A 57,671-nucleotide genomic window follows, 5' to 3' on the forward strand; every position below is an offset into this window, starting at 1 on the left:
ATGCCGGCGTGATCGGCATTGCTTTCCTTTTTGGGTCGAACAACGGCTCGAAGCCGCCATAGCAATCCGCCTGCAGAATGCCGACGAAGGCGGCCAGATGCCTCTGAGGATTTTCGCCCCGTCGATTGCCCGAGGCATAATAGACCGCCGCCGGCGGCGCAGGCCCGGCGAACGGCCGGTCATCCCGCACATACGTCCAGATCCGGCCGGTCGTGCATTTGCCCTTCGCCAGGACGCGGATGGTGGTGTCGTCGCCATGAAGGCGCTCGGCCGCGAGCACATGACGCTCGATCAGCTGGAACAGCGGCATGACGGCGAAGGTTCCGTGGCCGACCTGGTCGGCCAGCGTCGACAGCGGCAGATCGATCCTCTCGGCCTTGAAGCGCACGCTCTGGCGGTTGAGCGGGATATGCATGCCGAATTTGTCGAACAAAATCGTCGCCAGCAATTGTGGGCCGATGAAGCCGCGGGGCGTCGCATGGAACGGTGCCGGCGGCTGGCTGATCTTCTCGCAATCGCGGCAGGTGAACTTCTCGCGTACCGTCTCGATGACCTTAAAGCGACGCGGAATCTCCTCCAGCGTCTTGGTCACATCCTCGCCGACCTTCGCCAGCCGCGATCCGCCGCAGCAGGCGCAGGTCGTTGGAGCCTTGATGACGACGCGCTCACGTTCGATGTCGTCCGGCCACGGTTTGCGCACCGGCCGCTTGCGCGTGAAGGCGCTCACGCTCTGGGTTTTTGCCGCGGCAGCCTGCGCAGCCAGCTCATTCTCGGTCGCCGTGGTGGCGAGTTCTTCGAGCTCCAATTCCAACTGCTCGAGTAGCCGCGCCGTGCGCTCGGAGCGCTGCCCGTGCAGTTCGCGTTTGAGCTTCTCGATCCGTAGCTCAAGATGAGCGATCAGCACCTCGCTGTCCGACAGCTCCGCCCGCGCGTTGGCGGCATCCGCGACTGCCACATCGCGTTCAGCCTGCAACGCCTCGCGCTCGGCCAGCAGCGCAAGGTAGGCGCTTGCGAGATCCGACGGAAGATCGTCCGGCTTCGATGTCATGAAGTCATTGAATCAGATCGAGCATCAGATTCAAACCCAAAACGATTATCCGACCCGCGTCGGGCGCTGGGTTTCTTGCGGATTGCGCCAGTCGATCCCGGACAGCAGGTAGCTCAACTGCGCCAGCGAGATCGTTACCGCTTCACCGGCAACCGATGGCCAGATAAACTTTCCTCTCTCGAGTTTTTTTGTGAACAAGCAGGCTCCCTGACCATCGTGCCAGATCACCTTCACAAGATCGCTGCGGCGACCACGGAAGACAAACAAATGACCGCTAAGCGGTTCTTTGTGCAGCACCTCCTGCACTTGGAGGGCCAGCGATGGAAAGCCTCTGCGCATATCCGTGTAGCCTGTAGCCAGCCACACTCGCACATTCCCTGGTACAGAAATCATCGGCGTCCAAGCACATCGAGGACCCGCGCCAACGCCTCCGGATCGACGTGCGCATCCACCCGGATGCACCGTCGGTTGCCGAGATCGATCTCTATCAATCCAGTACGCGCAGCTGCCGCCGAACGAACTCGGCCATCAACCGTAGGCAAAAGCTTCGGAGTTTCTTCAGCCGAGGCTGCTACGGCGGCGATCTGCACCGGCGTAAAAGATGGCGCAACTTGTTCCGATGTCCGTGCTTGGCGACGCCAGGTAAACACCAGGCTGGCCGCTACTCCGTTGCGCCGCGCAACCTCAGTTACCTTCGCGCCCGGTGCCAGCGTCTCCTCGACAATCCGTGCCTTGTCGTCCTGCGACCAACGCCGCCGCCGCTCGAGCCCGCCCAAAACCTCGACCCGCATCGCCTGATGACCTTAAAGCTAGACTTAAGGTCACACGCTTCGCGAATTACCACCCGTCACGCAAGACGGTCCTCGTCGGAGGCGTACGACAGCAGCGATTCTTGCGACGAAGCGGGTGGATAGCATCTACGTCGCTGTCCGTGGCTTACTGGAGGAAAGGGCGCGCCTGATCTCCAATTCGAACGCCCGGACAGTGATAGGCGAACGGTATGAATCAATTAAGCCCATAACGCTCGTTAGCATCCGACCAACCTAATCTAGGTCAAAGCAATCTGGTCGTTCAGAGCGGCCAACGGTAAAGTCGATGCCGCTTGTCCGGTTTATTGAAAGTTGCGCTGCATGACATCTATTGGAACAGCAATATCGTCGAACGCCTGACACGACTTTTCCCTCCTCCATTGGCCGTGACCTGCCACTGAATTTTCATCCGGCAGCGGTTAGAGTCTCGGAGCTTTGTACGCCAGGTGGCGCGGTTGGAGCAACGGACGATCGGCGGAGCTGGTCGGGGTTGCGTAGCCGATCGTCCGTTGCGGTGAGGTGGGCGGCATAAGCCGCGGGGGGTCATGTATTTCAGCGACGAGTGAGGCCGCTGAAGATTGTAGTCGGCGACCCAATTGGCGATCTTGGCGCGGGCATGGTCGAGATCGAAGAAGAGAGTCTCGTTGAGCAGCTCGTCACGCATCCGGCCGTTGAAACTCTCGACGAAGCCGTTCTGCATCGGCTTTCCCGGTGCAATGAAGTGCCAGTCGATGGCTGCGTCCCTGCACCAGGCGAGCATGGCATTGCAGGTGAACTCGGTGCCGTGGTCGGACACGATCATTCCTGGCTTGCCGCGTCGTTCGACGACGGCCGTCAGTTCGCGGGCGACGCGTCGTCCTGAGATCGACGTATCCGGAATGGCGCCCAGACATTCCTTGGTGACGTCGTCGACGATGTTGAGGATGCGGAAGCGCCGACCGTTGGCGAATTGGTCGTGGACGAAATCCAGCGACCAGCGCGCGTTGGGCATCGCCTCGACTAGGATTGGGGCACGGGTCCCCACGGCCTTGCGGCGAGCCCGCCGCTTGCGGACGGTGAGCCCTTCTTCGCGATAAAGCCGGTAGATCCGGTTGATCCCCGATGGCTCCCCCTCCCGCCGCAGCAGCACGAACAGCCGGCGGTAGCCGAACCGCCGCCGCTCGTTGGCAAGGTCACGCAGCCGGCCACGGAGAGTCGCGTCCGGAGAACGGCTGGAGCGATAGCGGATCATCTTCCGATCCGCTCCGACAATCGAACAGGCCCGCCGCTCCGACAGGCTCATGACGGCCTGCAGATGCGCGACCGCAGCGCGCTTGGCGGCGGGCCCTACCATTTTTTGAAAGAAGCTCGCGAAGGGCGGCGGCGTCGAGCATCTGCTCGGCTAGAAGCTTCTTCAGCTTCGCGTTCTCGTCCTCCAGCGCCCTCAGCCGCTTCGCCTCTGAAACGTCCATGCCGCCGAATTTGGCCTTCCAATTGTAGATCGTTGCTTCCGAGACCCCGTGCTTGCGAGCCAGGTCGGCCGTCTTTGCCCCAGCCTCATGCTCCTTCAACACTGCGATAATCTGCTCTTCCGTGAACCTTGCTCGCTTCATCTGTCCGTCCTGCTTCGGGCCGGACTCTAACTCCATCTGGAGGAAATACGCAGGGGCAGGTCACACCGAACCAGCGCCGCCCCTGCTCGACAACCGCAGGACGAATGCCGCACGCGCCGCAAGCGATCAGGAGACCGAAGACTTCAAACCGGTCCTGACGCTGTTCTGCCGTGGGACGGAGCTACCTGGCTCTTCAGCGAGCTCGATCCCAAAAAACCCGACATCGCCTTCGGCCTCTGTGATCTCGGTCAGGGCTTTTCCCGAACTGGGCCGCGTCAGCCTTGCCGAACTGGCCGGGATACGCGGCCCCGGGCGGCCTCACCATCCAACGCGATCTGTTCTTCAAGCCCAACAAGACTCTGCAAGCTTACGCCGATGAGGCCCATCGGCGGGGCTCTATCGACGCCTGATTTCATCACCAACCAAAAGGAGCAGCCAATGATCGGGCTCAACCGCCCCGCCCCTTACAAGGCGGGGCCGCTGCCGGCCGTCGAAAACTCTCGTTTGTCGCGGAAGCACGTCCTAATTCTCAGCCGTATGCACGATGTGCTTATCGTCCTCGTGAGTCCACTTTGTCTGCACATTCGGGAGCACTTCTGCGACGAATTCCTTGATCTCGCTATAACGCTTGGCGTTGTGAGACGTGTGTCCCGTATTTGAGAAAACAATCGTATGCGGATTGATCCGCTGGAGCATCGCTTTTAAATTCTCACGTTGCGGCGCGTCCTTCTTGTTCGGAAACCAAAGATGGTGCGGCCATTTCAGGATGCCCGCCCTGAGGTTTAGCTCATCAGAATTCTTCGCAATGGTTGTCCAGGCCGTGTCACTCAGATCATCGCAGAGGAGCCAGTGCATACCTTTGTAGCCAAGCCGAACGAGCAGACCGCCATCATTGGGCTTCTGTGCGCGCACGAGGTGATGAACGTCGATTGTCACACCGGCAGCGCTCTTGAGCGACCAGCTCTCGATATCACTTTCAACCGTAGTCTCGCGAGCGTCTGCGTCAAAGAGAGGGTCGACACCCTTCTTCACGAAATGGGTGATGCCCGGCAACCCCGGTAGTTCTTTAATGTCCTTTCTTACGCCACCCGTTAACGGTTGCCGCAGATCAGCAGCTCGCTTCTTGGATTTCCGCTCACTCATGAACAGACGATCAACCGATCCGCCATCTTGCATGGATCGACCGATCAGCACCTCCTGGATATCGAAGCCGGCATCGGCAATGTAGCGCAGGCCGCCTAAGTGATCGGAGTGCGAATGAGTAATAACAATGCGAAGGGAGGGCTTCTCGCCGGGATAGTTGCGTGCCAGATAACCCGACAATTTCGACAGCGTATTCTTTCCAATACCCGTATCGATCATCAGGAAGGTCCCATCAGGCAATCTGGCGACCAGGGCGTCACCTCTGGTTTCCAGATTGAGTGTCGCGAAATCGAGGCCGGCCGAACTCATCGCACGGTTGGGATGTTCGAAAATCTGCTCATCTTTCTCATTCTTCCGCGTAAACACTTGCGCGGCCATACCTCGCGCGACATCATCTAGAAGTTCTACCTTGATACCCTTTTCCTTCAGCATTTCCTGGTCGTCCGTATCGCTCGCAACCAGCAACGCCCCACGGAGCTCTTGGTTGATGAAGGCTGGTGTAAGCTCCGTCAAAGGTACTCTGCGGGATTCAATCGTGTTGTCGGCCGTCAGTCGAACCAAACATGCCGTATCTCCGTCGGTATCCACCTTGACAAGACCCATATCGGCGGGTGCCGCCGTATGCACACCAAGACTCCGCATCAGCCCAAGCGATGCTTGCAGTAAAGCTTCCGCCTGCTTTGCGCGTTCGGCACTTATCTCTTTGAACAACTGGCTCCCGCAACTCACAAGGCTCAGGGTGGCAAGTCCCGGCTGCCCTGTCGTCCACATCGTTTCGCTGGCCAGGCCCGACGACGACTGGTCGGTGATATCGAACGACGACCGCCGGACGGCTTCCTCAAAGCTAAGCTTCTCCCGAATTCGAAGCTCACGAAAGAAAGCCATGACGGTCGGACCGAAACTCGGCAATGCGAGCATTGCACTGAAAGCCTTCACTAAGCTGGCATTGGCTGCTTCTTCATTCGCCTTCGCGATCTCAACGCCCGCAAATTGGTTGCCAAAGAACTTGATGTCCTCGGCGGTCGGCTGTCTTCCCAGCAAAAATGTAAACCAGTGCAGACGATCCGAAGCGGTTAGGTCCTCATTTTTAACGCCAAAATATCTGGCGATCATTCCATCGATCCAATCCCGCGCAGGGGCCGTGTTTGCCGGCGCTGGGATCGCAGCACTCTTGAGCAATGGACCGCCAAACCTCTTCCATTCCTCGTACTGCCGTGTCGCTTCAAGGGTCTCAATCACGTTACGGTCGATGTCGGAATTGCTGCCGAGATAGGCTCGAAGCGCATCCAGTGATTTCGACGCCCCCAGCAAAGCGGGGTTGCTCGTCCATTGCTCATGAGCCGAGCGCACGTCAGATTCGTCTTCGCCCGCGATGGTCAGATCAGAGACGACAATACGAAATGAGAAACCGGGCTCCGTTGGTTTAAGCTCAATGGCGTTAGCGGCGTGCAGCCCGGAAAGTGTCAACCAAGCGTCACGACCGGAAATCGCTTGGTCGAGTGGCTTCTCCGCAATCAGTAGATCTCCCATGTATTTCTGCACCTTGGCGTTTCCGCTCACATGCGAAATCTTGCTATCGGAATCTGGAAAATCACGGCCGTTATCGATACACATTGCTGGCAGCCTGTAAGCGTTATCTTCGCCAGGAGGCAATGCAATTTGTGGCAATGGGCCTGACGAGCTGGTAGGCAAGCCTGCGGGGAATGCAGGGCCGGCGCTGACCATGCGACCCCAGCCTCCACCGCCGCCCCCACTTCCACTTCCCCCGACAACGAGACCAACTCCGCCGCCGCCACCTACGCCTCCTCCACTACCAGTACCGCTACCGCCGCCAGCTCCGCCGCCCCCTCCGATCCAGTAGTCACCGACCGGTATGCGCATTCTCTGTTTCAGTTCCTGGGCCTCTGCCGACGAGGTAACAAAGAGGATAAAAGTGACAAGGATCGAGAAGAGCAGCTTCTGAAACATGGTAAGAGCCAATCGTTTGCAGCCGGATCAATGAAAGCGCGCGAATAAAAACGTGAGCAATCTTAGCGCGAGTGGGCAACTTGTCCATCTGGCTGGGTTGATTTTTTTCGCGGTCCAAAAGGTGAGCCGTCATAGATCGGATCAGGTCAATCTTTGCCGCATCCGTCACCGAAAGGTGGGACCGCCGCCGAACCCCAAAGAAGGTCCTCGCCGCGAAGCCGTGCCGCCGCTCCGGTCAGGCCCAGCCGCCGGAGCGGTCGCGCGGACGGCTTCCCGTAAACCGTGCCCCCGATCGTGCCCCGTTCGTGCCGTCAGCATCCTTGCGCTTCCAGTCGGCGAGAAGGTCTGCGGTCACCGGCCGTCGTCGTCGCCGGACAAAAGCATCGGTGCGCGATCGGTCGCGTTCTTGGTCATGTAACTCTCCTTCTTTTTTTGCCGCTGGCAACTGCTGGCCGTTGATCGGGAGACCCTGCCGCCGGGCCGGCACCCGTCCACGCGCCTCGCTTCCGCGCCGGATGAAGAATCCGGCTTGTGCAGCTCCGGCCCGCTGCGCGGCCAAGGGCGTTTGACGGCCGCCTCTGACCCGTCGGCTCAAGGCTCTCGACCGGCCGCAGGTTGCGGACGGCGCAACAATCTGAAGGAGAGTAACATGACCAAGAGCACGACCAATGGCTTCATTGTCGATGGCGACGGTGACGATGCAAGCTGGACCGAGATCGGTGCAGCCTGGAAGCACAAGGACAGCGATGGCATGAACATCGTGATCCCGCCTGGCATCACGGTCTCGGGCAAGCTTGTTGTCCGCGCCGCCAAAAACCCACAGGCCGTCGAAGCGTGAGGGGCCCAACGGCCCCACCTCATCGAGGCGGGGCCGTTGCCTTTGGGAAACCACGGTAAGGCGCCGCTATCTTACGTAGCATCACATTACAAATGCGATCAAAATGAGCTTCCATCCGGCCCGGTGCTGCTTTGACCGACCTCCAACGAACGCACGGCGATTAGATGAGTAACGATGCCAATGCAGAGTCGCGGGTCCAGTCGTGAGTACGAGGTAAGCAACAGTAAAAGCAGCCTCCTCCGTACGTCTGTTGTTGAAAAACCTTTGAGCCACTCGGGAGGGAGGAAGGTTCTGGTGGAAGATAAAGAAATCATCCGGACATATCGCTTCGAACGCCACAGGTTTTCGAAACCGCGCACTCCCGACCTGACTCTCGTGCTCTAGCATTCTTGCCAGCTCACATTTGCGAGCGGGGCGCCGTCGAGTGCAAAGAAAGGACACTCCCAAGACTGCCCTGTAGTTCGTAGCAGCCTCAACCGTTCTTCCGGCCACACATTGAGATTTGACAGTTACTCCTTTATCGAGCCGCGAACCGGCCTGAGCCAACAGGCGCGCTCGGATTCCTCCCCTATCAGCTGACATGAAGCGGATGGCAAACATGCGCGCGAGAGGTGTCGCTTTTTCTCTTTCAATTCTTTACACCCGAGAGTAGAGTGATGGCTATCACTTTTACCAATTATCTTTCCGAGCGTTTTTCTGCGCTCGTCGGATGAGTGCTGCTGTTTTCATTGCGATCTTTCCATATGAGGCAGACCATGGGGTTATCAGGACTGCTATGGCTGCGTGAGCAGATGACATTCTCGAACTCGAGTCCGCCAGTTCCTTGCGATTTAGTGCGGTGATACGGTGCAATCCGGGTATCCATCACCAGCAGTTCGTCGGCTGCGCGTCTATGCGTTTGATCCTCAAACGGCGAGCGAACGGGCCTCAGCTGGCTATGCCTACGCGACGATCGCCTTACCATGGGAGGAGCCATGGGAGGCGGAGCTCGAGGCTGGGCCAGTCAATGATTATCTTGAGGTTATCGACGTCGATCCCGCCAGTCGGCAGTTCTATGCCCCAGTTGATCTCAATGATCCGCACCTGCTAGCCCAAGATGGGCTCACACCCTCGGAAGGCAATCCGCAATTTCATCAGCAAATGGTGTTTGCAGTTGCCATGAAGGTCATCCGCCTGTTCGAGCGCGCGCTCGGACGGAAGGTGATCTGGGCGCCCCGCTGGAATCCGCGGCGGAACACGTACGAGCCTGTCAAGAAATTACGCATCTATCCTCACGCTCTTAGGGAAGCGAACGCCTATTACAGCATGGCAAAGCGCGCATTGCTGTTCGGATACTTCCGCAGCACCAATGCATCGGCCGGCGCGAGCTGGGTATTCACCGCGCTCTCCCATGACATCATCGCACATGAAACCACCCATGCCGTTCTTGATGGTCTGCACCGCCGCTACTCCGAAGCGACGAGCGTCGACAGCCTGGCGTTCCACGAGGCATTCGCCGACATCGTAGCACTCTTCTCGCACTTTACGCTGACCGAAGCGGTGCAGGCTCACATTCAGGAATGGGGAGGCGAGCTTGAGCGTGCTAGCCTTCTCAGCGGCTTGGCCAGCCAGTTCGCTGCGGGGACTACTGGGCGAGCGTCCTTGCGCCAGTATGTGGGCAAAGAGACAGATCCTGACCTGCTGGCGCGCACAACGGAGTGCCACGATAGAGGCGCGATCCTGGTCGCGGCCGTGTTTGACGCATTTCTGACCATCTACAAGTCACGTACTGACGACCTGCTTCGGATCGGCGGCGTCTCTCGTGGAGGTGGCAGGCGAATCGACTCTGACCTTGCCTCACGCTTGACCCGGGAAGCGACTAAATCGGCGGATCACGTACTTCGCATGTGCATTCGCGCGTTGGACTATCTTCCCGCTGTCGATGTGCGATTCGGAGAATTTTTGCGGGGCATCATCACCGCTGACGCGGACCTGGTGCCGAACGACACGTTGAATTATCGCCTCGCCTTCGCGGAGGCGTTCCGGCGGCGCGGGATCTTTGCCGAAAACTGTCTTTCCATGTCGCCAGACAACCTGCTTTGGGAGAGCCCGGAACAGATGTTCGGAAAGAATCCCCTCGATGTGGGCGACATCGAGGAGATCGATCTCGACATCATGCCACACTATCGACGGGACGACGTCATCCAAAGTTCGGAAGATAACCGGTATAAGCTTTGGGAGTGGTTGGGCGAACCCGATAGAAAGAAGCCCGCGATCGACCGTGCCTGGGAAAAGGCTCTTGGGATCTATTTCGTTCAGCCGAAACGGCTGGAGGGAGTATTCGAGGGCAGCTGGGGCGGACCGGCGTTCGAGGTGCACAGCGTTCGTACGACGAGGCGCAGTGGCCCCGATGGTCAGGATGTTCGACAACTCGTGATCGAGGTAACGCAGCGCCGCCGGGGCTATTTCGATCCGCGGCGGCAAGAGCTTGTAGATGCCGGCAAAGCCCGGCACGGGCGGAGCGATTTTGTCTTCCGCGGCGGCGCCACTCTCATCATAGACCTCAGAGAAAATCGTCTGAGATACGTTGTGCGTAAGCGCATCGACGACAACACTCGACTGAACGAGCAGCGAGAGCTGTTATGTCAACCCGATGGATTTGGGTTCACCTACCTGGGTAACAGAGGCGCGCGTGAACCGTTCGCGGTGACGCATCGGGGGCAGTAGGGAGTCCACATGGCGAAGAAGGCACGTGCGGTAAAACGAGCGCCCCACGGAAGGAAGAAGCGATCTTCACCGGCTAAGGCGAAGAAGGGCCGCTCATCGAAAGAGACCTCCGGCCGAAAGTCAGGAAAGGCCCAGACCAGCACAACTCCTGCCAGCCTGAGCTCGAAGGTGTCCCATGCAAGGAAGAGCACAACCTCCCAAAATCATACACCGACCGTAGGCGGAGGGACGATTTCAGTCCGCATGTATCGTGGGTTGCTCGGAGACTTCTTCTTCATTAGACACACCGTCGGCGCTAAAAGCTTTAAGATGTTGATTGACTGCGGCGTCTTGCAACGCATTGGGACGGAGAAGGCAAAGCCCTCGACGTCCCTTGGGAAGCAGCGCATCGTCGCAGGAGCAAGGGATTTTATCCAGGAATGCGCCGGTTCGGTTGATCTGATAGTGGCGACGCACGAGCACTACGATCACCTTTCCGGCTTCATGTTGGCCAACGACAGCTTCGCAAATTTCAAGATCGGCAAAGTCTGGATGGCCTGGACTGAGGACCGTCGCGACAGGCTTGCGAACAGCTACCGCAATAAGAAAAACAAAGCTCTCGCTGCACTTGCCCTGCTGGCTGACAACCCCTCTCTATCTGCGGCCGAGGCGATGGAAACCGTCCGGAACCTCCTGCAATTCTACGGGAATGTCACTGGCCCTGGTATCGCCGCGGCGGGTCGCACGGGCGCCGCTCGGCTGTCTGGTAATTCCAGTTGTGAAGCCGTGCTCGAATGGCTTCGTCAAAAAGCCGGGATGGCGAATGTCTCTTTCTTAAAACCCGGTGACGTTGTGCGTTGGGGCGTAGATGACATCTTTCGCGCCTACGTCTTGGGACCTCCTCGGGACGATCAAAGATTGCGTCAGCTCGATCCATCGAAGGGATCTGCGCGCGAAGTTTATCTTGCTCGTGGCGAAGACGTCGAATCTTTGACTGGGCTAGCCGCAATTCACACCGAACGTGAACGAGACTGGCATCTGGACGACTTGCCATTTGCACCTCTGCATTGGCGGTCCTACGATCTGGATGGCACGACAAGAGGACCAAAGTCGAAGAAGTTGGACGATCCGATTGTCAAGCTTTACGAGCGAACCGACGACATTTCGCGCGACCGTCGAATTGACGCCGACTGGTTGGGAAGCGCCGAGAACCTGGCGCTAAAAATCGATGGCGACGTAAACAATACTTCGCTAGCTCTCGCATTGGAACTTGCCGATAAGCGCGTCTTTTTGTTTCCTGGCGACGCGCAGGTTGGCAACTGGCTGTCTTGGGGGGACCAAACCTATTCGGCGGAGGACAAGAAAGATGGGCCAAAACTGAAGATTGATGAGCTGTTGTCGCGCACGATCCTCTACAAGGTCGGACATCACGCGAGTCACAACGCGACGCTGCGCAACCAAGGCCTTGAGTTGATGACCAATCCAGATCTCTGCGCAATGATCCCGGTGGTGGAAAAAACGGCACGCGAGCAGAAGACCAAGAGCTCTCCGGATGGATGGGCTATGCCGTATGGCGATCTTTACAAGCGCCTTGAACAACGAACGGCCGGCAGGATCGTACGCGGCGATGGCGACATCTCTGAAGAGAAGAGGAAGTTCGGCAAGTCCATTTTCGGTTTATCTTATGGCGATACACTCAAGCCTAAGGATCCGCTCTGGGTAGAATTGTCGCTCAAAATATGAGGCGCAGCGACTATCCCTAAACGGATCACTCGTAAATCGTCTCAAAGCGCGCCCCGGCGGCAACCATTGTCGGATTCGGGAGGAGAAGCACCCAGCCTGATACGCGTAGTACTACGCAGCACGAGTCCAGAGAGCAGGAGGCGAGACATGACTGAAACCGATGCAGCGCCGGGATCGACCGCCGAAATCGTCCAGAAGGCAACTGAATTTCAGTGGGACGGTCATGGTCCCGAGCCAGGCATAGCGATCGCCGCCTCCGGGGGTGGCTTCCGTGCGATGCTATTTCACGCAGGTGCGTTCCAACGGCTCAACGAACTGGGCCTCCTCTCTCAAGCAAAGCGAATTTCGAGTGTTTCAGGTGGGTCAATCGCGGCAGGTTACTTGGCCGCCATATGGCAAGCTCTCGGGCATCCAGATCGAGACGGCGTGTTTGCGAATTTCAGGGAGCAGTACGTAGATCCGATAGTGGCTTTCTCGCGCGAGAAAGTCGATGTGGTTGATGCGCTTACGGGTTTCTTGCCCTGGACATCCGCCGCGGAACAGGTCGCAGCCACGTACGATCAGCACCTCTTCCAAGGAAAGACCCTGCAGCAAATTCCCGACTTGCCTCGTTTTGTCTTCTGCTCGACCAATCTTCAGTCCGGAGTTCTCTGGCGCTTTTCAAAGCAGTATGCCGGCGACTACTTAGTTGGTCGCCTCGACGCACCGGCAATCGCTCTCTCACGTGCCGTTGCCGCCTCGTCCGCCTTTCCTCCAGTCCTCTCTCCAATGTTGCTGGAAGTCCCTCCCGCTGCATTTGCCGATTGGCCCAGTGGTCCAGGCCCGCTTGCTCCTGACGTCCTTAGATCCTGTCGCGAGCGGGTGGTGCTCACCGATGGCGGCGTGTATGACAATCACGGCCTCGAACCGATCGTAAAGCGCTACTACACGATCTTTGCCAGCGATGGAGGGGCTCCATTCGGCCGGCTTGCGGGAGTGCAGACAGACTGGATCGGCCAACTTCGTCGCGTTCTCGACGTTACAGATAACCAGGTGCGTGCCCTTCGACGGCGAGATCTTCTTGCACGTCTAACTGCAGGCAACAAGGTAGGAAGCGAAGCTGCTCTGCAGGCGGCGAAGTCTGAGGGCCGCCTTGGCGCCTACTGGGGAATCGACACTGATCCAGGTAAGTTGACGCCTTTGGGCGCGCTTCCCTGCAATCAGGCAGTCACGCATAGGCTGGCCCAAATCGCTACGCGCTTAAGCGATCTCGGCGAGCAAACCTCGAAGCAGCTCGTAAACTGGGGATACGCAGTGTGCGACCGCAGCATACGAGCTAATTACAAAGGAATGCTGGTCAACACAGAGCCGGTATGGCCCTTCAAGGATGCTCCCTTGAGCTGATCGCAAACGTCTACACCCCGGCTGAAGTCGGTCTGAGATTGTTGTGTGAAGTACGATATAAGGTTGCTCTCCAGTCATCCTGATATGATTTTGCGGGTGAGCGATTTAGCCGCGGCAATGCCGGGCCGTCGGAGTTCCGCGAAAGCGCCCGAGTAAAGTCGGTAGTGATCGGGTTGGTGATGGCAAAAAATATCGTCACCTGCTTCGATTCCGCCCGCAACCAGCTTGTCGGCGCGAACACCAACATCGTGAAGCTGTTTAGCGTGCTTGATCTCGATAAAGGATCGCCAGGTCGGCTATTACAATCTTGTGTTTGAGCTGATACCCGGTCAGAGTCGCGAAAGCGCCTTGGATCTCTTCACCGGCCTTGGTCTCCAGAAGAGCCTTGCCGAAGGCTACGAATTCCTGCTGGAAAAGTATGAGCCCGGTAATGGGGTGTTCTTTTTCGGCGCGGCATTCGGAGGCCTGATCGCGAGCCGGCTTGGAAATCTGCTTGAACTCGTCGGTGTGCTCCGCCCCGAGAATCGCGCCGCGATCGGAGCTGTCCTCGAACTGGCGCGGCAACCACCGGAACGGGCCAAGGACCTAGCCGAGGGGCTCAAGGCCACGTTCCCGCACGAGTGTAGTCCTTATTTCCTTGGAATCTGCGATACCCTCACGCAGACAGCGTGGCTATGTCCGATCATCCACCCGGCATACAGCACCGGAATTCCCAATCTCCCGATCGGACGCCATGCACTAGCAATCGACGAGCCGCGCGCGTTCTTCCACCAGAACCTTTGGTCCCCACCCACTCAGAGCCAGGACCTGAAGCAGGTCTGGTTTGTGGGCTCCCATGCAGACGTCGCAGGTGGCTATCCGGAGCAGGAGAGTGGTCTTTCCGGTATCGCTCTTGAATGGATGGTGCGTGAAGCCATGCTCGCCGGCCTCGTCATCAATGAGGAGCGAGCCGCCCGCGCCTTCGGCGCTACGGGCGAATTCAGTGCACCGGACGCCATCGCGCCGCAGCATCGCCCGTCTGGCGGACTTTGGTGGCTGTTTGAATACCTTCCCTTCCGAATTCTAGATTCAAGCACCAATCCACCAACGAGAAAATGGCGCATCAGCCTTGGCCGAGGGCGGCCATGAGCCACAAGCGTTACAACGTTCGGCGGCTTGCCTTCAGGAGTCTTACGGACAGCGCCACGACGGAAGAGCGGCTCAAGCTCCTCGCTGCCGCTCGCGATCACAGTTCGGATGTTCGAAGGACGTTTGCCCGATCGCATGCAATCCTGCCGCTGGCCGGAAGCGATTGACGCCCTCGTCGATCTGCTGAAAGACGACCGGAAGTTCACCACGCGTCATGCGATAGGAGCCTCGTGGTCTAGTGTCCTGAACCAGAAGTTCGCAACATTGGTCCGTTTTGTGCCGGGGCATTGTATCGGCAGAAGCGCTCGATGAAAGCAAGGATGTCGTCAGCGGACTTGGTCCATCGGAATGGTTTCGGATCGGCATTGTGTCGTTCGATGAACGAGGTGATGTCCGCCCAGAAGCGAACTGCTTAAGTTTGCGCTGCATTTCTCACAGTAACCCTGCTCCTGATCGGACTCCAATTGAGCGATGCGATCGCATCCCTCAGTCATGCAGATAGCTAGGCACAAGTTATGCCGCACACATCAGGGACAGTTTGAAACCGCTGCAAGAATTGAAAGATGGTAAGCACCCGGCGAGGCTTTCAATTACCCACATCGTCGACGAGTTCTGATTGAGTGGCGAAGGCGATGTCGTTGAGGCGTGTTAGGCCTCGCCACACCACCAGTTTCCTGGCGGCGGATCGTGGTTGCGCGCGAGGTAGCCGCCCAGCATGGCAATCTGGAACAAGTAGGTAGCGAGGGTCTTGCACAAGATGCGTGGCTTGGACCGCGCCGCGTCGATGGCATCTAGCACCGCGATTTCGGTTGAGGTGAGGACTGTCTCCGGCGCAGCATCGGGCTTCGCTCGTGCGGACATGGTGAGGAAGAAGATGCGCCAGCTGACCATCGCGATGAGGGCGAGGAACTTGGTCAGCCGCTCGGCGGTCGCAAGCCTCGTCTCTTCGGCGCGGCAGCCAGACTTCATTACCTTGCGAAACACCTCTGCTTTCCAGCGCAAGGCGTAGCATTCGAGCTTCTCGATGGCCAGATTGGTCACCAGCTTCCAGTCGATCGGCGGACGGCCCGCCGGCGGGTCGACCTCAAGGGCGTGAATGTAGGTGAGAAGCTGAGGACTGTATCGCTTCTGCTTGCCTATGGGCGGCAAGGTTTGGATTGCGGCGAACTTCACGTGCACGCACGCCGTCTCATCCTGTCCGATCGCGACGTAATGGCGTCCCGCCCAAGGCGTGGCCGAGAGCTGGGCGAAGACCCGATGAGCTCCATCCCGGGGCTCTGCGTCGGCGGGCGCGCCGGCCAATCGGTTGGTCTGCACTCGCACCAGAAAGCGCGTGCCGAGATCCTGCGCCAGGCAAAAGAGCTCGTAGATGTCGCTCTCGCGGTCGGCCACATGCACGCAGCGTTCCGGCGTGCCCACGAGCGCCATCGACTGGCGCAGGTTCTCCAGCCAGCGATAGCTTTCCTTCGTCTCGATCGGTACCCGCGTGGGGTTCACATGCCGCTTGAGCGTCGAGGTCCCCTTGAACTTCGTGCGTGTCCAGAACTTCGCTGCCGTCAGCCCGAGCGGCGTGCCGCCGAGGGTTACGGCCAGGCTCGAATGCATCAGCACCCCGCACAAAGTCATCACGTTGGGCTGACCCACCTTGTAACGTCCGGCGTTGATGGTCTTGGTGAAGCCGATCTTACCCGGCTGCGCACGGCTGTAGATGAACTCGGTGGTATCCTGCAGAATGAGAGATTGGTCCTTCGCTCGCCGCGCAGCGCACGGCGGTCGCGGCAAAATGGCCGGCCAGCATCACAGGCGATTCAACCGATGCAAATCCTACGCACGAGATATGGCTAATCGAAAGCGCCGCCGGCCGGAGGCTTACGAAAGATGAGCTGACTAAGCAGGATTAGCGACATTTAGAGGCGCGATGTGGTTTCTATCGAGAACATCCAAAAGATCTTCCGGCCTAGTCTAATGGGGTCATTGGTGAATGGCTTCACTATTTCGCAAACGAGGCTGACTTCGGTTGGCCGCCGCCTCAACCACTAGCTCAGCACCGCTGGAGCGGAATTCTAGGAGGGCGTCCCCTGTCCTGGTGGAAGTTGCGCCTCACCAATTTTCATCCGTACCGCGGCGCACAACCGTAACAGACATCAATTTACTCTTGCGCCGAAGGTGGCACCCGCAATGATTGAATGGGCGGGGCTAGTATAGTTATGTTTAGGTTGCGTATTTCAGTACGTAGCTTCGCGTCTGTTGTCGCGTTGAGTTTTTTGACTTGTTGTGTTGCGGCACCGGTCGATGAGGCCAAATCATTTGTAGCGGCAGTAGCCGCGGCCAAGACCGCGAGCGATGCGCTGTGCGATCAGCTCGACGTCGCCGAGCGAACCTTGTCGATCCGCAAGATCGAACGCCAGACCATCAACAGCTTCGCGGTTCAAAACGCCTATTATTACGCAACCATCGGCGAGCCGCCAAAGACGCGTGAATTCAGAAATGCGATGCTGATCGTCAGTGGCTACGCATCGCTACTGTTAAATTTAATCCAGGGTACCAACGTCGACGCAACGCGCGGACAGATCGTATCAATCATCCAGAACATTGCTACGTTAGCCGGCGTCAGCGCTATCGGTCCGGTAGCGCAGGAGCTCACGCCGCTCTTGAACCAGCTGCTGCTCGTGCAAAGCCAGGCTGAGGCACGCCAGCTCGCCATGTCGGGCGGCCCGAAGGTCGCCAATCTCATCCTCCAGCTCAAGAACGCGACCCCGGCGATGTTTGAGTTGCTGCTCGCCAATGCGGAGCCCGCCACGCCGGCAACGGTTCGCACGATTAAAACTGCACTCGGCAACTACGTCGTCACGCTCGACGATCTCGAGCAGAGTTTCCAGCGCATGCTCGACGCCTACGAGCGTCCAAGTAACGCAGCCACTCTGGCAAGCCTTGCTGAGCTCACCGGTAAGCTGAACGCAGACGCTGTGGCGGTACGGCAGGCATTGGTCAAGGCACGTTAGGAGAACATGTCGTGGCGAGCCCTTCTTTTTCGCAGATCGCGGACGCAATGGCAAAGATTAAGGCCCAGGAGGATGTTGATCCGCCTCCTTCGCCGGCAGCCAAGCAGGCCATGGAGGCCGCCTGGGAATCTCTCAAGGACGCTCTTAGCGAAATCGCGCTGAGCGATTTCGGTGCAGCAGCCGATTCCGTGGGGGACGCGGCGAAGGAATTGCAGGACGTCATCAACAACGGCGCCGGCAACGCAGATCCGCTGCAACAGATCCTCGGATCCTTGGGGTTTTCGCCAAAACCCGCGGGCACAACTCCGGCACGAAAGCCGCAAGCACCCAAAGCTCCGCCGGCGGGAGCCGGTGGGGGCGGAGCAGGTAGCGGCGCGAGCGGAGGAGGAGCCGCCGGCGCTATAGGCTCTGCAGGTGGATCAGGCTCTGGCGGTTCAAGTACCGGTGGCTCAGGAAGCGGGTCAGGCAAGGCCGGCGGCACGGACGCAGCACCATCACTCAGCGACCGTGTCCCAATTCCACCCCCGAGCCGGATGAATAGCGGGCTGAGCTCGTGCGCGGAAACGACGATGCTTAAGAAATTCGGCACGCCTGGCGAGCTAACCGAAGACTGCTCGGCGGCAACGGGGACATTTCTCGCGCGCGTCAGGAGGAATTTCAACGTTGGCCCGTTCAAGGTGACGGGCCTGGACTATGCTGTCGAGTCTCTGCTCCAGGTCTTCACGGACGTGAAGAACGACAATCCGCAGCTGTTCAACCAGGTCAAGAATGAGGGCATGCTGTGCGTGCGGGCACGGCGGCATAATCCGAGCCACTATTCCAATCATAGCTGGGGCACTGCAATTGACATCTTTTTTGGCACTGAGGTCGTCGGCCAGGGCGATAAGATGACCCATCGCGGCAATCTCTTGCTGGCGCCATACTTCAACCGGCATGGCTGGTACTGGGGCGCGGGCTTCTCGGGCGACTCAATCGACAGCATGCATTTCGAGCTGGCCGAAGAGACGATTCCCAAGATCCCCGATAATGCAATGTTCGATGCCGCCTTGCCGCTCAATGATGCCGTTGGCGGAGGCACTGCGGCCGCCACAGGCGGCCTGCAGGTCGATCCAGCATCAAAGAAGCTGCTCGGTGATATTCTCACCGCGGTCGGTAAGGCGACTACGATACAGCAGTCGTTTGCCGGCGTGGCCTACGCGGCGACGCTGCCGGGTGGCCAAGTTCTATTCCAGTGCGAGCTCCAGCTCGATACGGATGGCTGGCCGGGCGGCAATCGGGGGGACAACACCTGGCAGCCGGACACGTCGCTGCGCTACGCCGACGGCAGCTCGGTGAATGCCAACGAAGTGCCCTACTTCGTGCTTCCACGCAACTGGTATCAGAAATTCGGCATCAAGCTCGGCGATCTCGCGGCGGTGATCTACAAAGGCAAGCTGGCGTTCGGCGTGTTCGCCGATGTCGGACCTAAGACGAAGCTCGGAGAGGGGTCGCTCGAGCTGCTGCGCCAGCTTGGCGAAGAACGGCTGCGCCCCAACGGGCAGGTCATCAACGCCGGCATGGGCGACAGCTCCAGAGGCGACTACATCCTCACGATTGTATTCCCGGGCTCGGCAGCGAGTTCCTACCAGAACCAGACTGCCCTGCTCGATTTCGTCAGGAGCCGCGCGGAGCTGGCCTATCTGAAGCTCGGAGGCACGCTGCCGTCCGAACTCAGCTAATGCGTGCCGCTGCGAAACTGGTTCCTGAAGATGTATTTTAGGGGGATATGGGATGCCAGATCCAACCGCCGCCCTAACCGGCAGCTACAAGGATATCGCGAACCTGATTGTTGCTGCCGGAGGTCTCGGCACGGCGGCGATGGGCCTCGTTGATACGAGCAAAGCGTTCGCAGGCGGGCCGTCCAACTTTGGCTACATCGTAGACTGGCTCAAGCCATTCCTGGCTCCTCCCGCCAACAATCCGCAAGCCAGCGGCAGGGCGCAGATCCTGCGCACACTGAGGGCGAACTGGCTGAACGGCGTTCCCAAGGCCGATCAGAAGGCTAAAGCAAAGTCGCTGATTCATCTCGGGCTGACGGGAGGCGCGAAGAACAGCGAACACATCTCCCTTCTCGCCTCCCACAAGGACCTGGTGCTCAAGCTCGCGTTTCCAATTGGCGATCCCCTTTCCAACCTGCTCCACGACGATCACATGCCGTTCAGATCGCGCTAGGGCCGCCGCCGCCGCCGCAACAGGTTGCTCTGCCCTGGCAGATCGCTCATGGTGAGCCGCTGGGCGATTACGGACATCTCGATTATCTGCCGCCTCTTAGCCCGGACAAATGGCCCCGCGTTGCAGATTTTATAAAGCGCGCTTTCGTTGAAAAGGAGCAAATTTGGCCGGCCGGTTAGCTAATCGCCTCGCTTCCGACGTGCGGCTGCCGGCCTGAGTTCGAAACAGCGGCCTAAGCAGCGGTTGAAGCTCAACGGTTCGTTGTAGCCGCAACAAAGGCGATGTCACTGGTACGGCTTCCCGCTCTGCGACGAGGCCGCTGGCCGGGCGCGGGCGCTCATTGTCAACGCTTCCGCAAGCAATGTGCCCGCGCGAGGCAACTAGCGTCCCTACCGCTACTTGGACGTCGCGAACTCATGGCGACCGCGCGAGCTTGTCAAATACAGAAAATTCAGGGAAAGTTGCAGCCGAGCTGCATCTAAGCGTGCAAATCCCAGTCAAGGCCCTGGGCGCCGATGACCAGAAGGAAAGCGACGCGAATCAGTCGTCGTGCTGAAGCAGAAATCTATCGTCAGCTCTCGCTCTGAATTATCCAAGCCGCGGCTGATGGCGTTACAAGCAATGCAAGCGGAGGAGAGTTCCCAAGTGACTTTCGAAATCGCGCCTTCCAAAATGCTTGCGACTCGATCGCTGCGGTCTTGGACGGCCGCGATGATCGGTGGGGTTCTCTTTTTAAATCCGCTCGACGTTGCCGCGCAGAATGCAAATCGCCCCGCACAGACCGTGGTGAGCAACGCGAAGTCTCAGATCCAAGACATGGTCATATCGATGAGCCAGGGTTGCTCAGGTGGCGCGCACGGAGTGCCTCCGCTTAATTGGGCAGCACTGCAGCCCCACGCTAACTCGGCGGTGAATGCACTCGACGCCGCAGTAACGGCTTTGTCACACGACCTGAAGGCGGATGCTCTGCGACAAATCAATATTGCTGAGGGTGAATTAGACGCATTGCTCAATGGTGTGCACAATAATTGTTCTGGAGGCGCACATGGGGAAGATCCCGTTGGTATGAGCGGGTATCTGGCGATCAAGGCTTCCGTGCAGGGGCGCCTGGACACTGTGAAGATCTTTTTGGGAGGCTAGGTTAGCTCTGAGGCGAGGCACGCGCGGGAGGGTATGCGGACGCAAATTGGACTACACCCATGATGACTTGGCTCCCGATTGCTTACGCCCTGGAAGTTGGTCAATCGCTTGATCCTGGCGCCGATGTCGAGCGGGGCGCGGGATAGAGTTGTCTTGGCTAAATGGAGCTAGTAACATGTTGGTCCGCATGCTCTGGATCGCGGGCGTAATCGAGGTCCTCGCCGCCCTGATCATTTTCGGCAAAGGAGCGTCCAAGGCAACGGCGACTTCGGCCACGGATCTCCGCGGCTCCGCTCCTCTACAGGCAAGCGAAGGCTCTCGCGAGCCTGACTTCCCCTCCAAGCTCGCTGCGCCAAACGAACTGCCTGATTTCGCCAAAAAGGCCGAAGACCTTGAAGCAATCAAGAAGGCAGTCGACGATGCGGCATCGGTAAGTGGCGGCCTCTGGCTCTCGTACCTTTTCGTCCTCTTCTATCTCGCGGTCGCCGCCGGAGCTGTGACCCACGCCGACCTTTTCTTCGAAAGAGCGGTTAAGCTGCCCTTTCTCGGGATCGAGCTGCCGTTGGTCGCATTCTTTCTCCTGGCGCCGATCCTGTTCGTGATCGTGCACGCCTACACGCTCGTGCATCTCGTCATGTTGACGGACAAGGCGAAGCGCTATCACCAGGCGCTTTATGCGCAGATCGAAGACGCCAACGGGGGAGAGACAGAGCGGCGCAAGGCGACGCGCGACAAGCTCAGGCGGCAGCTGCCGAGCAATATTTTGATCCAATTCCTCGCCGGCCCCTCCGACTTGCGCCAGAGCGCCTTTGGGTGGCTCCTGCGCGGGATAGCATGGATCACACTCGTCGTAGCGCCTGTGCTGCTGCTTCTTACGGTCCAGATTCAATTCCTGCCCTATCAGAGTGGCCTTGTCGCGTGGACGCAACGAATCGCGCTGCTCTTCGATCTCGCGCTCGTTTGGTGGTTGTGGCGAAAAGTTCTCGCAGGGGGCGACACCGAGGCGGCGGCGCCGACGACCTCATTGCGGCTACGAAAGCGCGTTTCGGTTGCAATAGGGCTGCTCTTCAGTCTCATTGCGATTGCGTTCTCCTGCGCGATTGCGACCTTTCCTGGCGAGTGGCAGGAAGACCTGCTGGCAAAGTGGGACAAACGGATGTGGGTCGTCACGGTGCACAATGCGCTTTTCAGCGCTGAACCCGATCAGGTTACTCACCGCCGTTGGCCATTCTCGAACACGCTTGTCCTGCCGGGCCTCAACGTCTACGAGGGCCTCGGCATCGACGATCCCACGAAGGCGACGTGGCGGGACTTCGTTTTTCGCCCCCGGGGCCGCGATCTGAGGGGAGCGATCTTCACGTTCGCCAGTCTGCCAAGGGTCGACTTCACCGGTGCCCACCTTGAGGGCGCCCGGCTCAGTCATGCTCAACTTCAAGGCGTTTCGCTCGCGGCAGCGCATCTTATGATTGCTTCGCTCCAGGCCGCGGAGCTTCAGGGCGCGTTGCTCGACTCGGCGGAGCTTCAGGGCGCATCGCTCGACTCGGCGCACCTTCAGGGCGCATCGCTTGATTCAGCGCAGCTTCAGGGCGCGTCGCTCGATTCGGCGCAGCTTCAGGGAGCGAGGCTCTCTGGGGCGGGACTGCAGGGCGCGTCGCTAGACCAGGCGCGCCTCGACGGAGCGTTGTTGAATGGCGCACAGCTTCAAGGGGTGTCGTTCTCGGGAGCGATTCTAAAAGCGACCGACGTTAGTAACGCCTATCTCTGGCGGAGCAATCAGGTGAGTGGAAAGGTGCTCCCCAAGGCGCGTAGCCGCGCGAAGCTCTCAGCGATCCGTATGGTGGGGGACGATAAATCCTGGGAGAATCGAGCGTGGGACAAGGAAGCCTACCAGAAGCTCCGTACAAGTCTGCAAACTCTCCCGTCAGGGCCCTTACGCCAGTTAGCTTTGGAGAGGATCGCGGTCCTCGACTGTGATGACAAGACGCTCCAGTCTTGCGATCCCGCTGCGGCGACCTTGCCGAAGGAAGCTATTGATTGGAAGAGCTTTGTTATGGATAACGTGGCTAAAGTTCAGCCCTATCAAGCCGCGCTTGCGGAATCTTTGAGGGCCCTCTTTTGCCCAGGCGACAAAAACGAGGCATTGGTCGTACGTAACGTCGCTCAATTCGGCCAGTTTCAGCAAGCTGGTCTCGCCGCGCGCGCCTTGATTACAGAACTTTTGAAAAAGAAGAGCAGCGACTGCCCGGTCGTCGCATCACTGACCGACTCGGATCGGGCGACGCTTCTCAGCATTCAACAAGACATTAATTCGCTCCAGGAGCTAGGTTTAGGAAGTCCGCACTAAAACGGCGGCGCGATTATGTCGCCGGCGATGTGGTACTTCTGCTCTGGTCCCTCTCGGACCTCATCAAACGAGAGCAGAATGTCTATTCTGAGTGCGGCCGGCTCACATAGCAATTCGGCTTTCGGCACAGGATTTTGAGGCGCGCCTGCAAGGCGGGAGCGAACGATCGGTCTGCGCGGCCAGATAGTCGGATGGGAGATATCGGTACCGCCCGAGCAACCTCAGGATCTCGAGATCCTCGGCGGAGAGCCGTGCGACTGTCGGCCGCCCGACGCTGTCGAGCTTTGGCTCTCGCTCCAAACGAGAATTGCACCACGTTTTCCATGCCTCGCAATTAGCACGAGTATTGGCCGAATATAACGTTACCTATGATCAACGTTGGCGGCCCACGGAATATTACGTACTGCCGGGTATCAAGAAACTTTTTTCTACCACGTCGATCCCGTTTCCTGCGTGTCATCCGGCGGTCGCCGATCCTCGCGGGCTGCCGGTGGCTGCCTAGGCTTATTGCGGCTTGTCGGCGGCACTGGCGTGCCCCGGTCTGCGAAGGCTTCCGCTTCGTACGAGCCCTCCTGGACCGCAGTCTGGCCAGCCGGCGAGAACGAGTATTCAACTCGCATTCGATGACGGAGCTCCTGCTGCTCGGCCTTTTAAAATGCGCGGTAGCAGAGCAAGTGGGAGTCACTTTCAAGATTAAAGCATTCGGGCTCAGATCGCGAATAAAGGTGGCAAACGCACCGCGCTTGAGTGAGGGGCGACCTCAGATCGACTGGATCGCAATTTGCTGTCGGAATCTGCATATGCAGGAGGTCTTCAACGCGACCGGGCCGTCGAAAACGTTGGGCTCGCTGAAGAGCGCCCAACTAGTTGCCGAGGTCGCCGCGCCTCGGGTGCCGACGCCATTGAGTTCCGAACACGGAAAGCCAGGGCCGCCTGCCTCGGCTCATTCACCGGTCGCGGTTAAGAGCGGCGATGACTGATATGAAACTCCGGTAAATGTCTAAGCGCGTCAGCTTGTCGACAGCTGATCATAATAGAGCGAGAGAGAGCACAATATCGGCTCGGCATTCCGAACCGACTCCAAACCCCGGGGAATGGACATGGACCCATTTAACAGCATTAACCCATTAGATCGAGCCTTCGCTGCCTCCAACGCCGCGGCGCCACAACAGCAACAGCAGCAAGCGGAGTTTGAGCCGTACTTGGATGGAGTGCCCCAGCTTGATACCTCTGCCGCCGCGGAGGAGCCTGTTTCTCCAGTTCGCTACTATCCTCATCTGTCTGAAGAAGGCCGTATACTCGCCGAGGCGCTGGGACTTGGGTACGTTGGCGACGCTGCTGCGCAGCATAGCGCGACGCGGGAAGCTTTGACTTGGCCGGAGGAGCCGTCTGCGGAAAGTCACGATCAGCATCCGCTGCGAGGGCCGGTCGGCGAAGCCATCGTTACATCGACGGTTAAGCCAACCGTGCTCGGTTACCAGGCACCTGATCTTGGAGAAGCGGCTCGTTATTTCAACTGGAGCGACGGCTACCAGCCTGCTGCGAACGAGTTAACCGGCATCGCTCCCCTTTCGGGTCACGACGTCCTCATCAGTGAGGATTACACCGGGCAGTTGAGGCCTGCGAAGAGGCAGAGAGCACTGAACGAGACGGAAGGGGATGCCATTGAGCGCCAGCTCAGGGAGCCCGGCAATTCGGTCGCGCGCGAGCTGACGGACAAGTGCGGCACACCGTTTCAGCCAAGCGGTCAGTTGGTCCTTCCTACGGAAGACTACGATCAGGATCTGCTGTGGGCGATGATGGATGACGGCGGCCCATCGTCCTCTCTCGGCCGAACCGAGCGTCATGACCAAGCGGTGGATTTAGGAGCCACCGTTCGTTCCGTCAACTCGCCGCACGGCGACCAACGCACGTCAGCTCCGCTCGAGGGTGGCAGCGTCCTGCCGAGCCAACACACCCCACCCGCTCCTTTCATAGTCCATAACGACCGCTTCACGGCGCTGTTCGTGCCTGCGGCGGCGATGAGGGGCGGCTCTCCACTCAATCTGTCGGCCGCACCCATTCATTTTGGATCTCGACCGGAAAACGTTCCTCAGACCAGCACGCAGCCGACGAATCGGCCCTCGCCAGCACCGCTTGCCACGACGGTGGAGCAAGCCGCTCCGACGTCGACCAGGGCTGAGACGACGTCGCCTGCGGTCCGCGAGGTTTACGCAGCATCATTCGCCGTTCCTGAGGGCTTTTCGCACGGCACCCAACCCGCTCCAATCACGATGATTTCGAAGCTCGGCCGCTGGGGCCTCTTGCCGGACGCAGCGCAGCCGACAAAGCAATACGACATTCGCGGCGAGCGTTACACCGCCCTCTTGGGGCCGGGAGGACCCAATGACGTTCGGCTCATCCATCATCCAGAAATGTAGACGCCAGGGACAGTCGCTACGGAAGGAGCCAGTCCCCAGGTAGCGGACTTGTTGATGGACGATAGCTTGCTTCAGCGACTCTTGGAAGCTTAGGACGTTCTGCGCGTTCCTGATGGCGCTATCGGGCCTGATGAACCTGTACGCTGTAGCGTGCTGGCACCAAAAAGCCGAACGAGCCGCTCCCGAGCTAGGGCAAGATCACCCCAACGGAGACGTTCAATAGAAATTGCGCATAGTTCGGCCCTGGAGCTGCCCGAGACTCGTTCGGGCCGCTTCGATGGCTTATCGGCCGACACAAGCCGATCCACTCTTGTGTGTTTCTAGTTAGCGTTAAAAAACGGTAAGCGCGCCGACCCAAGGAAACAGCGACGTGCTCCGCGACTGGGTCTCGTGCGCTCGAAAGATGGCTCAATTGCCTGGGTCATCTGGTTGGGATTGATCCCAACTTTCCGATACGGATCTCAATTAGGTCCTTATCGTCGTGACGCACTCCGACTATGACTTGAGTCGCCTGAAGTTGGGGAATGTCCAAGAGCCAGACGCGCGTGAAGGCTTACACATACTAGAGTACTTAGCGGCTGATCGTTTTGTTCACTAAGCGGCGATCTCAGCAAATATGCGCCAAGTCGTCTGTCCAATGGCTGGAACATCAGGGTCGCGCCAAGCTGGCGATAGCTCCGAATACATCCACCCGGCCGCCACCGCCACACTAGATCTGTTCGCGAATCCCGAGATCACAATGGAGAGTGTGCGCGGCTTTTGCACCAGACAATATGGCTGCGCGATTATCGGCCATCGGATCCGCCCTTTCCGCGAGCGCGGGATTTCAGGAACTCGGCAAAACGCGCCAGCTCTTGGCGATCCCGCCGGGAGAGCGTCGCCGCAGCTCTTGCGACGTGCGCAACCTCCTTGGGAAGGACCAATCCAATTCCGGTATCTTCTCCCGTGAACCAGGTCAGTGGACGCAGATACAATTTAGCCAGTCGCGAGAGTTCGATAGCACCGACTTTGCGCGTACCAGCCTCGACATTGGAAAGAGCACTCCGCGGAATGCCGAGCGACTTGGCCACGTCCTCCTGCTTAAGACCCATGTACTCGCGCCTGCTTAAGGCGTTCGCCAGGTCCTATGCGATCAGCTTCGGTCGAAGGCTGTGAAAATCCGATTCGATCTTCCTTCATGATGTTCTCTTCCCTTGTCAGTTGATTCCATGCGGCGCTTGCTTCAGCCTGGAGGTCACTACACAGGCCTCGGCCGGAGAAAACGTGGCCCAGGAATCCCCTGCTTTGACGACCGCGCTATTTCGGCGAAATCCCTCGTGGGGTGAGCATGGATCAATGACGCAGCCGCCCATGCCGCAAAAAAAGCCGCTGCCGGATTTTCCGACAGCGGATCAAGTCTTGGGAGAAAGCAGACGAACCGGTCTGCCAGCGGAGCTCAGCACCGAAACGAAACCCTGATGATCGCCCCGGTTGATAGCGCCGACTTCTTTCCGCTCGCATTTGAAGAACGGCTCGACTCTGCGGATTGGAACGTCATCAAGGGTTTGGAGCTTGCGGGCACGCCTTACTTCTAATCGTCATCGTTGCAAATGATCTCGCCTGGGTCACTGGGGCACGAGGCCAGTATCTGGGTAACCTTGGGTAAATAGACAGAGCGACCTCGAGAAGCGACACGACGACATTTCGCGCGGATGGCCAGCCACCTCGGCAAGAAGGACGACAGAGGTGACAGCTGTAACGGAGCCGGCAACCAGGGCGGCCAGCATCGGAACGATCTGCCGTTTGCAGGTAAGCCTCCGAGGAGAGACGCCTTGCGGCGGGCTGGCCTGATGGTTGAGAACTGTACGTATGGACAGCCATACGATCAGTACGTTGAATCGACTGGAAGTGGTTGATACGCGGCGGCGGCGGCGTTGGTCTGAGGAAGAGAAGGCGCGGATTGTTTTGGAGAGCCTATCCGAGCCGCGCCTGGTTGCGGCGACAGCCCGGCGGTACGGCTTGTCGCGTTCTCTATTGGTGACCTGGCGAAGAGCCTTCGCGGCGACGGGGACCAAATCCGAGGCTGGCTTTGTCAGGGCAGTTGTGGCCGAGGGGGTGCCCGCGGCGTCGGTGGCGGCGTCATCGGAGAGCGCGACCGTACATTCGACGGAGCGTCGGATCGAGATCGAGCTAACCGGCAGGCGGCGGGTCATTGTTGATGCGGGCGTTGACGTTGAGGCGCTTCGCCGGATCATCGAGGTTTTGGATCCGCGATGATTCCGGTTCCTACGGGAGTTCGGGTGTGGCTGGCGACGGGCCACACCGACATGCGTAAAGGCTTCGCCTCATTGTCACTGCAGGTGCAAGAGGTGCTGCGCCGCGATCCGCTGAGTGGTCATTTGTTCTGCTTCCGCGGACGCAGAGGCGATCTATTGAAAGTGATCTGGCATGACGGCCAGGGAGCATGCCTGTTTACGAAAAAACTCGAGAGAGGTCGTTTTGTCTGGCCGTCGCTGGCGGACGGCGTAGTGTCGATCTCGCAGGCGCAGATGAGCTATCTGTTGTCCGGCATCGACTGGCGCAATCCCCAGGAGTCCTGGCGTCCGACCAGTGTGGGCTGAGACTTTGTTATTTGAGTTTGGCCGCGAATGTGATTCCATCTGGCTATGGACTCCAGCGCCGACCTGCCGCCCGATCTTGTCGCCGCGCATGCAATGATCCTGGCCGAGCGCGCTGCCAGGCTTGCGGCGGAAGCCAGGCTTGCTGAAGCGGCCAATGCCCAGGCGAAGCAATCGAGCACCGAAGCGCTGATTGCCCACCTCAAGCTCGAGATCGAGAAGCTACGACGCACGATATATGGCGCACGCTCCGAGCGGTCGGCGCGGCTGCTCGATCAGCTGGAGCTAGAGCTTGAGGAACTCGAGGCGGGGGCGACCGAGGATGAGCTGGCCGCCGAGAAGGCGGCCGAGAAGACGCAGACGGTGCGTTCGTTTGAGCGCAAGCGGCCGGTGCGTCAGCCCTTCCCCGACGACATCGAGCGAGAACGCGTCATCCTGCCGGCTCCGACGCAATGCCCCTGCTGCGGGTCGACGCGGCTGTCGAAGCTCGGCGAAAGCGTGACCTCGACACTGGAGGAGATCCCACGCCGGTTCAAGGTGATCGACACAGTCCGGGAGAAGTTCAGTTGTCGGGATTGCGAGGCGATCACGCAGCCGCCGGCGCCGTTCCATGCCACAGCCCGGGGCTATATCGGACCGCAGCTTCTGGCGACGATCCTGTACGACAAATTTGGTCAGCATCAGCCGTTGAACCGACAGAGCCAGCGCTTCAAATGCGAGGGGATCGACCTGTCGGTCTCGACGCTGGCGGACCAGGTGGGCGCAGGAGCCTTTGCGGTCAGGCCGCTCTTTGAACTGATCGAAGCCTATGTGCTCTCCGCCGACAGGCTCCACGGTGACGACACCAAGATACCGATCCTGGCGAAAGGGAAAGCAGATACCGGCCGGATTTGGACCTATGTTCGCGACGATCGGCCATTCGGCGGGCGAGATCCACCGGCGGCGCTGTTCTACGCCTCACGTGATCGGCGCGGCGAGCATCCCGCGCGGCATCTTCAGAACTTCGCTGGCATCCTGCAGGCCGATGCCTATAGCGGGTTCAACGCTCTCTTCGATCCCGGACGCAAGGCGTTGCCGGCCACGCCCGCCTTCTGTTGGGCACATGGACGGAGGGCGTTCTTCGAACTTGCCGACATCGCCCAGAACGCTCGCCGCGGAAGATCGGCGACCGCGATCTCGCCCATTGCGCTGGAAGCGGTTCGTCGGATTGACCAATTGTTCGAGATCGAGCGCGACATCTATGGGCTGAGCGCTGAGGAGCGGCTGCAGATCCGCCGGGAGAGAAGCGCGCCACTGCTGACCGACCTTGAGGCTTGGCTCCGAGCGGAATCTGCCCGGCTCTCACGCTCGTCCAACGTGATTAAGCCGATCAACTATCTGCTCAACCGCTGGGAGGGCTTTGCCCGCCTTGTCCACGACGGACGGATCTGCATGACGAACAATGCAGCGGAGCGAGCGTTGCGCGGTTTTGCTCTGGGAAGAAAGGCATGGCTGTTCGCCGGTTCTGATCGCGGCGCCGAGCGGGCTGCCGTGATGGCCACGCTTCTCATGACGGCGCGTCTCAACGACATCGACCCGAAAGCCTGGCTTGCCGACGTCTTCGCGCGCATCGCCGACATGCCGCAGAACCGCCTGCGCGAGTTGCTGCCCTGGAACTGGACGCCTCCTGCGCCGAGGTCCTCCGCCCCGGCGGCGTAGCCATGCACGTCAACAAGGTTCACGCCGTCTTCACCATCGCTCGCGTCGCAAAAGACCTCGGCGAAGACGAGGACTGGCTCTGGGACGTGGCCAACGGAATGGACACTGAGGATGGCGTCATCTGGGTTTACGGCATAGGTGACGACCAGGTCATGGCGTTCACCGACTTCGGCATCGAGAACCTGACCGAGCTCATCAGGATGCACAAGGACGACCCCGAGCTCCTCAAGCGCTGGGATCGGTGAGCTCCTGTCCGCGGTCTAGCCCGGATGGATACGTTTGCAGTAACAATGATACTGAAATGATGCGCGAGCCGCGGGCCCTGTTGGATTGCTGCGACAACGAGCAATGTCCGGAGATGAACCGCTTCGCCAGTAGCACCTGTATAGCGGCGGTTTACGTCCTGAGCCGAAGAGGATGTAGCTCGAAAGGGAATCTGTCCAGGGGAGCCGCTCAGATCACTTCTGAATGTGGCGGAAAAGATCCCGTCTACTTGATGAAGGCAAGTCGTGACCGATCGAGCGTGACTGTCACGGCCAGAATGACGATAAGTCCCGTGACCATGATCTGGATGTAAGTATGTACCCCTGCGATGTTCAGTCCATTTTGCAGGACGGCAATCACCAACACCCCAATCAGCGTTCGATGTACGCCTCCTGAACCGCCTGAAAGAGCGGTTCCCCCCATGACAACCGCCGCGATCGCCTGAAGCAAGAGATCATCTCCCATTCGGGCGGTCCCGGTCGAGGTTCGCGCGACAAGCAGCAAGCCTGCAATTCCGCAGAGAGTTCCGGATGCAATGAAGGCGATCGCCTTTGTGCGAAGAACATCTATGCCCGAAAGCCGAGCCGTCACTCCTCCCCCACCGATTGCAAACAGAGATCGCCCGAAATGGCTTCTCGCACCGATAAAAGAGGCGAAAGCAAAAATCAGGAGCGCCAAAATTCCCGAGTTTGGAATGCGTCCGATCATTGCACCGGATGCGACCCATGTGAGATCCGGACTGCGAAAAAACACGTTTACCCCGCCACTGATCCAAGTGGAAATTCCGCCAATGATGGTCATGGTGCTGAGCGTGGCGACAAAGGAGGGAATCCGCAGGCGCAGCACCAAAAGTGCATTGAGAACGCCACAAAGCGCCCCCATTGCGGAAGCAGCAAATACAATGGCAGCGGCGCTGAAACCAAAATCCCGGATCAGAACTGCGGAGGAGATTGCCACAAACGTCACGATCGCACCGACCGAAAGGTCGATGGCCCCCATCAGAATGACAAAGGTGATGCCGGTGGCCACGATGAGCAGGATGGACGACTGTCTCATCAGATTGAAAACGTTTATCCAGCTCAGAAAGCGGGGATTGATGGCAGTGAAAACAACCACCATCGTCAGCACTAGAAGCGTGGGGCCACCTGAATTGATGATTGCGCGGTGACGCCGAACAAACTGCCTCGTGATGTCCACGCTGGCCTCTAGCCGCAATCTTGATCTGCGCGCCTTTGTCTCAGACCATGTGCCTGACAAGTTCCTGCTCCGTCGGTTTATCATTGGCAGGCGCGTTCCGCTCGAACTGGATCTCGCCATCGCGCATCACCAGAATCCGGTTCGCTAGACCGATGAGCTCGAGCAGATCGTCCGATATCAGAAGGATGGCTGCTCCATGATCTGTCAGATCCCTCAGAACGCCGTAAATCTCCTCTTTTGCACCGACATCAACACCGCGGGTGGGATTGTCGAGCACCAGGACTTGTACCCCTCGTGCCAGCCATTTTGCCAGCACGACCTTCTGCTGGTTTCCCCCGGAGAGGAATTGGCAGAGTTGCGTCGGCCCACTGCATCGGATCCGTAAGGCATTGACGTGCTTCTCGGCTAAAGAGCGTTCTCGCGCCGCTGATATGATTCCAGTCAGCCGGGAGACGAGCGGGAGCGAGGCCAGGGAAATGTTCGCTTCAACCGACATGTAAGGTACAATGCCTTCGGTCTTTCGCTCCTTAGGCACGAAGCCTACGCCATTTGCGATCGCGACTTTACCACGAGCCCGGACAGGCAGGACCTTTCCGTTCACCTCGACGGTGCCAGCTGCTGGAAACGGCTCAAATCCAACAACTGCCCTTCCCACAGCCTCTTTGCCGCATCCAACCAGTCCGCCAAGCCCGACGATCTCGCCTTTTCGAACGTCGAAGCTGACGTTCTTGACGTTGTCGCCGCCCAGTCCCTTAGCCGAAAGCACAATAGGCGCTTCAGCGACGTCCAGCTGGCGTCTTTCCTTGAAGTACTCTTCGTCCCGGACGCGTCCTACCATGGCCATGTGCAGACTCTGCTCGGAAATCCATTCACCGGCAAACTCACCCACGTTTCGACCATCTTTGAAGACATAAATGCGATCACACAGCTCTATGTATTCGGAAAGCCTGTGAGTGATGAGTACGAAGGATGCACGTGCGCGGAATCGACGGATCGAGTCAAAGAGAAGCGTCACTTCGCGCTCGCCTATGGCGGCGGTCGGCTCGTCAAGCAGGATGATCGGGTGATCGATGTGGAAGTACTCAGCCAATGCAAACGCTTTGGCAATCTCGATCATCTGTCTGTCGTGAAAGGCATAGTCACTTGTCCGCCGACGTGGGTCGATGTGCGCAAGCCCAAGATCCTTCATATGCCTTTCGGTGCAGGCAATCATCGCACTCCGATCAACGATGGCCAGCCGGTTGGTAAAGTTTGATTCGAGAGACAGAAAGACATTTTCGTAAACAGCAAGGCTAGGGATAAGCGCCTGCTCCTGGAACACCATCGAAATTCCGGCCTCGACAGCCTGGGTGTACCGGAGTGGTTTGAAGGGTTTACCGAATAGCTCCATCTCTCCAGCATTCGGAGGATGGATGCCGGCGATCATTTTAAGGGTTGTTGATTTTCCTGCTCCATTTTCACCGGCGATGCCGACAATCTCGTTAGCGAATATCTCCAGATTCACGCCCTCAACGACTGAATTGCCGCTGAAGCTTTTGGAGCCACCTCGCATGCGGAAGATCGGTTCCCGCGCGGCCGTCATCTGACGTCCTCCGCGCTCACACGTTTGGTGTTGAGGAGAACAGCAAGCAGGATGACGATACCCTGGATTATCGCCTGCAGATGCGGCGCAACCACGAGGGTGTTCAGGCCATTCGACAGGGTCGTCGTGAAAAGCACCCCAAGGATCGTCAGGCGCACGTTGCCGAATCCTCCGGTGATGGCAGTACCGCCAACGACCACCGCCGTGACAGTGTCCAGAGTCATAAAGCCGCCCATTGTCGCTGTGGCGGACCCAAGCCGCGCAGCCAACAGCGCCCCGGCTAGCCCTGCCAGACCCCCGGACAATGCGAAAGCCTGTATCTTGATCGTATTGACCTTCACGCCGACGAGGGCGGCCGTTTGCTCATCACTGCCGAGCGCTAACGTCATGCGACCAAAGCGAGTGCGCGCCCCAACCAGAACCGCAGCCAGATAGACGACCAGGGAGATCAGCACTCCATTGGGCATGACATGGAGCCATGCACCTTGTGAGATCTCAATCACGGCGGCATCAGACACCGTCAGCGAGCGACCATCGGAGATGAAGAGGACCGCACCGGAGAGCGTCGTTGCCGTTGCGAGCGTTACCAGGATAGAGGGGATTCTGAGATAAACGTAGCCAAGTCCGTTGATCATACCACAGGACAGACCGACCAAACAGCCGATCGGAATCGACCAAACACCGAAGTCAGGGGCCATCCGCGCGACCAGCATGCCGCAGAAACTCGCAACAGCTCCCACCGAAAGATCAATCGAGCCCATCAAGATCACAAAGGTCGCGCCAACTGATGCGACCAGGAGGACTGAACTGGATAGTTCAATCGCCCTCAAATTGCTCAAGGTCAAGAATGATGGGGCGGCAAGGCCGATAGCGGCGCATGCGACAGCAAACACCGAAATTGTTATGATGCGCCGCGGTAGCTCGCTATCTCCACGCCTTTCCTGCCATGCTTGCAACATTATGAGACCCGATTGAGCATCTTCCGTGAGGAGATGCCTCCCTCGGAGAGGGAGGCATCCTGGCACATTCTATTCGGGGATATGCTGCTTGTAGTGATCCTTATACTCGGCAGTCAGTTGCGCCACACACCCAGCGTCGAAAGCCTCCTGATAGGCCTTCGGAAGGTTGTAGCCCGCCGGAATACGGCTTGCCCAGTACTTCTTTACGTCGATAGGCCAGACATAATTTTGAGGATCCCAATCATTGGGATGGAGTGCGCGCGACATCTTCTTCCAGTCAAAGGGCAGCTTTTCGCCTGCAAGAAATTCCTGGTATTTATCGACGTTCGCTGCCGTGATCAGCGTTGCTCCAGTGTACATCATGCGTTCACACGGGCTCGGCTTGAACCCTTTTGATGCATCGTAGGCCCTTACAAGCGCAAAACCGGCTTGCCATTGTGGCGTAAAGCCCATCGTAGCCAGAATTCGCCCCTCCTTCACCAGCTTGAGTGTTTCGCGGTTGCCGTCAAGCCCTGTGATCGGGATGTGCATGCCGGCGTCCTCGGCAGCCTGCATGGCTCCCAGGGCAATCGAGTCATTTTGAGCGAAGACCGCGTCAATTTTGGAATGCGCCACCAGCATGTCTTCCATGACCTTGCGAGAGTCGACTTGATTCCATTTGCCGGGCTGGCGGGCGACGACCTTGATGTTTGGATATTCCGCTAGAGCTTTTTCGAAGCCAGCCGTTCTGGCGATGTCGGCGTCGACCCCCGGGAAGCCCGTAATATGAACGACGTTGCCTTTTCCGCCGATCTTATCAAAGAGCAATTTTGCGATTCTATAGCTGTTGTCGACATCGTCCGGCGTGAAGAAGGTCGCGAACGCATAGTTGTCGGGCCCGGCATCCAAAGGATGGAAGCCCGGCAGAGATTCCCAGACTGCAACGTGCACTGCCCCAGCCTTTTTGGCCATCTCGACGATCGGCTTGATGTTTGCCGCGACAAGATTCTCGCCGAACGTAATTTTGACACCTGCTGCGATCTGCGCCTCGTAGATTTCGATTTGCTTGGCGGCATCCCCCTTTCCTGAAAGGATACGGTAGTTCAGACCGAGCGCTTTTGCCGCCTGCTCGGCTCCCTGCGACCAATTGTTAAAGTACTCATTTTCCAGTGTTGAGACTTCAGACAAGACATCCTCTGCCCTAGGGGCCGTATAAGAGGCCAAAAGGACGGCGGTTGCGAAAAAGTAAGTAGACACGTTGCGCATTAGTTTCCCTCCTCTGCTACTTCAACAAGGACCGACTCAAGATTTCCAAAATCAGTTTGCGAGATGTCGTGTCGGCGGATGCAGCGAACGGCACGGCCAGATTAACCATTATCGCGCTCACGCGCGCGTGCGTCATCGAACCTCACATCGAATGTGGTGTTTGCAATGGTGGGACGGCTTCGGCGTCACTCGCCCCGCCGCTCCTACATCTTCTTCCAGTCGCCGCTCTGCTCAAAGGCGTGCGCCGCCCGATAGATGGTCGCCTCCTCGAAGTGACGACCCACGAGCATCACACCAACTGGCAGGCCATCCACCATTCCGCAAGGCATCGACATCGCGGGATGGTGCGTGAAGTTGAACGGAGCGGTATTGGTGAACATCTCAGTCGCGCGTGCGATGTAGTCCTCTCGGCTGACATCCTGCGGAGGAAGCTGGGTCGCCTTCATGGGTGTCGTGGGCATCAAAAGGAGATCGTAGTTCTTAAGTGTGTTGTCGTATGCCGCCCTCAGGCGCCGAGAGACATTGACCGCCTTCCCATAAAACCGTGGCCCATAATTGTTGTTGATGTACGTGCCGAGCAACAGGAACAGCTTCGCCTGCTCGGAGAGGGAATTGGCTTTGCGGCGCCAGCCGCGATGAAAGTCCATGAGCGAAAGCGAAAAGAGATCTGATCGGCTTGTACCATAGCCGTCGCCGAACATCATGGTCTGGGTCGCGCCTTCGGTACCGATCGGCGTCCAGATTGCGGCTCCCTGAAGGTGCAACGGCACTGAGACCGTCTCTACCGAAGCGCCGAGATCCTTAAAGCGCTTGGCCGCTTCACGGACGCATCTGTTGACCGCTGCTTCCGCTCCGGGCTGCTCAAAACCCTCCTTGAGAACGCCGATCTTCAATCCAGTGATACTTTGGCCTAGCGCTTTGGTGTAGTCTTCGACCTTCGGCGCCTTGATGCGCGGATCGTAACCGTCGTCTCCGGCGATCACTTCGAGCAACAAAGCGTTGTCGAAGACTGTTGCAGTCATGGGACCGGTATGGTCCAGGGTCATTTCGTTCGGCATGATGCCGGTGTAGGGAACAAGGCCCCAGGTCGGCTTCATGCCGTAGATGCCGCAAAAGGACGAAGGCATGCGTATTGACCCACCCTGGTCGCCGCCGATCGCCATATCGACTTCGCCAAGGGCAACGACAACGCCCGAGCCTGAAGACGAGCCGCCCGCCGAATAGCCCATCTTGTGAGGATTGTGCACGGGTCCGAGCGCACCGGTATGGCTGCCGCCGGATGTGCAAAAGCATTCGCAATGCACCTTGCCTGCAATTTCGGCGCCTGCGTCGAGCATGCGAGTGACAATGGTCGCATCGATATCTGGGACGAATCCTTCGAGCGTCGCCGAGCCGTTCATCATGGGCACCCCGGCCAGCATGACGTTGTCTTTGAGCGCAACAGTCTTTCCCTTTAGCTTGCCGCTCGGCGCCCCAAGGACGCTCGTCTTTCGATACCAAGCGTTAAACGGGTTCTCCTCGGCCTTCGGCTGATAGCCCGGCGAACGAGGATACTTGACCGCGGGCAGTTCGTCGGGAACGGCATCGATGTAGTTGTATGCTTCAAGGGCCCCGTTGATAAGGCCGCGAAAGGAGGCAAGGTCTTCATCGGAAAGTGAAAGACCGCATTGCCCTGCGACATCTCGCAACTGTGCTGGTGTGGGCGGGACGATTGACACGGGGTTTCCTCCTAGAGGGCTATTACGTATGCGTGAGGCCGCTCTGCGGTGGCGCGTCACTAACATGTCAAGAAAATATGCCTGGCGCTGCCGAGTCACCGCGACAGCGCCCAAAACTGGGTAATTTTGAGTAATCCGTCCTACAAAAATCGCCGAAAAAGGACGCAAATTTATGCGGAAATAATACGCGCGCCGGTCGCCGCTCTTACTCGGCGGACTTATTAAGTGGGCAGATCATTTGCATGCTAACACCCCAAAAACGGGTGGCACGAGACGGCTTTCGGGCTACATGCCAGAAGCTGTCGAAATTGCAGCGATCCGAACCAGGATCGCCGCGGCAGATAGGCCGACCCGCACGGAAGAGTCTCGGATTGTTGTGACCTTCGATGCAGAGCTACAATTGGTGCTGGAAGGTTTCAGGCCCGGTCCATCAGAGATGAGAATTAGTGATATCTTGTCCCATGCATCTTCGACACGGGCAAAGTCGTCAGCGCGATAAATCATGGTCTGCGGGACGAATGATGATGCAAGATCTGCCACGAGATGTTGTTGTGGCTGAGAACGAAGGTAAAGCGCGCCGGTGTTGTCTCAACTTGTTCCGTGGAAGATTTGGAAAAGACGTAGTTGCCTACCGCCAGAACGAGGTTGTCCCCCAATCTCGCAGCACGCCAGGTCTCAAATCTCACCGAATGCGTGCCACGGAAATAGGTGCGAATCTCTTCGGCGCCCGAATAGAGCTTCGCCCTCGATGTACCGTAGAGCAACGCGTCAATTGTGTATAAGCCCGCCAGCTTTTCGACGTCGTGAGTGTTGAAGGCCTGCGCCCACAACAGCAGGAACGCACGGACCTCGTGCATCACATCGTTTACATCCAAATCCGCCACCACCCAAGTGGAAGCCATTTTACAGACTTTTGTAGAACATGAAATGAGCCACGTTCGAAACACCCCAACCTGCCGTTGAGATCGCCGCCTCAAAAGATCGCCGCTGCTGGACTTCTCCAACAGCGGCTTAGTCTGGGGAGGCAGCAGACAACCCGGCCTGCCAGCGGATTCGCACTGCGAGACCTCAGCAAGCTGCAACGCGCAGATTATTGGTCGTGCCTTTCTGCCCAAATGGCACCCCGGAGATCACGATCGCAATATCGCCGTGCTCCGCGTAGCCCTCCTTGCGCGCCGTCGCCGCCGCCATCTCCGTGATGTCGTCGGAGTTCGAGGGATCGGCTGCAACAATGCTGTGTACGCCCCAGAGCAAGCTCATGCGCCCTGCGACTCTGTTGTCTGGCGTAAGAGCGAGGATCGGGACTAGCGGCCTTCTACGCGCGATACGCGCGGCGGTGGTTCCGCTTGCGGTGAACCCGATGATCGCTTTCGCATCAATGCTGGCTGCCAAATCCGCGCCAGTGGCCGCAACCGCGTGAGGAGGCGTTATTTCCTCACTGATCTGCGCGGCGTCGATGAGAGACCGATACAGGTGATGCCGCTCGGCGCTTTTGATGATTCTATCCATCATGACAACCGCCTCGACGGGATAGGCTCCGCTCGCCGATTCAGCAGACAGCATGACGGCGTCGGCACCATCATAGATGGCTGTCGCGACATCAGACGCTTCTGCGCGTGTCGGCGTCGGCATAGCTGTCATCGACTCCAGCATCTGCGTTGCGACGATCACGGGCTTGCCGGCAAGCCGACAGGCGCGAACGAGCTCCTTCTGTCGCGGAGGCACCTCCTCGAGCGGGATCTCGACACCAAGGTCGCCGCGCGCGACCATAATGCCGTCCGACAGGTTAATGATATCGTCTATACATTCGAGCGCGCTGGGCGTTTCAATCTTGGCTATCAGACCTGCAGCTTCACCGATCAAGGAACGTGCTTCGAGGAGGTCCGACGGTCGTTGAAGGACATAGCGACCCAGTCGACACCAAGTTCAAGCCCGAAGGCGAGGTCGGCGCGATCCTTATGCGTCAACGGGGATATGTCAAGGAATACACCTGGGAGATTTACTCCCTTGTGGTCGCGGATCAAGCCGCCGATGACAACTCTGGCGACGATCTCCTTGTCGCCAAGGCCAACAATTCTCAAACGCACTCGGCCGTCATCGATCAGGACGTCTTGGCCGGGATGGACGGCCGCGAAAATTTCAGGGTGAGGCAGGGGAATGGATTGTTTTGCGTCCCCTTGTCCGTCCAGCGAAAAGCAGACCGTTTCGCCCGCATTTAACATCAGCTTACCACCACCTAATGAGCCGATGCGAAGCTTCGGTCCTTGTAAATCCTGCAGCACTCCGATCGGCGTACCGACCTCGCGTTCAAGTCGCCGGATGGATGCAAAAACCCTCGCATGGTCGTCATATGATCCGTGGCTGAAGTTGAGGCGGAACGTGTCCGCACCCGAAAAATAGAGAGAGCGGATCATCTCGGGCGCGGCGGTCGCCGGCCCCACGGTCGCTACAATTTTGGCAAAGCGAGAACGACGCATCTTGGATCCCGCTGGTTAGAGGATGAACTCAGTGTGAATAAAGTTGGAATGGCGTCCCTCGAGGACGGTATTCAGAATCGCTCGCGATGGGCTCGTATACTTCGCGGCCACCATGGACCGAATGGAGAATGAACGTAGCGCATCCGTCACTGACAGGGTGCCTTCGGCTGCGTCCTTCCTGCCGGTGAAGGGAAACACGTCCGGCCCACGCTGACATTGACAGTTCAGATTAACGCGGCAAACCTGATTGACCAGAGCATCCGACATGCGACCGATCACGTCGGGATCGCAGGCGAACAAGCTCACCTGCTGGCCATGTTCGGAGGTCGCGACGTAATCAAGCGCGAGATCGACATTTTCGAATTCCATCACGGGGATGAGCGGGCCGAACTGCTCCTCACGAAAGAGCCGCATGGACGGCCCTACGGGATAGACGACGGCAGGATAGAAAAGAGTGCCTACGGTGGCCCCCCCGCCTGCGTTGAGGATACGGGCGCCCTTCGCAATGGCGTCATCTAAAAGGGCGTTCATCTGGGTTACTTTCTCGACACTTGGCAACGGCGTCAGAGCCACGCCTGCTTCCCAGGGCATCCCGATTTCAATTGGCCGAGTTCGGCCAATAGCGCCGAGATGAACGGATCAGCGACATCGCGATGCACAAGCAGCATCTTCAGTCCTGTACAACGCTGTCCATTGAACGAGAGCGCGCCTAGCAGACATTCCTTTGCTGCGAGTGCGATATCAGCGTCCGGCATAATGATGGCCGCGTTCTTTGCGTCCAGCCCCAGAATGGCGCGTAGGCGGTTGGTTTTTGGGTGGAGTTTCTTGAGGTGATCGGCCACTCGGCTCGAGCCGATTAACGTAAGGACGTTGATTTTGCCGGTCTCAAGAAGTCTCGGGATGATTTCGGCGGCTTCGCCGTAGGCGAAGTTGAGTACTCCGGGCGGGAATGCGGTCCGGAAGGCCTCAAGCAGCGGTTCGAACAATAGGACGCCATGTCGGGGCGGCTTGAAGACGACGCAATTGCCCATGATCAAGGCCGGAATGAGCGTCGCGACTGTTTCATTCAAGGGATAGTTGTATGGTCCCATGCAGAGGACAACACCAATTGGTGTTCGGCGTATCAGGCCAATCACTCCTTCAACGATTTCAAATCTCGAGTTCGCATTGTCCAGATTGCGCAAGGCGCCGATTGTTTGCCGGACGTAGTCCACAGTGCGATCAAATTCCTTTTCCGACTCCGCGAGCGTTTTGCCGATCTCCCACATGATAAGGCGTGTGACTTCGGCCCGGCGTGCACACATTCCGGCAAGGAATCCTTGCACCGCCAGAATCCGCTCCGACACACGCATGCTGGGCCACGCGCCGCGTCCCCTATCGTATGCAGCGACGGCAGAATCGAGTGCGGCCATCGCTGCGGCGACGTCGCCGCGCGGATAGCTGCCGATCCGCACGTGTGTCAGCTCGCCGTTGCTTCCGCGCACCATCACAGGAGAGAGAACGTGGTTGATTGGCCCTGTCCATTGTCGCATTTCGCCGTCGACGAGGGCGCTCCGCTGTTCAACGGGAGCAATGGCGGCCTCGTGCAAAGCTGCGTCGTCGGCAGTCGGAAAGAGGAGGCGGAGTTTGTCGCAGATCATTATCATCACTGGTTCACAACAAAGACTAGGAGGCGCGGAAAACACAAGATCGCGCAATTCACGTGTGCGCGGCGAATCTCTCTTTTTTGCCCCCCCGGCATCAATCCAGTCAGGCTCCCATCATGGCGTTCCTTGCCACCTCGCCATCCCGCTCGAACGAAACAGCGAGGATCAATCCCTTCGAGCGATCTCAGGACGGCAATTGCATTCTTCGATTTAGGACGCCACGCGTTTCTTTATGTTTGAGGCAGCTAGGATATCCGCGACGGCGCGGTAGCTGAAGACGATCGCGGGCCCTATTGTGATCCCTGCTCCCGGGTAGATTCCGCGCATTGGCGACGTCATGTCGTTGCCGCAGGCGTAAAGACCTGGGATCGGCTTGTTCTGGGCATCGAGAACTTTGCCGTAGCTGTCCGTTGCGAGACCCGACGCCGTGCCCAGTGTCGCCGGGACGATCGGCAGCGCAATGAAAGGGCTCTTTCGGATCGGCCCGAGATTTGGGTTCTTTGCTGCGACCGATGGATCCCCAAGCGTGCGGTTGAAGGCCGACTCACCACGTTTGAAGAGTGGATCGATTCCAATGGCGGCATGGGTGTTGTGCTCCTCGATCGTTCTCGCGAGCCCCACGGGATCGAGCCCGATTTCACGGGCGAGCTCTGCGATTGTTCGGCCCACTTTGACATATCCAAGCCGCACATATCTCCGGATGCTTATCGTCCATGGCCACGGCAACAGATGTCCCAGACCTCTGCGGCGGACGAAATCGGAATCACAAACAAAATAGAACCGCTTGTCTGCGGGGTACCCGTTAGCGAACATCGCCAGGCAAATGTCATGGTAGGAGTTGGACTCATTTACGAACCGCCGCCCATTCGGCGCGACTGCGATCACGCCCGGACGCCCACGATCGAGCCAGCCATACGGGACCACTTGTGAGATGTTGCCCATCTTGAGAATGGATACCGGTGTCCAGAACCCCGCGGATGCGACATCCTTGTCCACTGCAGCTCCGACCCTCTTTGCAAGCTCAATGCCCTCGCCAATGACATCGGGATGAACCAGTGTGTTGTCATGCTGATGTGGTCCGCTCAGCTCGGCTCTCAGCTGTGCGTTCCGGGCGAAGCCGCCGGTTGCAAGGATGACGCCATGGGAAGCACGTACGCGAACCTCAGAACCTGCGTGTTTCACGATTGCGCCTGTGACTCGCCCCTCCTCCTTGATGAGTTCAAGAAGAGGAGAAGCGGGCCATATTTCGACATCGAGCTTCCGCAAGCTCACCAGCAAGCGTGCGACCAACGCGTTGCCTCCGCTGAATTCCGTACCGCGCCTGTAGCTCAAGCGATCCCGCGCGTAGCGGCTCACGCGGCGCAAGACGTGCTTGAGGGAAGAGAACGATTGAAACGGATTCAGGAAGCTTCGGACCTCGCCCGACGAGATCATCATCCCTCCGAGTACAACCCGAATGGGATCTCCGATGAGATTGAAGTCTTTGCCAAGAAGGCGCGCATCGTAGGGCGCGGGGCTCAGCGCCCGGCCCTTGTCTACGCCCCCGATTTGGCTGGAGTGATAATCGGGCGCTGAGGCCAGCGTGAACTTGACATCAGTCCCGTTCTCGAGCGAAGCAAGCGCCGTTGGACCGTCTTCCAGATAGGCTTCAATAAAGTCTGGGCGGTAGTAATTGCCCAGCTCATGCTGAAGATAGGTTCGAGCCTTCACAAGCGAATCTTCGATTCTTGCGGACCGGGCCTGAGCCGAGCAGGGAACCCAGATCATGCCGTTTGAGAGAGCTGTCGTTCCGCCAAGTCGCGGCGACTTTTCGCAGACGGTCACCCGTAGTCCAGCTTTCGCTGCGTAGAGAGCAGCTGACAGACCGGCTGCACCGCTGCCGAGCACGAGCAGATCGGTTTCACAGTCCTCCGGCGATTTGCTCGCTCGGGAGATCGTCACCATGGTCTGCTTGCCTGATTGGCAGATTGGCTTGTTCATTCCAGCCTCGTGCTATTTGCGATGAACGTCAGTTTGCTCGAGGCAGAGGAACGGCCTTAAATTCCTCTGCCGCCGCCTTTACTGCACGTTCGATTGGGATACGCTCGATTGAGGAGGCGCCAACGAAGCCGACACATTCGGTCGAGCGGTAAACTTCATACGTGTCCTGTGGCTCGGCGATTGCCCCGCCGTGGCACAGGAGAATGATGTCTGACCGGACCGCCTTGGCTGCCGCGTTGATCTCGTTGATCCGACTGATCGCCTCCTCGATCGGCTGCCCATCCTCGTGACCCGCGAGGCCGCCGCGGGTCGCTCCGACATGGGGGACAATGCAGTCCGCTCCTCTACTCGCCATGACCTTGGCGTCTTCCGGGCTCGCGACATAGGCGAGCGAGAAGATGTTCTTCTTGCGAGCAGTCGCAATCATCTCAACCTCGCGCTCGAAGCCGAGCCCGACACGACCGCGGCGGTCACGCCATTTTTCTCCCATGGTGGAGATGGTCGGGTAATTGATCACGCCGGAGAAGCCGGCAGCGGAGAACTTGTCCAGAAGAGCATCAAGGTCGAGCCGGAGAGGATCCCAGGCCTCAACGCCCCCAATCACCGGCACAGAAGATACGACATTCCGAATTTCCGCAGCGAGCTCCAGCGTACGCGCATTGGAATCACCGATGCGACTGGTTGGAAGGCCCATGAGGCGCGACAGACCTGTGCTGTAGACCACCAGCATATCGGCCCCTCCGAGCGCGGCACATTTGGCGACCAACCCACAACTGCTAGCCGCCGCGAGGATCGCTTTTCGGGCTGCGACTTGGGTTGCGATCCTCGAAACAATTTCCGCTCGATCAAACATTCGCACGAGATAGACCTCCCAGCCCCAACTGCTCGACGATCCACGTCACGGCGGTCTCGGCAAATTCGCGGTCGTTGATGTGACAGTTGAGTTCGCGGACCGTGACCTCTGGCCGGACCCTGGTTTTGAGTGCCTGGAGCCAGGCCCGGTCGGCTTCTGCATCGCGAAATACGCCGCCCTCCCGGTCGTAGTCCGACACGCCCTTGGTCGGCCAAAGCACAATGGCAGGCCCCTTGGCCTGCGACAGCCGTTCCGCCGTAAGCGCGCCGATATTGGTGTTCTCGGCAGGCGTCGTACGCATCAGAGTTGTGTACGGCGTATGGGAGTAGAATCGCCGGTATCGGAATCGATCGGGTACGCTGGAGGGCGGACCAAAGTTGACCATGTCAACCGCGCCGGGGGCGATGACTTGCGGGATCTGCTGCTGCGAGGCCGCCTTGAGCCGATCAGGGCCGGCACTGGCCGTGCCTCCCACCAGTTCATCCGCCAACTCCGTAGTAGTCAGATCGATCACGGCATCAAATTCGCCGGCGGCGATCAGCTGCTCCATCTTCCGGCCGCCGGCTCCGTTGGCCGGAAACACGATCGCGTGCAGACCTGCATCGGCAAGCAGGGACACGCACTGATCTGCCGCAGGCGTCGTCACGCCGAAGGCCGTGATCGCAACGATTTTCCTCTCGCGTTTGCGATTGGTGGGGCGATAGTGCAGGGCGGAGATGGCCCGCCCTGCATTCTCCAGCACTCTTGCCGTGAATGCGTTGATACCGAAGAGATCGACCAGCGTTGGGTACAGTATGATGTCGTGGTGGGTCGCGAGTTCAGCCAGGAGCGCCGGCCGCGCACTCGTCACCAGCAGCTTTGGAAAGCCGTACGGCAAGTCGGAGACGATCTCGCCGAAGACGGCGCTCCCCTTCCCTCCTGCAACGGCCACAATGGCGTCGATTGTGCCGTCGCCTAGAAGCTCAGCCACCTTTGCGCGCGCGGACGCGGCGATCTGTGTCAGGAGCTCAGCAGGCGAAACCGAGCGCCTCGCAGAATCAACTGTCTTGCCCCCCGACGACGTGCCGATATCGATCAGCACGGTCTTTCGCCCACATGTCTGGATTATGTCCGAAAGGAAAGAAGCCTCGGGACCCTTGGTGTCCAGCGTGGCCACGATCGCCACCGCCGGCAATGCAGAAGCTGGAAGCTTGGATAGACTACCATCCCGGACCGCCCTTTGGTCGTCCGCGCAATGGTGAGACACGATTTTTCTCCCGGACCATTCTAATCACGAGTGGTCTAGGCTGGCTCAGAACAGAGCATAAGGACGGAGAGGGTCGAAGTTGGGTAAATTTGGGTAGATGCATCAGTTGAATATTCACCGGCAGTTTACGCGCTTCCCGAGACCACGGCGCGGCGCCTTTGTCCGGCCCTTCAGGCTTTCCCGATGCACATCAGGTACTTTGCGTTATCGTCCTCGCGAATTGCGAGGGAGGCGGTCACGAGCAAGCCAATTTGTTTGGTTGTTCTGACATCAATGCTCGTCCTCATCGAGACAGGAAAAGACAATGCGCAGCCACCTAATGATTGTCAGTAGAAGGCGCCGGTGGGCGAGCGACACCAGGAAGATCAACAGATCGCGCGGCAGAAGCAGAGCCGCCGCGCACCGTTTCAACCACCGTTCGTAGTCCCACGGATATGAGCAGGCACAGAAGCGGGGGAAATACAGGCGGCTGTCTACTCTCGGTTGCGCGGCTGCATTCGGAAATTGATACCGCTCCTGCTGTACGGTCACAACCACAATGTTAGACGCTGCGGAACTAGACCGTGGGCGGCATTAGCTAGCAAGTGTCAGCGAGCACATCGACGCGCCTTGCCCGCCAAGAGGACCAGTCGCCCGGCTGGTGCACAATGCGACCGACCAATTGCCCCACCCTAGATGGACATTCTAACGATTACTTTGCTTGCTTGATGTACTTATGAAGCGCGCCGCGAAAAGAAGTTTCTCGCGGGGTTTGATCCACAGGGCCGGGTGATCACGACGCCGGATACCTCGGATGGATGCGCCCCAGAGAGTACACGGCAGCTCGGCTGCAGTCTCAAAGTATGGACCGCACGCGCCAGCGGCGCGGTAATGGGTTTGAGGAGATCGAGGTCACTTTCAGGACCGTCGACGCGAAGTGCTGATGGACACGCGGCGCGGGCCGCCTTAAGCGTCGCCCTCTTTAACGCCAAAGTTGGACCGCGTTCGCGAAGCATTTGCGCACTTTCAGCCCTCCGTTTCTAGTTGAGCCGGTTCACTTGATTCCAGAGGCACTCTCACGGCAACGGACTAGACGCTGACTCTCACGAACCCGGCGCATGCTCAAACACACAGGCCGATGTCGGGACTCCAACAAATTGTCCATGATTGCTCGAGTCGATCACGAAATCGCAGTCAAATGATTCAGTTTGGTTTGGCCTCAATCTTGCTCTCTGCACATCTCGTGGGATCTGGCGGGATCTGGCAATCGGTTTCTTGCGCTGGGATTAGCGTCGCCGATGCTGGAAAACGCGGTGAACATGCGGACGCAAACATTGATCAAAGTCGCCGCGAGCGGAGCTTTGGCGACTCGGCAGATCGCGACTAACCCGCACTCCGATCGTTCCAATATTATGGAGGCGCTATGCGCATCTGCGGTATCAAGTTGACGCATGATGGAGCGGTCGCTCTTATCGAGGACGGGCGGCTTATCTTCTGTATCGAGCAGGAGAAGCGCAGCAACAATCCTCGATATCAAACGATCGACAATCTTGATGCAATCGTCGTTGCTTTAGCAGAACACGGCCTAAATCCGGGCAACGTTGATCAGTTTGTCCTCGATGGCTGGGTAGGCAAGCAGGAATCGCAATTCAATCTCTTCAGCGGGACAGCACCTGTCGTCCTTAAAGGTGGCCCCTATGTTGAACAGGAACCAGCGAGCGTGCTTGTCTCACGTGAAGGCCTTGGTCTTAGATTGGACGGAAGGGACTATCCTTACGTCAGCTTTCCACACGTGACGGGCCACGTGGCCGCCGCATATTGCACTAGCCCTTTTGCCAAAGCTGGGCAGCCCGCCTTCTGCCTTTTGTGGGATGGCGGCACCTTTCCTCGTCTGTATTATGTAGATCGCGGTGGCGCCCGATTCGTCGATTTTCTCTTCCCTATGATTGGGCACATCTATGCCGCAGCCGCCCTTCACTTTGGGCCATACAAACAGGTGAAGCGATCCAATTGGGACTTGGGTGATCCCGGCAGGGTAGACCCAGGAGGTGCCGGCAAACTCAACCTAGGAGTTGCTGGCAAACTGATGGCCTATATCGCTCTCGGGTCCGTGAATGAAGACATTGTTAGGGTCTTTCGAGACCTCTACAACAAGAGCTTTGCAGCTAACACGAACCCGGGCAACTTCCGTACGGACATCCCGAGTATGGAGTCGGCACTCGCAATAACGCACGAGTTCTTTGATGCGAGTGCGCCTCGCCTGAAAGCGTCCTCTCCCGAGGATGTGCTCGCATCCTTTCATTGCTTCCTCGAACGTCTGCTCATCCAGCAGATGTCAACTGCATTACAGCGCCACTCGAGTCTTGCAGCGCGCAATCTGTGCATCGCTGGCGGCTGCGGCCTCAACATCAAGTGGAACAGCGCGCTACGAGCGACTGGCCTGTTCGATTCGGTCTGGGTACCTCCGTTCCCGAATGATAGCGGTTCGGCAATCGGTGCCGCTTGCTGTGCGATGAGCGCGGACAAAGGCTTCGCGCCGTTGGATTGGTCGGTATATAGTGGCCCAGCGCTGGAACATTGCAACATACCACCCGGATGGACGTCCGCGCCCTGCAGCCTGCATCAACTTGCGGCCATTCTAGCCAGCAATAGGCCCGTTGTTTTTCTTTCGGGCCGCGCTGAGCTCGGACCACGAGCATTGGGTAGCCGAAGCATTCTCGCAGCTCCCACCTCAGCAAAAACAAAAGATCACCTCAACGACATCAAACTTCGCGAACATTTCAGACCGGTGGCGCCGATCTGCCTGGAGGATCGTGCGCCCGATATTTTTAACCCCGGAACGCCGGACCCCTATATGCTGTTCGATCACCAGACGAGAGCAGAGTGGCGAGAAAGAGTTCCGGCCGTTGTACATCTCGACGGGTCTGCGCGGCTGCAGACGATCTGCAGACATTCTCAGCACAAGGTCGCTGAGCTTCTGGTCGAGTATGAAACGCTCACTGGCATTCCGCTGCTTTGTAATACGAGTGCCAACCACCACGGGCGCGGATTCTTCCCAAGCGTCGCAGCGGCTTGCGAGTGGGGGCGCGTTGATCACGTATGGTGCGATGGGACAATGTGGAGGAAGATCACTTAGGCTACGCGACTGGCACCATCCACGTGTTCGCGCTGACCGAACCTGTTGTCAGGCTAACAGTTCGCTTGCCGATGCCTGAGGTCTACAACGGCGTAATGTTGGCCATTCGAGCAGAAGTGTGCTCCTGCTTGGCGCGACCGAGGATCTTTGGCATATGATCGTCGAACACTTTCCGACAAAGGCCCTTGTATCGGAGAGGCTGGTTAAGCTTCTTGCCTGGACGATGACGTCCCGCAGTGTGACCGCGATAGGGGTGATCGGGGCGGTGCTCTGACGTGCGGCACGAACCAGTGAGACCCCCAACCACTCTTGTGCTTTCCGGACCCTATCAGGAAGAGAGATCTTCAGAAGCGATGGCGACTCAACGTTTGGCAATTGAAGCGATTCTTTGGCTTCTTGGCGCTACCCGCCTCGCAGGGCGCGATTGATAAACTGAAGCGGTGTCCCTGTCGCTCTCCTCCGTCTAACGAGAGTGGACCAGAGCCTATCCTAGCGTAAGGCTATTGAGCGCTTGGACGATACGTCAGCTGAATTGTTGCAGTTTGCATTCTGCTGAGCTCAATGAAGCTGCATGGTCTTGCGTCTGCCTGAGAGATGCCGGACGCAACTTCACCGGTCAATGACCCGCATTGGGAGTTGATTCAACGAGCACCGACAACGCGCACTCCGAGACGGCGACGTCCCGTATCATCAGACACCATGTCATGGACACTGGGGCCGGTAAACGCGCGGAGCAATGGCGTGGGCTGCGCCGCATCGGGGCTCGTTGACGAGGTCGACCCAATGCACATTGAAGCGCCCGCGGTACTGCAATGACGAAGCGAACGTTCGTCTGCTAACTCCGATTGCCTCGTTCCGATTTTCCTACCGATGCAGCCAACAACCCCAAGACGTTCAAGCGACGGTGAGCACGATTGGCTGATTGGCCCGCAGTAGTGATGGAGGTGCTACAGGACGCCGAGGCGACCGGGCCCACAGTCGAGCCAGGCCGTCTGCGCGTGACCCTGATGCCGCAGTCTCTTACGTGGCGGTTTTCGCACCAACTCGCACAATCGTGGACAAAGCGTCAGAACCTGAACACCAAATCATCGATGCTAGAATAGATCGATACTTCATATAAGTCGGCTCGCCCCAGAGGCGCCAGCAACATCCGAAGCACTGGTACGGCACTTGCTTACAGATTGAGCCAAGCCGCCGTAGCTGCGTGAGCCTTATGAGGCGCTCAGGCAGATCGGCTACTTAGTACGTAAGGTCACTATATGTCTGGTGTTGCCGGTGCGTTTGTCTGCTCTTCAGGTGAAACATTGCCGAGTGTTTTTGATCAATTAGAGCGAATGATTCCAACACTTTCACTTCGAGGCCAGGCCGACGTTGTTGTCGCTGCTTGCATGCCCACCCGGGGCATCCAATATCGAAGAGCGCTTCCATTAGATGATAACTCGGTGCGTATTGACTGCGTTGAACGGGATTCGAGCTTTCGGCCTCGAGTGGCAATCGCTCAGATCCGCAGCGGGTCCCAGGCAATCGGAGGGGACTGCGATGTTAGGCCGAGCCCTGTCAGGACGAGAGCCAGCCGGCATTTTGCGATTTCGCTGGATGGCGCCATAGTCAATGCTCATGAACTAAGGGACGAATTACTTGCTCACGAACGGCTGATAGACGTCCACACAGACTCCGATCTCCTGCTAAAGTGGATTGAACGATCTTGTGAACGAGACTATTGGCGCCACGGCTTACCGGCAGACTACGAGGCAATCTTTCGTGAACTTGATGATCGTATTGACGGGGCCATAAGCGCGCTTTTGATCGATCGGGACGGAAATCTCGTTGCATACCGCAATCGAAGTGGATTGCGGCCATTGGAGACTATACGTACCGACAATGGATTTTTGCTCTTTGCTTCTGAGAATTGTGCCTTCGCCGGCTTCGAAGGTGAGAGCCGTCAACTCTTGGCCGGGCGCATACAGCATGTAGATGGCAAGACGGGCTGAGCGAAGCTCTGCGCTTACGAAACGCTTTATTTGGGAAGTCCAAACACATCAATCCAAGGCCACTCGCATCTTGAAACCCGTTACAAGATCGGATTCGCCTTGGGATCAATCGTTGCTCGGCGCCTCCGGGCAGAGCAAAGCACTACACCCATAATCGTGTCATCCATGCCAAATACAGGTGCGCCGTATGCGGACGGCCTGTTTGCCTCTCTTGCAAAACAGGGGATGCTCGCCGAGCGCTGTGACGTACTGACAACGCAGTTCCTTGAGCGAACGCTTATTGATACAGCCGGCGATCGACGATCTCGCATAGCTAAAAAGTATCGAGTGTCGCAACCTGGCGTGGCGGGACGGACCATCGTAATCGTAGACGAGGCGCTCATTCGAGGCGATACCAGTCAAGCCGTCACGGCGATGCTCCACGACGCTGGAGCGAAAGCCGCACATTGGGCGATTGGTTCGCCGCCTATAGTTGCTCCAAATTACTATGGCATCGGTATTGAAACGCTAGATGAGCTCGCATTTTGGCAGGCACTGAAGCGATTGCGCCCCACACTCCGCGCCAAATGCCTTCGCTTCCACCAAATGGAGCCGCGAGCACTTAGAGCAATTGAAAGCGAGATTGCAGCAGCGACTAAAGCCGCCACGATAACTTATCTGCCCTTCAGAGCGTTAGTTTCCCTGCTGGCCCACAGACAAGAGCACATCGACCTGTCAGCCTTCACATTGGAGATGCCGACAGCTGCCGGGCGGCAGCGTGCACACAGAAATTTGAAGGCGTTGCTGGCTGCCATTCCTATACCCCTGCCGCTTGAGTTTGGATCATGAAACCTGTTCTCGTATTTGACTGGAATGGAACACTGCTCGACGATACGTACGCGCTGCTCGAGACCAGCAATGTAATTTTAGAGCGCTTTGGTCACCCCAGGATTGGCATAGAAGCGCTTCGAGAGCATTGCGATGTTCCTCTTTCTCTTCTCTATCGCCGACTTGGAATGTCTCAGGAGGAGGTTGAGGCGGTGGATCGTGACGGGAGCGCACTCTTTCACGATACATACGAGGCTCTCGCGGATAAAGCCGATCTGCGCGAGGGCGCGCGCAAGCTGTTGGAATTTGCGCGCGGGGAATCGGCACGAGCCATCATCGTGAGTAACCACATAGTTGCGCCTCTACGGACCCAGCTGAAACGGCTTGGAATCCAAGATTGCATCAACGATGTGCTCGCATTTGAGAGTCGAGCCACCCAATACAAATCGATGAGCAAAGGAGAGAGGCTTCGCCTTTATATGCGGAAGCACAACGTGAAACCGTCATCGACTTTCATCATCGGAGATATGCCCATTGAGGTCGAGATCGCACGCAGCCTTGGACTGACAAGCATATCCATTACTGGAGGATTTGTTTCGGATGCGCGCTTGCACGCCGCGCATCCAGATTACACGGTCAACAGTCATGATGAGCTGTTGCCAATCCTACGGAAGCATGGCTTCTTTTTGGAAGGCTGAAATGGGCAAGAAGTCATCAGACAGGACTGACTCTGAAACGACAAAGCGGAGCGTAGGCCTAATCGGAACTGGGCGGATGGGGACGGGCATAGGGATCAGCCTGTTGCGTCATCAAAGCGAGCTCCATATCAAGGCCAACAAGAGCCGGCGCGGCGCTAATCGCCTAACTGCTGCAGGGGCCCGCGAACATACGTCGATCGCAGGCTTAGCGAAGCATGTCGATGTCGTCATTCTATCCTTACCATCCAGCCGTGAAGTTGAGGCCGTGTGCCAAGAGGACGACGGACTTTTTGATCACATGTCCCGAGGGGGTCTGATAATTGATTGCACGACGTCTTACCCTGCTTCGACAATTGCATTGGCTGACAATGCTCGACAACGAGGTCTAAGCTTGATTGATGCTCCAGTGACACGGAGCCCCGAACATGCAGAGCTGGGCCTTCTGAACGCGATGGTTGGGTCGGACCCGCGACACTTTCCTATCATAGAGGGCATTCTTGCCGCGTTTTGCGAGACCGTTGTGCATGTTGGCGATGTTGGACATGGCCACAAGCTTAAGCTTGTTTACAACAGCATGACTATGGGCATCGCTGCGGTCGCGGCGGAGGTCTGTCAATTTGCCAATAGCCTTGAGATGGATCTTGTAACACTCCGCTCGCTCGTCGGACGCGGCTCGACCAACAGCGGAATATTCCAAGCTTTCGCAGCATTTCTGTTGGGTGAGAAACCAGATGTACTGGCGATTTCAATTTCAAATGCTGCAAAAGATATTGAGTGTGCTGTGCGCTTAGCGCACGAGAGTGCCGTTTCCGTACCAGTCCTAGTCGCCGCCGCGCAAAAATTGGATCTCTCGGTTTTAGCTGGCAAGGGTGAACTGACACTGCCACATTTGGCTCGATCTTGACGCTCTTAGGTGAAGGGCGTGACGGTCACCACTTCCGGCGATTCGGTCGGGTCCGCTGGAGCGCAACTCCGAGGCGTGAGCGGTGACTACAATATATTGGGCTTGGACGGTAAGCTGGAAAGCAGGGCGAGAAATCCGGCGGCGCCACGCAGGTGTAGCGATCGGACAGGCGTGGTCGCCGCCTGAGCGCAGGCGGCGCCCCACCCCAAGCGCGCGAGCCGTCCGACTCGGGCGGCGAAGGGCTGATCTCGAACTGCCATCCACCAGAGCTGCGGTCCTGCGCTAAGGTCTCGATTGCTTCGCGCTCCGAACGCCTGCTTTTCAAGAGTTATTTGAAGTCCTAGAACCCTAGTCACGTGCTGGCATCTCAGGCGGCGATGCGGTGGGAGAACACAGGGCCGGCGCGAACGGGCGTCCTTTTTCGGGGCCCGGCTGGACTAAACCAGAAAAACATGGAGACCGCGATGAATCAGCTCGCTGGCTGGGGTCGACGGGACGGTATGGACGACGAGATCGCCACCCTCTACGGCGAGAACGACCTACATCCTCACGATCAGTTGCTCGATACCTTGTGTTAGCCACATCTGTGTACGATCTGACGGCGGCAGGCCGCACCGCGGCCCCGCTTTCGAACTTTCTGTTACGGTGGCCCAGCTGACGCGGTCCTTTTTGCTGCGACTTCCTTTGCGCCAAACCGGCAACTATTGACGGCGCCGTGCGAGAGCCGAGGTCAGATGGCAGCCGGTACTCGGATTCACAACATGGGCGTCGCCTGCTGCGCAATCTCAGTTGCCATACGGGCCGTCCGTGAATTGCCGAGGTATAGTTCTCTTCCGGATACATTCTGCTGCTGACAGTCTGGACGAGACCGAAAGTCGATATAAGATTGGCGACAGTTTGATCGGTAAAGTTGGGCAGAATCGGTGAAAGGCAGCGCCATTTGCAGAATAACGACGCGTCTTTCGCCTGCGGTTAGAGGCACGTCCCTGGAAGTCTACGCACCATCCTTGCGGAGTCTTCCGGAAAATTCGATGCTCGTGATGGCGACCTTACCTGTCATCGACTGGAACGATTGTCTCTTGCGAGATTTACGTACCCTCGCCAAAGCGCAGTTCGGTCACGTATATGCCGCAATGGTCATGATCGATCCCTTTGCGTGCTGGGAGGATATAGCCGACCTATTAAAAGACCTTAGTATCGCCGGCATCATAAACTTCCCACCCGCATCTATCATTGAGCAGCCTACAGCTGGCTTACCGATCAATAACGGGCAAGAAGTCGAACTACGGCGCATGGAATGGTTCGCAAGCCTAGGATTCAGGATGTTATTTGCTACGGCTAGGCGTTCTGAGACCACAGCGGCAGAGACACGCCTTGGCTCGCAATTGGAGGGTATTGTCTATCTGCCGGAAGAGTCTCTTTCGCTCAAGGTTTGCGATGAGATGACCTTGGAGAACATTGGCCTGCGGGAATCATCAATCCCGGCATTCTCGCTTTCGGGTGCGTCCGCTTCGAAGCGATCTGGACGCAAAGAGTGAAGAACTATTCAAGGATCCGCAGCCTTTTGATTTTGTTGTAGAGAGTTTTCCTCGAAAGGCCTAGCGCACGGGCAGTCTTCCCACGATGGAGCCTGTTTCGTTTCAACCCTTCGATGATCCATTCCCGCTCGGAGAATGCAGGCGTGGGCTTGGTGGCTACCGCCGCGTTCATCAACGGCTTGAGGACCTCGCCAACGATATGCGGGTTTTTCAGAGCCACAAGTTGGTTGACGATTTGGCGCAACTCTCTCAAATTTCCAGGCCAATGATGCCCTGCTAGCTCCAAGAACGCAGACTTTTCTATCGTAAGGGTCTGCGCGTTAGCATCCCCCTTGGCCTCGACCGTAAAATGCTGAATGAGCTGTGGCAGGTCATCCAATCGGTTTGGCAAAGCGGGGAGCTCTATATCCAGCCCAACCAATAGTGCAAGAAGGCGCGGAGATAGAACACTCTCCAAGCCGGCTCCGCGAGCTACAGTTGCAGTTGCGATAATCCGGGCGTTCGATCTTCGAACCGATACGCCGTACAGGGGCGTAAAACTACCTGTCTCGAGATAGTCGGCCAGACGCTCTTGCCCATCCCGCGTCAATTGCTCGACATGCATTAGCAAGACCGCAGAATTACTCGCGGCTTCCAGGAGCGACAGTTGTCGTCTCCTATTCGCATCGCCCTCAGTGCCAAACAGCGCACCGACCGTATCGATTGCTGGACCGGGCCGGCATTGAAACAGCGCCGGCTTCGTGTGTTTTCGCTCGCTGAAGGCATGAATTAGGCTGGCTATGCGCCGCTTCCCTGATCCCGCTTCGCCCCACACCAGCACAGGATTGGTGTTACCAGCCAAGCGCCTGGCGGTCTCGAGCACGCGCTTCATGGTTGAGGACTGCGCAACGATCCCGTGCCTGAAGCCGCTCAACTGGAGCTGGCGCTCGAGCAGATCAACTTTCTCACGTAGCAAGTGGATGGCCTTGAACCCGGAGGTGACCTCAAGGACCGACATCTCCAGTGGGACGCGATCGAGCGAAGAGCCGCCAATGAACCCCTTAACACCTGTTTCGCGACATATGTCGAGCAATTCGTCCGGCTTCGTAATCGGTCCGCCACCAAGCAAGCAGATTGCGCTCTTGTCGACAGATTGAGCCACGCGCACGACAGCGCTCGTCCGCGCCGCCAGCTCCGATGGGCTGATGGATGAGTCGGTCCCGCTTTCGCACTCCCGGTTCAGATTGAAGTTGATGCAAATCGCCTCAGCTCCCGCTTCAACCATACGCCGTGCGTCGGACTGGGTGCGGGTATATCCGATCGTCATCAAGCCACGTCTTGCCGCCTTCACCAGGAGCTCGATTTCCCGCTCGTAACCGAGCCCACACTTCTCAAGAAGTGCCCTTCTGAAGTCATCGATGTGGATGATGGAGGGGAAATTGGTGACGCCGGAAAAGCCCCACCTGATGATGCGATCGAGAAAGCGGTCGATATCGAGCTGCGGATCGAAAGTACAAGCGCCAAAAAACACCGGCAATTTCGTGTTCGGCAGAATTTCGGTTCGGCCGAAACCGGCTACGAACTCATTCGTGTTGCGTATCGGAAGAATTGAGGCGGGCGAGGACCCGCCCATGGCGCGAAAACGGCCAGCATTGAGCGCTAGCACGAAGTCTGCGCCTGCGCGTTCGGCGGCTCTGGCAGTCATGCCCGACCCGATTCCCGCTCCAAGCACAAATGAGCGGGAATTCCGGAAGAACTGCCTGATCCCACCACCCTTTACCTGGTCCGTCCGCGTGTGCACATCGCCCCGCTTTCTCCACGGCAGGTCTGAAATTAGCTCCAATTTGCCGGCGCGCGCAACCGTTTGAGTGCTTTTCCGTTCGACATGAAGAGGTGGCAGTCCATAGGCGAGGCCGCAAGGCGAACCTTGCAAGCTCCACTAGGCACGGGTTTGGGCGCCCTTGCCGCCATAGGATTCGTGCCGGCGTTCCCGTAAAGGTAGGTGACGTTGCCAAGATGCTCGACGAAATCGAGGTCAAGCTCAAAGCGGATGGCGGCCGTCTCTGCCGCAGGCGGAGAGAGGTCATCCGGTCGAATTCCAAGCGTTATCGGCTTTCCAACAAGCAGCTGATCCGGTTGGACGGGGACAGACACCGTCCTGCCTGCATCGAGCTTTACGTCCATGCCTCCCTCGTGCGCCGCCTCGATTTGGCCGTTCAGAAAATTCATCTTTGGTGAACCAATGAATCCAGCCACGAACCGAGACGAAGGATTGTGATAGAGATCATGAGAGGTTCCAACTTGCTCAATATGACCGTCCTTGAGCAACACGATCTTGGTGGCCATCGTCATGGCCTCAATTTGGTCGTGCGTCGCATAGATCATGGTGTTTCCCAGTTGCTTATGCAATTTGGCAATCTGAACCCGCATCTGCGCCCGCAACTCCGTGTCAAGGTTCGACAGGGGCTCGTCGAATAGGAACACCTTAGGCTCGCGGACGATCGCGCGTCCTATCCCCACCCGCTGCCGCTCTCCGCCTGACAGTTGTCTCGGCTTACGATGTAAGAGGCTATCGATTTGCAACAGCGATGCAGTGGCAGAGACTCTGGTGTCGATCTCGAGCGGCGCCAGTTTGGCCATCCGCAATGGAAAGGCCAGGTTCTCCCGCACTGTCATGTGCGGATAGAGCGCATAGCTCTGAAACACCATACCGAGATTGCGGTCAGCCGCATCAAGGTGTTGACGACTTTATGGTCAATTAGCAGATGACCAGCGTTGATGCGCTCCAGCCCAGCGATCATGCGCAGCAGTGTCGACTTACGCGACCCGGATGGCCCGACAAACACGACAAATTCACCGTGGTCGACCGCCACGTTGATGTTGCGCAGGATCTGGATAGTCCCATAGGATTTGCTGACGCCTTCCAAACGAACATCGGCCATCACGCTCTCCTCTGTCGCGCGCATCCAGCTTGCGCTGGTGCCACCTCAATCTCGCAGAGGCTGGACACAATGAAATCTGGCGGAGCCAGTGATGGATCCTCTCGGAGGGGCACACCAGTCGTGACCAGCACGGTCAAAAGACCAGCTCGCTTGCCGGCTTGAATATCCGTCGGAACCTGGTCGCCGATCATCAGCGTCGCACTCCGCGCCGTCCCCAAGCGGGAAAGCGCCGTCTCGATCATGTGCGGCTCGGGCTTGCCAATGATCAAGGGTTCGACTTTAGTGGCTGCAGCTACGGCAGCGATGCTTGCTCCTGCGCCCGGCTCGAATCCGCCCGCGGTAGGCAACAGGAGATCGGGGTTAGTTCCCACAAATGCTGCTCCGTGCGAGATCGCCTCCACCGCAATCCGCATCTTGTCGTGTGAGATCTGGCGATCTAGGCCCATCACGACGACCTCCGGCTTTTGGTCGGTCGTCTCGAGACCGACCTCCGCGATAGCCTTCACGAGAGATGGCGCGCCGATGACATAGACGCGGCTCGCATCCGGGTGCTTCGCGCGGATGAACTCGGCGGCTGTAATAGCGCTCGTGACAACGTCCTTCGGCGCGATGGCGAGTCCAAAGGCATCCAACTTGCGGACAACGTCATCGGGCGTATGCGTCGAATTGTTTGTGACGAAGCAGAACGGCAGTCCGCCCGCCTTCCACTCTCCAAATGCGCGGATGGCATCCGGAATTGAAGCATTCCCGCGATAGAGCACACCATCCAGGTCCGAAATGA

39 protein-coding genes and 6 pseudogenes (2 of these 45 running past the window's edge) are annotated in these 57,671 nt (G+C 58.2%); 23 read left to right on the plus strand and 22 right to left on the minus strand.

All coding sequences use genetic code 11. From position 1 onward, the window contains the following. From tnpC (P6U27_RS31590) to P6U27_RS31605, 4 genes and pseudogenes are all read right to left on the minus strand, one after another. Positions 1–1,048, minus strand: the 5' portion of a protein-coding gene (gene tnpC, locus P6U27_RS31590) for an IS66 family transposase (RefSeq protein WP_122401599.1). The gene continues 614 nt to the left of window position 1, outside the view; the window shows 1,048 of its 1,662 coding nt (coding positions 1–1,048); the start codon lies at positions 1,046–1,048; the stop codon falls past the left edge of the window. 45 nt (positions 1,049–1,093) lie between these two features. Then, positions 1,094–1,441, minus strand: coding sequence for an IS66 family insertion sequence element accessory protein TnpB (gene tnpB, locus P6U27_RS31595; protein WP_035701064.1), 348 nt, complete (start codon positions 1,439–1,441; stop codon positions 1,094–1,096). Then, positions 1,438–1,839 (minus strand): IS66-like element accessory protein TnpA, encoded by a 402-nt coding sequence (tnpA, locus tag P6U27_RS31600; protein ID WP_074448291.1) that lies wholly within the window; start codon positions 1,837–1,839, stop codon positions 1,438–1,440. Before tnpA (P6U27_RS31600) ends, tnpB (P6U27_RS31595) begins: the two co-directional genes overlap by 4 nt. A 556-nt stretch (positions 1,840–2,395) precedes the next feature. Further along, positions 2,396–3,449: pseudogene (locus P6U27_RS31605) on the minus strand (IS3 family transposase); the annotation flags it as partial. A 165-nt stretch (positions 3,450–3,614) separates the two neighbouring features. Between P6U27_RS31605 and P6U27_RS31610 the strand changes: the two are divergent. Both P6U27_RS31610 and P6U27_RS31615 read left to right on the plus strand, forming a co-directional pair. Beyond that, positions 3,615–3,668: pseudogene (locus tag P6U27_RS31610) on the plus strand (hypothetical protein); the annotation flags it as partial. A 62-nt stretch (positions 3,669–3,730) separates the two neighbouring features. Beyond that, positions 3,731–3,859, plus strand: coding sequence for a DUF2958 domain-containing protein (locus tag P6U27_RS31615; protein ID WP_407193234.1), 129 nt, complete (start codon positions 3,731–3,733; stop codon positions 3,857–3,859). Positions 3,860–3,971: 112 nt separating this feature from the next. On the opposite strand, the gene P6U27_RS31620 is transcribed toward P6U27_RS31615, so the two are convergent. Continuing rightward, entirely contained in the window at positions 3,972–6,560 is a 2,589-nt protein-coding gene (locus P6U27_RS31620; RefSeq protein WP_407193235.1) for an MBL fold metallo-hydrolase, read from the minus strand. Positions 6,561–7,209: 649 nt separating this feature from the next. On the opposite strand from P6U27_RS31620, the gene P6U27_RS31625 reads away from it, so the two are divergent. The 5 genes from P6U27_RS31625 (at position 7,210) to P6U27_RS31645 (ending at position 14,337) form a co-directional block, all read left to right on the plus strand. Continuing rightward, the gene (locus P6U27_RS31625; protein ID WP_407193236.1) at positions 7,210–7,398 is read left to right on the plus strand and encodes a hypothetical protein; all 189 of its coding nucleotides are present in this window, start codon (positions 7,210–7,212) and stop codon (positions 7,396–7,398) included. An 846-nt stretch (positions 7,399–8,244) separates the two neighbouring features. Then, a complete protein-coding gene (locus P6U27_RS31630; RefSeq protein ID WP_407193237.1) occupies positions 8,245–10,104 on the plus strand; it encodes a hypothetical protein in 1,860 nt (619 codons plus the stop codon). A gap of 9 nt (positions 10,105–10,113) precedes the next feature. Further along, a complete protein-coding gene (locus P6U27_RS31635; protein ID WP_407193238.1) occupies positions 10,114–11,826 on the plus strand; it encodes a hypothetical protein in 1,713 nt (570 codons plus the stop codon). Positions 11,827–11,973: 147 nt separating this feature from the next. Next, positions 11,974–13,209 (plus strand): patatin-like phospholipase family protein, encoded by a 1,236-nt coding sequence (locus tag P6U27_RS31640; protein ID WP_407193239.1) that lies wholly within the window; start codon positions 11,974–11,976, stop codon positions 13,207–13,209. Positions 13,210–13,476: 267 nt separating this feature from the next. Further along, positions 13,477–14,337, plus strand: a complete 861-nt coding sequence (locus tag P6U27_RS31645; protein WP_407193240.1) for a phospholipase effector Tle1 domain-containing protein — start codon at positions 13,477–13,479, stop codon at positions 14,335–14,337. Between the two features lie 235 nt (positions 14,338–14,572). Here the strand turns inward: P6U27_RS31645 and P6U27_RS31650 are convergent. After that, positions 14,573–14,734 (minus strand): annotated as a pseudogene (locus tag P6U27_RS31650) (IS630 family transposase); the annotation flags it as partial. 251 nt (positions 14,735–14,985) lie between these two features. Continuing rightward, positions 14,986–16,119: an IS4 family transposase gene (locus tag P6U27_RS31655; RefSeq protein ID WP_407193241.1), complete on the minus strand. Its 1,134-nt coding sequence runs from the start codon at positions 16,117–16,119 to the stop codon at positions 14,986–14,988. 425 nt (positions 16,120–16,544) lie between these two features. On the opposite strand from P6U27_RS31655, the gene P6U27_RS31660 reads away from it, so the two are divergent. From P6U27_RS31660 to P6U27_RS31685, 6 genes are all read left to right on the plus strand, one after another. Further along, positions 16,545–17,339 carry a hypothetical protein gene (locus P6U27_RS31660; RefSeq protein ID WP_407193242.1) on the plus strand — a complete coding sequence of 265 codons (795 nt, stop codon included), beginning with the start codon at positions 16,545–16,547 and terminating at the stop codon, positions 17,337–17,339. An 11-nt stretch (positions 17,340–17,350) separates the two neighbouring features. After that, positions 17,351–19,057, plus strand: a complete 1,707-nt coding sequence (locus tag P6U27_RS31665) for a M15 family metallopeptidase (RefSeq protein WP_407193243.1) — start codon at positions 17,351–17,353, stop codon at positions 19,055–19,057. 52 nt (positions 19,058–19,109) lie between these two features. After that, on the plus strand, positions 19,110–19,550 hold the full coding sequence (locus tag P6U27_RS31670) for a hypothetical protein (RefSeq protein ID WP_407193244.1): 441 nt from the start codon (positions 19,110–19,112) through the stop codon (positions 19,548–19,550). Between the two features lie 549 nt (positions 19,551–20,099). Continuing rightward, on the plus strand, positions 20,100–20,690 hold the full coding sequence (locus P6U27_RS31675) for a hypothetical protein (protein ID WP_407193245.1): 591 nt from the start codon (positions 20,100–20,102) through the stop codon (positions 20,688–20,690). Positions 20,691–20,865: 175 nt separating this feature from the next. Then, positions 20,866–23,034, plus strand: coding sequence for a pentapeptide repeat-containing protein (locus P6U27_RS31680; RefSeq protein WP_407193246.1), 2,169 nt, complete (start codon positions 20,866–20,868; stop codon positions 23,032–23,034). A gap of 1,100 nt (positions 23,035–24,134) precedes the next feature. Continuing rightward, on the plus strand, positions 24,135–25,454 hold the full coding sequence (locus P6U27_RS31685; RefSeq protein ID WP_407193247.1) for a hypothetical protein: 1,320 nt from the start codon (positions 24,135–24,137) through the stop codon (positions 25,452–25,454). Between the two features lie 785 nt (positions 25,455–26,239). Here the strand turns inward: P6U27_RS31685 and P6U27_RS31690 are convergent. Further along, on the minus strand, positions 26,240–26,545 hold the full coding sequence (locus P6U27_RS31690) for a helix-turn-helix domain-containing protein (RefSeq protein WP_407193248.1): 306 nt from the start codon (positions 26,543–26,545) through the stop codon (positions 26,240–26,242). A gap of 757 nt (positions 26,546–27,302) precedes the next feature. Here P6U27_RS31690 and tnpA (P6U27_RS31695) point away from each other — a divergent pair. From tnpA (P6U27_RS31695) to P6U27_RS31710, 4 genes are read left to right on the plus strand one after another with little or no spacing between them, the layout of a single operon-like run. Beyond that, positions 27,303–27,710 (plus strand): IS66-like element accessory protein TnpA, encoded by a 408-nt coding sequence (gene tnpA, locus P6U27_RS31695; protein ID WP_407193249.1) that lies wholly within the window; start codon positions 27,303–27,305, stop codon positions 27,708–27,710. Further along, positions 27,707–28,054 (plus strand): IS66 family insertion sequence element accessory protein TnpB, encoded by a 348-nt coding sequence (tnpB, locus tag P6U27_RS31700; RefSeq protein WP_209296670.1) that lies wholly within the window; start codon positions 27,707–27,709, stop codon positions 28,052–28,054. Before tnpA (P6U27_RS31695) ends, tnpB (P6U27_RS31700) begins: the two co-directional genes overlap by 4 nt. 45 nt (positions 28,055–28,099) lie before the next feature. Then, positions 28,100–29,749 carry an IS66 family transposase gene (gene tnpC, locus P6U27_RS31705; protein WP_407121193.1) on the plus strand — a complete coding sequence of 550 codons (1,650 nt, stop codon included), beginning with the start codon at positions 28,100–28,102 and terminating at the stop codon, positions 29,747–29,749. 2 nt (positions 29,750–29,751) lie between these two features. Further along, complete coding sequence (locus P6U27_RS31710) at positions 29,752–29,994, plus strand: hypothetical protein (protein WP_209296668.1); 243 nt, start codon at positions 29,752–29,754, stop codon at positions 29,992–29,994. Positions 29,995–30,238: 244 nt separating this feature from the next. On the opposite strand, the gene P6U27_RS31715 is transcribed toward P6U27_RS31710, so the two are convergent. The 11 genes and pseudogenes from P6U27_RS31715 to P6U27_RS31765 form a co-directional block, all read right to left on the minus strand. Continuing rightward, positions 30,239–31,210, minus strand: coding sequence for an ABC transporter permease (locus P6U27_RS31715; RefSeq protein ID WP_407193250.1), 972 nt, complete (start codon positions 31,208–31,210; stop codon positions 30,239–30,241). A gap of 40 nt (positions 31,211–31,250) precedes the next feature. Then, positions 31,251–32,792 carry a sugar ABC transporter ATP-binding protein gene (locus tag P6U27_RS31720; RefSeq protein WP_407193251.1) on the minus strand — a complete coding sequence of 514 codons (1,542 nt, stop codon included), beginning with the start codon at positions 32,790–32,792 and terminating at the stop codon, positions 31,251–31,253. Beyond that, positions 32,789–33,751: an ABC transporter permease gene (locus P6U27_RS31725; protein ID WP_407193252.1), complete on the minus strand. Its 963-nt coding sequence runs from the start codon at positions 33,749–33,751 to the stop codon at positions 32,789–32,791. The genes P6U27_RS31720 and P6U27_RS31725 overlap by 4 nt, the downstream gene beginning before the upstream one ends. 69 nt (positions 33,752–33,820) lie before the next feature. After that, positions 33,821–34,918 (minus strand): sugar ABC transporter substrate-binding protein, encoded by a 1,098-nt coding sequence (locus tag P6U27_RS31730; RefSeq protein WP_407193253.1) that lies wholly within the window; start codon positions 34,916–34,918, stop codon positions 33,821–33,823. A 281-nt stretch (positions 34,919–35,199) separates the two neighbouring features. Beyond that, positions 35,200–36,714, minus strand: a complete 1,515-nt coding sequence (locus P6U27_RS31735) for an amidase (protein WP_407193254.1) — start codon at positions 36,712–36,714, stop codon at positions 35,200–35,202. 500 nt (positions 36,715–37,214) lie between these two features. Beyond that, positions 37,215–37,616 carry an SgcJ/EcaC family oxidoreductase gene (locus tag P6U27_RS31740; RefSeq protein ID WP_407193255.1) on the minus strand — a complete coding sequence of 134 codons (402 nt, stop codon included), beginning with the start codon at positions 37,614–37,616 and terminating at the stop codon, positions 37,215–37,217. A gap of 166 nt (positions 37,617–37,782) precedes the next feature. Continuing rightward, positions 37,783–39,191, minus strand: a pseudogene (pyk, locus tag P6U27_RS31745) (pyruvate kinase). A 15-nt stretch (positions 39,192–39,206) separates the two neighbouring features. Continuing rightward, positions 39,207–40,837, minus strand: a pseudogene (locus P6U27_RS31750) (NADP-dependent glyceraldehyde-3-phosphate dehydrogenase). A gap of 210 nt (positions 40,838–41,047) precedes the next feature. After that, positions 41,048–42,817 (minus strand): FAD-dependent oxidoreductase, encoded by a 1,770-nt coding sequence (locus tag P6U27_RS31755; RefSeq protein ID WP_407193256.1) that lies wholly within the window; start codon positions 42,815–42,817, stop codon positions 41,048–41,050. Positions 42,818–42,845: 28 nt separating this feature from the next. Beyond that, positions 42,846–43,670, minus strand: coding sequence for a phosphoenolpyruvate hydrolase family protein (locus P6U27_RS31760; protein ID WP_407193257.1), 825 nt, complete (start codon positions 43,668–43,670; stop codon positions 42,846–42,848). Beyond that, positions 43,663–44,826: a Tm-1-like ATP-binding domain-containing protein gene (locus P6U27_RS31765; protein ID WP_407193258.1), complete on the minus strand. Its 1,164-nt coding sequence runs from the start codon at positions 44,824–44,826 to the stop codon at positions 43,663–43,665. Before P6U27_RS31765 ends, P6U27_RS31760 begins: the two co-directional genes overlap by 8 nt. Before the next feature lie 1,492 nt (positions 44,827–46,318). On the opposite strand from P6U27_RS31765, the gene nodU reads away from it, so the two are divergent. The 6 genes from nodU to P6U27_RS31795 all read left to right on the plus strand — a co-directional run bounded on the left by nodU (position 46,319) and on the right by P6U27_RS31795 (position 53,969). After that, a complete protein-coding gene (gene nodU / locus P6U27_RS31770; RefSeq protein ID WP_407193259.1) occupies positions 46,319–48,031 on the plus strand; it encodes a nodulation protein NodU in 1,713 nt (570 codons plus the stop codon). A 1,388-nt stretch (positions 48,032–49,419) separates the two neighbouring features. Beyond that, positions 49,420–50,022 carry a class II glutamine amidotransferase gene (locus tag P6U27_RS31775; RefSeq protein ID WP_407194516.1) on the plus strand — a complete coding sequence of 201 codons (603 nt, stop codon included), beginning with the start codon at positions 49,420–49,422 and terminating at the stop codon, positions 50,020–50,022. Positions 50,023–50,187: 165 nt separating this feature from the next. Beyond that, a complete protein-coding gene (locus tag P6U27_RS31780; RefSeq protein ID WP_407193260.1) occupies positions 50,188–50,850 on the plus strand; it encodes a hypothetical protein in 663 nt (220 codons plus the stop codon). Next, positions 50,847–51,527, plus strand: coding sequence for an HAD family hydrolase (locus P6U27_RS31785; protein ID WP_407193261.1), 681 nt, complete (start codon positions 50,847–50,849; stop codon positions 51,525–51,527). Before P6U27_RS31780 ends, P6U27_RS31785 begins: the two co-directional genes overlap by 4 nt. 1 nt (position 51,528) lies before the next feature. Then, on the plus strand, positions 51,529–52,431 hold the full coding sequence (locus P6U27_RS31790; protein WP_407193262.1) for an NAD(P)-dependent oxidoreductase: 903 nt from the start codon (positions 51,529–51,531) through the stop codon (positions 52,429–52,431). 1,031 nt (positions 52,432–53,462) lie between these two features. Then, positions 53,463–53,969 carry a hypothetical protein gene (locus tag P6U27_RS31795; protein WP_407193263.1) on the plus strand — a complete coding sequence of 169 codons (507 nt, stop codon included), beginning with the start codon at positions 53,463–53,465 and terminating at the stop codon, positions 53,967–53,969. Positions 53,970–53,973: 4 nt separating this feature from the next. On the opposite strand, the gene P6U27_RS31800 is transcribed toward P6U27_RS31795, so the two are convergent. The 3 genes and pseudogenes from P6U27_RS31800 to P6U27_RS31810 form a co-directional block, all read right to left on the minus strand. Beyond that, positions 53,974–55,653: a phosphoenolpyruvate hydrolase family protein gene (locus tag P6U27_RS31800; protein ID WP_407193264.1), complete on the minus strand. Its 1,680-nt coding sequence runs from the start codon at positions 55,651–55,653 to the stop codon at positions 53,974–53,976. A 128-nt stretch (positions 55,654–55,781) separates the two neighbouring features. Further along, positions 55,782–56,890 (minus strand): annotated as a pseudogene (locus P6U27_RS31805) (ABC transporter ATP-binding protein). Beyond that, a protein-coding gene (locus tag P6U27_RS31810; protein ID WP_407193265.1) for an HAD-IIA family hydrolase crosses the window boundary here: on the minus strand, positions 56,890–57,671 show its 3' portion. 46 nt of this gene lie beyond the right edge of the window; 782 of the gene's 828 nt are visible here — the last part of the coding sequence; the start codon falls outside the window, past its right edge; the stop codon is at positions 56,890–56,892. The pseudogene P6U27_RS31805 and the gene P6U27_RS31810 overlap by 1 nt, the downstream one beginning before the upstream one ends.

The organism is Bradyrhizobium sp. STM 3566 (assembly GCF_045571445.1).
Lineage (GTDB): Bacteria > Pseudomonadota > Alphaproteobacteria > Rhizobiales > Xanthobacteraceae > Bradyrhizobium > Bradyrhizobium vignae.

Coding starts and splice junctions, on each gene's coding strand:
- tnpB (WP_035701064.1), bottom strand. CDS start 1,441: ATGATTTCTGTACCAGGGAATGTGCGAGTGTGGCTGGCTACAGGCTAC.
- tnpA (WP_074448291.1), bottom strand. CDS start 1,839: ATGCGGGTCGAGGTTTTGGGCGGGCTCGAGCGGCGGCGGCGTTGGTCG.
- P6U27_RS31620 (WP_407193235.1), bottom strand. CDS start 6,560: ATGTTTCAGAAGCTGCTCTTCTCGATCCTTGTCACTTTTATCCTCTTT.
- P6U27_RS31625 (WP_407193236.1), top strand. CDS start 7,210: ATGACCAAGAGCACGACCAATGGCTTCATTGTCGATGGCGACGGTGAC.
- P6U27_RS31635 (WP_407193238.1), top strand. CDS start 10,114: ATGGCGAAGAAGGCACGTGCGGTAAAACGAGCGCCCCACGGAAGGAAG.
- P6U27_RS31640 (WP_407193239.1), top strand. CDS start 11,974: ATGACTGAAACCGATGCAGCGCCGGGATCGACCGCCGAAATCGTCCAG.
- P6U27_RS31660 (WP_407193242.1), top strand. CDS start 16,545: ATGTTTAGGTTGCGTATTTCAGTACGTAGCTTCGCGTCTGTTGTCGCG.
- P6U27_RS31670 (WP_407193244.1), top strand. CDS start 19,110: ATGCCAGATCCAACCGCCGCCCTAACCGGCAGCTACAAGGATATCGCG.
- P6U27_RS31680 (WP_407193246.1), top strand. CDS start 20,866: ATGTTGGTCCGCATGCTCTGGATCGCGGGCGTAATCGAGGTCCTCGCC.
- P6U27_RS31685 (WP_407193247.1), top strand. CDS start 24,135: ATGGACCCATTTAACAGCATTAACCCATTAGATCGAGCCTTCGCTGCC.
- P6U27_RS31690 (WP_407193248.1), bottom strand. CDS start 26,545: ATGGGTCTTAAGCAGGAGGACGTGGCCAAGTCGCTCGGCATTCCGCGG.
- tnpA (WP_407193249.1), top strand. CDS start 27,303: ATGGACAGCCATACGATCAGTACGTTGAATCGACTGGAAGTGGTTGAT.
- tnpB (WP_209296670.1), top strand. CDS start 27,707: ATGATTCCGGTTCCTACGGGAGTTCGGGTGTGGCTGGCGACGGGCCAC.
- tnpC (WP_407121193.1), top strand. CDS start 28,100: ATGGACTCCAGCGCCGACCTGCCGCCCGATCTTGTCGCCGCGCATGCA.
- P6U27_RS31710 (WP_209296668.1), top strand. CDS start 29,752: ATGCACGTCAACAAGGTTCACGCCGTCTTCACCATCGCTCGCGTCGCA.
- P6U27_RS31720 (WP_407193251.1), bottom strand. CDS start 32,792: ATGACGGCCGCGCGGGAACCGATCTTCCGCATGCGAGGTGGCTCCAAA.
- P6U27_RS31725 (WP_407193252.1), bottom strand. CDS start 33,751: ATGTTGCAAGCATGGCAGGAAAGGCGTGGAGATAGCGAGCTACCGCGG.
- P6U27_RS31740 (WP_407193255.1), bottom strand. CDS start 37,616: ATGGCTTCCACTTGGGTGGTGGCGGATTTGGATGTAAACGATGTGATG.
- P6U27_RS31755 (WP_407193256.1), bottom strand. CDS start 42,817: ATGAACAAGCCAATCTGCCAATCAGGCAAGCAGACCATGGTGACGATC.
- P6U27_RS31760 (WP_407193257.1), bottom strand. CDS start 43,670: ATGTTTGATCGAGCGGAAATTGTTTCGAGGATCGCAACCCAAGTCGCA.
- nodU (WP_407193259.1), top strand. CDS start 46,319: ATGCGCATCTGCGGTATCAAGTTGACGCATGATGGAGCGGTCGCTCTT.
- P6U27_RS31775 (WP_407194516.1), top strand. CDS start 49,420: ATGCCCACCCGGGGCATCCAATATCGAAGAGCGCTTCCATTAGATGAT.
- P6U27_RS31780 (WP_407193260.1), top strand. CDS start 50,188: ATGCCAAATACAGGTGCGCCGTATGCGGACGGCCTGTTTGCCTCTCTT.
- P6U27_RS31785 (WP_407193261.1), top strand. CDS start 50,847: ATGAAACCTGTTCTCGTATTTGACTGGAATGGAACACTGCTCGACGAT.
- P6U27_RS31790 (WP_407193262.1), top strand. CDS start 51,529: ATGGGCAAGAAGTCATCAGACAGGACTGACTCTGAAACGACAAAGCGG.
- P6U27_RS31795 (WP_407193263.1), top strand. CDS start 53,463: ATGCTCGTGATGGCGACCTTACCTGTCATCGACTGGAACGATTGTCTC.
- P6U27_RS31800 (WP_407193264.1), bottom strand. CDS start 55,653: ATGACTGCCAGAGCCGCCGAACGCGCAGGCGCAGACTTCGTGCTAGCG.